This is a genomic window from Paenibacillus diazotrophicus (assembly GCF_042610465.1).
Genome location: NZ_JBGJZN010000002.1, coordinates 461,372 through 519,042, shown reverse-complemented (window position 1 = coordinate 519,042; position 57,671 = coordinate 461,372). Strand labels below are relative to the sequence as shown.

Annotated in this window: 53 protein-coding genes, 1 tRNA gene and 1 pseudogene (2 of these 55 running past the window's edge); 14 read left to right on the top strand and 41 right to left on the bottom strand. The window is 50.0% G+C overall.

Going from position 1 to position 57,671, the window contains the following annotated elements:
• A protein-coding gene (locus tag ACAN54_RS13735) for a sensor histidine kinase (protein ID WP_379155558.1) crosses the window boundary here: on the top strand, positions 1-264 show its 3' portion. It extends 813 nt beyond the left edge of the window; only the last 264 of its 1,077 coding nucleotides appear in the window; the start codon falls outside the window, past its left edge; its stop codon occupies positions 262-264.
• 40 nt (positions 265-304) lie between these two features.
• A complete protein-coding gene (locus tag ACAN54_RS13730; protein ID WP_379155555.1) occupies positions 305-862 on the top strand; it encodes a class I SAM-dependent methyltransferase in 558 nt (185 codons plus the stop codon).
• Here ACAN54_RS13730 and ACAN54_RS13725 read toward each other — a convergent pair.
• The 5 genes and pseudogenes from ACAN54_RS13725 to sigK (ACAN54_RS13705) all read right to left on the bottom strand — a co-directional run bounded on the left by ACAN54_RS13725 (position 831) and on the right by sigK (ACAN54_RS13705) (position 5,021).
• A complete protein-coding gene (locus tag ACAN54_RS13725) occupies positions 831-1,466 on the bottom strand; it encodes a phosphatase PAP2 family protein (protein ID WP_379155552.1) in 636 nt (211 codons plus the stop codon). The genes ACAN54_RS13730 and ACAN54_RS13725 overlap by 32 nt on opposite strands.
• 233 nt (positions 1,467-1,699) lie before the next feature.
• Positions 1,700-2,214, bottom strand: a pseudogene (sigK, locus tag ACAN54_RS13720) (RNA polymerase sporulation sigma factor SigK); the annotation flags it as partial.
• Between the two features lie 386 nt (positions 2,215-2,600).
• On the bottom strand, positions 2,601-2,987 hold the full coding sequence (locus tag ACAN54_RS13715; RefSeq protein ID WP_379155549.1) for a hypothetical protein: 387 nt from the start codon (positions 2,985-2,987) through the stop codon (positions 2,601-2,603).
• A 189-nt stretch (positions 2,988-3,176) separates the two neighbouring features.
• Entirely contained in the window at positions 3,177-4,043 is an 867-nt protein-coding gene (locus tag ACAN54_RS13710; RefSeq protein WP_379155546.1) for an RHS repeat-associated core domain-containing protein, read from the bottom strand.
• Positions 4,044-4,319: 276 nt separating this feature from the next.
• The gene (sigK, locus tag ACAN54_RS13705) at positions 4,320-5,021 is read right to left on the bottom strand and encodes an RNA polymerase sporulation sigma factor SigK (RefSeq protein ID WP_054939435.1); all 702 of its coding nucleotides are present in this window, start codon (positions 5,019-5,021) and stop codon (positions 4,320-4,322) included.
• A 441-nt stretch (positions 5,022-5,462) separates the two neighbouring features.
• Between sigK (ACAN54_RS13705) and ACAN54_RS13700 the strand changes: the two genes are divergently transcribed.
• On the top strand, positions 5,463-9,287 hold the full coding sequence (locus ACAN54_RS13700; protein WP_379155541.1) for an S-layer homology domain-containing protein: 3,825 nt from the start codon (positions 5,463-5,465) through the stop codon (positions 9,285-9,287).
• Between the two features lie 108 nt (positions 9,288-9,395).
• Here the strand turns inward: ACAN54_RS13700 and ACAN54_RS13695 are convergent, their stop codons facing one another.
• Both ACAN54_RS13695 and ACAN54_RS13690 read right to left on the bottom strand, forming a co-directional pair.
• Positions 9,396-10,220 (bottom strand): carbonic anhydrase, encoded by an 825-nt coding sequence (locus ACAN54_RS13695; protein ID WP_379155538.1) that lies wholly within the window; start codon positions 10,218-10,220, stop codon positions 9,396-9,398.
• A gap of 300 nt (positions 10,221-10,520) precedes the next feature.
• Positions 10,521-11,150, bottom strand: a complete 630-nt coding sequence (locus tag ACAN54_RS13690) for a YfbR-like 5'-deoxynucleotidase (protein ID WP_379155535.1) — start codon at positions 11,148-11,150, stop codon at positions 10,521-10,523.
• Between the two features lie 305 nt (positions 11,151-11,455).
• Here ACAN54_RS13690 and ACAN54_RS13685 point away from each other — a divergent pair, with 305 nt between their 5' ends.
• Both ACAN54_RS13685 and ACAN54_RS13680 read left to right on the top strand, forming a co-directional pair.
• Positions 11,456-11,674, top strand: coding sequence for a PspC domain-containing protein (locus ACAN54_RS13685; protein ID WP_379155532.1), 219 nt, complete (start codon positions 11,456-11,458; stop codon positions 11,672-11,674).
• Positions 11,675-11,729: 55 nt separating this feature from the next.
• A complete protein-coding gene (locus ACAN54_RS13680; protein ID WP_379155529.1) occupies positions 11,730-12,398 on the top strand; it encodes a PspA/IM30 family protein in 669 nt (222 codons plus the stop codon).
• Between the two features lie 88 nt (positions 12,399-12,486).
• Here ACAN54_RS13680 and ACAN54_RS13675 read toward each other — a convergent pair whose 3' ends face one another.
• From ACAN54_RS13675 to ACAN54_RS13630, 10 genes are all read right to left on the bottom strand, one after another.
• A complete protein-coding gene (locus ACAN54_RS13675; RefSeq protein WP_379155526.1) occupies positions 12,487-13,827 on the bottom strand; it encodes an LLM class flavin-dependent oxidoreductase in 1,341 nt (446 codons plus the stop codon).
• 106 nt (positions 13,828-13,933) lie between these two features.
• Positions 13,934-14,404: a DinB family protein gene (locus tag ACAN54_RS13670; RefSeq protein WP_379155523.1), complete on the bottom strand. Its 471-nt coding sequence runs from the start codon at positions 14,402-14,404 to the stop codon at positions 13,934-13,936.
• 70 nt (positions 14,405-14,474) lie between these two features.
• On the bottom strand, positions 14,475-15,656 hold the full coding sequence (locus tag ACAN54_RS13665; RefSeq protein WP_379155520.1) for an amidohydrolase: 1,182 nt from the start codon (positions 15,654-15,656) through the stop codon (positions 14,475-14,477).
• A gap of 14 nt (positions 15,657-15,670) precedes the next feature.
• Positions 15,671-16,687: an LLM class flavin-dependent oxidoreductase gene (locus tag ACAN54_RS13660; RefSeq protein WP_379155517.1), complete on the bottom strand. Its 1,017-nt coding sequence runs from the start codon at positions 16,685-16,687 to the stop codon at positions 15,671-15,673.
• Positions 16,688-16,698: 11 nt separating this feature from the next.
• Complete coding sequence (locus ACAN54_RS13655; RefSeq protein WP_379155514.1) at positions 16,699-17,451, bottom strand: amino acid ABC transporter ATP-binding protein; 753 nt, start codon at positions 17,449-17,451, stop codon at positions 16,699-16,701.
• Positions 17,448-18,158 (bottom strand): amino acid ABC transporter permease, encoded by a 711-nt coding sequence (locus ACAN54_RS13650; RefSeq protein ID WP_379155511.1) that lies wholly within the window; start codon positions 18,156-18,158, stop codon positions 17,448-17,450. Before ACAN54_RS13650 ends, ACAN54_RS13655 begins: the two co-directional genes overlap by 4 nt.
• On the bottom strand, positions 18,155-18,940 hold the full coding sequence (locus tag ACAN54_RS13645) for an amino acid ABC transporter permease (RefSeq protein WP_379155508.1): 786 nt from the start codon (positions 18,938-18,940) through the stop codon (positions 18,155-18,157). Before ACAN54_RS13645 ends, ACAN54_RS13650 begins: the two co-directional genes overlap by 4 nt.
• Before the next feature lie 33 nt (positions 18,941-18,973).
• Positions 18,974-19,861 carry a transporter substrate-binding domain-containing protein gene (locus ACAN54_RS13640; RefSeq protein ID WP_379155504.1) on the bottom strand — a complete coding sequence of 296 codons (888 nt, stop codon included), beginning with the start codon at positions 19,859-19,861 and terminating at the stop codon, positions 18,974-18,976.
• Positions 19,862-19,867: 6 nt separating this feature from the next.
• Positions 19,868-20,383 carry a GNAT family N-acetyltransferase gene (locus ACAN54_RS13635; RefSeq protein ID WP_379155501.1) on the bottom strand — a complete coding sequence of 172 codons (516 nt, stop codon included), beginning with the start codon at positions 20,381-20,383 and terminating at the stop codon, positions 19,868-19,870.
• 111 nt (positions 20,384-20,494) lie between these two features.
• Positions 20,495-21,394: a LysR family transcriptional regulator gene (locus ACAN54_RS13630; protein WP_379155498.1), complete on the bottom strand. Its 900-nt coding sequence runs from the start codon at positions 21,392-21,394 to the stop codon at positions 20,495-20,497.
• Positions 21,395-21,644: 250 nt separating this feature from the next.
• On the opposite strand from ACAN54_RS13630, the gene ACAN54_RS13625 reads away from it, so the two are divergent.
• Positions 21,645-22,364, top strand: a complete 720-nt coding sequence (locus tag ACAN54_RS13625) for a 3'-5' exonuclease (RefSeq protein ID WP_379155495.1) — start codon at positions 21,645-21,647, stop codon at positions 22,362-22,364.
• Positions 22,365-22,683: 319 nt separating this feature from the next.
• On the opposite strand, the gene ACAN54_RS13620 is transcribed toward ACAN54_RS13625, so the two are convergent.
• The 17 genes from ACAN54_RS13620 to ggt form a co-directional block, all read right to left on the bottom strand.
• Positions 22,684-23,640: a 3'-5' exoribonuclease YhaM family protein gene (locus ACAN54_RS13620; protein WP_379155492.1), complete on the bottom strand. Its 957-nt coding sequence runs from the start codon at positions 23,638-23,640 to the stop codon at positions 22,684-22,686.
• A 246-nt stretch (positions 23,641-23,886) separates the two neighbouring features.
• The gene (locus tag ACAN54_RS13615; RefSeq protein ID WP_379155489.1) at positions 23,887-26,178 is read right to left on the bottom strand and encodes an FMN-binding protein; all 2,292 of its coding nucleotides are present in this window, start codon (positions 26,176-26,178) and stop codon (positions 23,887-23,889) included.
• A gap of 558 nt (positions 26,179-26,736) precedes the next feature.
• A complete protein-coding gene (locus ACAN54_RS13610) occupies positions 26,737-27,186 on the bottom strand; it encodes an IDEAL domain-containing protein (protein ID WP_379155485.1) in 450 nt (149 codons plus the stop codon).
• Between the two features lie 355 nt (positions 27,187-27,541).
• Complete coding sequence (locus tag ACAN54_RS13605; protein ID WP_379155483.1) at positions 27,542-29,347, bottom strand: adenine deaminase; 1,806 nt, start codon at positions 29,345-29,347, stop codon at positions 27,542-27,544.
• Positions 29,348-29,365: 18 nt separating this feature from the next.
• Complete coding sequence (locus ACAN54_RS13600) at positions 29,366-30,598, bottom strand: pyridoxal-phosphate-dependent aminotransferase family protein (RefSeq protein ID WP_379155481.1); 1,233 nt, start codon at positions 30,596-30,598, stop codon at positions 29,366-29,368.
• 22 nt (positions 30,599-30,620) lie between these two features.
• Positions 30,621-31,910, bottom strand: coding sequence for a M20 family metallo-hydrolase (locus ACAN54_RS13595; RefSeq protein WP_379155479.1), 1,290 nt, complete (start codon positions 31,908-31,910; stop codon positions 30,621-30,623).
• The gene (locus ACAN54_RS13590; protein ID WP_379155476.1) at positions 31,907-33,301 is read right to left on the bottom strand and encodes an allantoinase; all 1,395 of its coding nucleotides are present in this window, start codon (positions 33,299-33,301) and stop codon (positions 31,907-31,909) included. Before ACAN54_RS13590 ends, ACAN54_RS13595 begins: the two co-directional genes overlap by 4 nt.
• Positions 33,302-33,337: 36 nt before the next feature.
• Positions 33,338-33,730, bottom strand: coding sequence for a hydroxyisourate hydrolase (gene uraH / locus ACAN54_RS13585; protein ID WP_379155900.1), 393 nt, complete (start codon positions 33,728-33,730; stop codon positions 33,338-33,340).
• Between the two features lie 99 nt (positions 33,731-33,829).
• Positions 33,830-34,360: a 2-oxo-4-hydroxy-4-carboxy-5-ureidoimidazoline decarboxylase gene (gene uraD, locus ACAN54_RS13580; protein WP_379155473.1), complete on the bottom strand. Its 531-nt coding sequence runs from the start codon at positions 34,358-34,360 to the stop codon at positions 33,830-33,832.
• Positions 34,361-34,456: 96 nt separating this feature from the next.
• Positions 34,457-35,386 carry an ABC transporter permease gene (locus ACAN54_RS13575; protein ID WP_379155469.1) on the bottom strand — a complete coding sequence of 310 codons (930 nt, stop codon included), beginning with the start codon at positions 35,384-35,386 and terminating at the stop codon, positions 34,457-34,459.
• A gap of 30 nt (positions 35,387-35,416) precedes the next feature.
• Positions 35,417-36,499, bottom strand: a complete 1,083-nt coding sequence (locus ACAN54_RS13570) for an ABC transporter permease (RefSeq protein WP_379155897.1) — start codon at positions 36,497-36,499, stop codon at positions 35,417-35,419.
• A gap of 29 nt (positions 36,500-36,528) precedes the next feature.
• A complete protein-coding gene (locus ACAN54_RS13565; protein ID WP_379155466.1) occupies positions 36,529-38,061 on the bottom strand; it encodes an ABC transporter ATP-binding protein in 1,533 nt (510 codons plus the stop codon).
• A 106-nt stretch (positions 38,062-38,167) separates the two neighbouring features.
• Positions 38,168-39,340: a BMP family ABC transporter substrate-binding protein gene (locus tag ACAN54_RS13560; RefSeq protein ID WP_379155463.1), complete on the bottom strand. Its 1,173-nt coding sequence runs from the start codon at positions 39,338-39,340 to the stop codon at positions 38,168-38,170.
• A gap of 209 nt (positions 39,341-39,549) precedes the next feature.
• Positions 39,550-41,124 carry a PucR family transcriptional regulator gene (locus tag ACAN54_RS13555; RefSeq protein ID WP_379155460.1) on the bottom strand — a complete coding sequence of 525 codons (1,575 nt, stop codon included), beginning with the start codon at positions 41,122-41,124 and terminating at the stop codon, positions 39,550-39,552.
• A gap of 223 nt (positions 41,125-41,347) precedes the next feature.
• A complete protein-coding gene (locus tag ACAN54_RS13550) occupies positions 41,348-41,491 on the bottom strand; it encodes a hypothetical protein (RefSeq protein ID WP_379155457.1) in 144 nt (47 codons plus the stop codon).
• Complete coding sequence (locus ACAN54_RS13545; RefSeq protein WP_379155454.1) at positions 41,488-42,669, bottom strand: amidase; 1,182 nt, start codon at positions 42,667-42,669, stop codon at positions 41,488-41,490. Before ACAN54_RS13545 ends, ACAN54_RS13550 begins: the two co-directional genes overlap by 4 nt.
• Before the next feature lie 138 nt (positions 42,670-42,807).
• Positions 42,808-44,385, bottom strand: a complete 1,578-nt coding sequence (gene ggt / locus ACAN54_RS13540; RefSeq protein WP_379155451.1) for a gamma-glutamyltransferase — start codon at positions 44,383-44,385, stop codon at positions 42,808-42,810.
• Positions 44,386-44,635: 250 nt separating this feature from the next.
• Here ggt and chrB point away from each other — a divergent pair, with 250 nt between their 5' ends.
• Complete coding sequence (chrB, locus tag ACAN54_RS13535; protein ID WP_379155448.1) at positions 44,636-45,214, top strand: chromate efflux transporter ChrB; 579 nt, start codon at positions 44,636-44,638, stop codon at positions 45,212-45,214.
• The gene (chrA, locus tag ACAN54_RS13530; protein WP_379155445.1) at positions 45,215-45,754 is read left to right on the top strand and encodes a chromate efflux transporter ChrA; all 540 of its coding nucleotides are present in this window, start codon (positions 45,215-45,217) and stop codon (positions 45,752-45,754) included.
• A gap of 19 nt (positions 45,755-45,773) precedes the next feature.
• Here chrA and ACAN54_RS13525 read toward each other — a convergent pair whose 3' ends face one another.
• Complete coding sequence (locus ACAN54_RS13525) at positions 45,774-46,151, bottom strand: PH domain-containing protein (protein WP_379155893.1); 378 nt, start codon at positions 46,149-46,151, stop codon at positions 45,774-45,776.
• A 168-nt stretch (positions 46,152-46,319) separates the two neighbouring features.
• On the opposite strand from ACAN54_RS13525, the gene ACAN54_RS13520 reads away from it, so the two are divergent.
• From ACAN54_RS13520 to ACAN54_RS13510, 3 genes are all read left to right on the top strand, one after another.
• Positions 46,320-46,487, top strand: a complete 168-nt coding sequence (locus ACAN54_RS13520; RefSeq protein ID WP_379155441.1) for a hypothetical protein — start codon at positions 46,320-46,322, stop codon at positions 46,485-46,487.
• A gap of 107 nt (positions 46,488-46,594) precedes the next feature.
• A complete protein-coding gene (gene abc-f, locus ACAN54_RS13515) occupies positions 46,595-48,601 on the top strand; it encodes a ribosomal protection-like ABC-F family protein (protein ID WP_379155438.1) in 2,007 nt (668 codons plus the stop codon).
• A gap of 24 nt (positions 48,602-48,625) precedes the next feature.
• Positions 48,626-49,090: an ASCH domain-containing protein gene (locus ACAN54_RS13510; protein WP_379155890.1), complete on the top strand. Its 465-nt coding sequence runs from the start codon at positions 48,626-48,628 to the stop codon at positions 49,088-49,090.
• Between the two features lie 102 nt (positions 49,091-49,192).
• Here the strand turns inward: ACAN54_RS13510 and ACAN54_RS13505 are convergent, their stop codons facing one another.
• The 3 genes from ACAN54_RS13505 to ACAN54_RS13495 all read right to left on the bottom strand — a co-directional run bounded on the left by ACAN54_RS13505 (position 49,193) and on the right by ACAN54_RS13495 (position 51,131).
• Positions 49,193-49,345 carry a hypothetical protein gene (locus tag ACAN54_RS13505; protein ID WP_379155435.1) on the bottom strand — a complete coding sequence of 51 codons (153 nt, stop codon included), beginning with the start codon at positions 49,343-49,345 and terminating at the stop codon, positions 49,193-49,195.
• A gap of 201 nt (positions 49,346-49,546) precedes the next feature.
• Positions 49,547-50,164 (bottom strand): NUDIX hydrolase, encoded by a 618-nt coding sequence (locus ACAN54_RS13500; RefSeq protein ID WP_379155432.1) that lies wholly within the window; start codon positions 50,162-50,164, stop codon positions 49,547-49,549.
• Positions 50,165-50,177: 13 nt separating this feature from the next.
• On the bottom strand, positions 50,178-51,131 hold the full coding sequence (locus ACAN54_RS13495) for a TRM11 family SAM-dependent methyltransferase (protein ID WP_379155429.1): 954 nt from the start codon (positions 51,129-51,131) through the stop codon (positions 50,178-50,180).
• A 416-nt stretch (positions 51,132-51,547) separates the two neighbouring features.
• Between ACAN54_RS13495 and ACAN54_RS13490 the strand changes: the two genes are divergently transcribed.
• Positions 51,548-52,903: a dipeptidase gene (locus ACAN54_RS13490; protein WP_379155427.1), complete on the top strand. Its 1,356-nt coding sequence runs from the start codon at positions 51,548-51,550 to the stop codon at positions 52,901-52,903.
• Between the two features lie 138 nt (positions 52,904-53,041).
• Here the strand turns inward: ACAN54_RS13490 and ACAN54_RS13485 are convergent.
• From ACAN54_RS13485 to ACAN54_RS13475, 3 genes are all read right to left on the bottom strand, one after another.
• A tRNA-Gly gene (locus ACAN54_RS13485) sits at positions 53,042-53,115 on the bottom strand.
• 74 nt (positions 53,116-53,189) lie between these two features.
• Positions 53,190-55,313 (bottom strand): putative bifunctional diguanylate cyclase/phosphodiesterase, encoded by a 2,124-nt coding sequence (locus ACAN54_RS13480; protein WP_379155424.1) that lies wholly within the window; start codon positions 55,311-55,313, stop codon positions 53,190-53,192.
• A 186-nt stretch (positions 55,314-55,499) separates the two neighbouring features.
• Positions 55,500-56,462 (bottom strand): aldolase catalytic domain-containing protein, encoded by a 963-nt coding sequence (locus tag ACAN54_RS13475; protein ID WP_379155421.1) that lies wholly within the window; start codon positions 56,460-56,462, stop codon positions 55,500-55,502.
• Positions 56,463-56,640: 178 nt separating this feature from the next.
• On the opposite strand from ACAN54_RS13475, the gene ACAN54_RS13470 reads away from it, so the two are divergent.
• Positions 56,641-56,943, top strand: coding sequence for a FeoA family protein (locus ACAN54_RS13470; RefSeq protein ID WP_379155887.1), 303 nt, complete (start codon positions 56,641-56,643; stop codon positions 56,941-56,943).
• A protein-coding gene (gene feoB, locus ACAN54_RS13465) for a ferrous iron transport protein B (RefSeq protein WP_379155418.1) crosses the window boundary here: on the top strand, positions 56,940-57,671 show its beginning. 1,281 nt of this gene lie beyond the right edge of the window; the window shows 732 of its 2,013 coding nt (coding positions 1-732); the start codon lies at positions 56,940-56,942; its stop codon lies beyond the right edge, outside the window. The genes ACAN54_RS13470 and feoB overlap by 4 nt, the downstream gene beginning before the upstream one ends.

Below are 57,671 nucleotides of genomic sequence, written 5' to 3'. Positions count from 1 at the left end.
ATTTGCATACGAATGATAGCGGATTCGGAACAATGTACCATTGAGGTTGAAAATAAAGGAACACCTCTCACAAAAGACCAAGAGAATCGTCTATTTGAACGATTTTATAAGGTCGACCATTCCAGAAAGAGCGAGGGAATTCAAACCGGAGCAGGTCTTGGTCTTTCTATTGCCAGGAATATCGTTGAGCTGCACCATGGAACTTTATCACTTGAACATAATCATGATATCTTCACATTTCGAATGAGTCTGCCTTTCCCATAGGACCTTTGAGATATTATTTAGAGCGGAGTTGTTATTAATGATGTCTGAATATTCGCTTTTCTTACGAGGCTTCTTCAAAGATCCGAAGCGGGTAGGAAATATCCTCCCCAGTTCTAATTCATTGGCTAACAAAATAGTCCAATCTGTACCCTGGCATAATGTAAATGCTGTTGCAGAGCTTGGAGCTGGTACAGGTGCTATCACACGCCTAATCACTTCTCAGCTTACAGATTCTACTCCATTAATATTGTTTGAACGGAATAAAAAAATGAGAGAATACTTAAAAGTACTTTATCCGGAATGCTTGTTTCATTCCAATGCCAGCTACCTGCTCAAGAAATTAAAACAAGAAAATATCCGTGAGTTAGATTGTATTATTTGTGGATTACCATTTTTCAACTTTTCAAATGAAATGCGAGAGCATATCCTCCATCAGATTGTTAAGTCACTTAGACAAGGCGGGATTTTAGTTGCATATCAGCACACCTTGCATATGAAAAGAAAATGGGCTAAACAGCTACTTATAGAGAATATTCAGTTTGTGCCCAGTACTTTCCCTCCAACCTTCATTTATATTTGTCGTAAAGGAAATAATTAATAGCAGTACCAGATAACCGAAAACACAATTCTGCAACTAGAATACCACCCATAATATCCGCTAAAACATGTTGTTTTACCAGTACAGTAGACACAATAATAAGAATGGACATGGCGGCAGTCATCAACCAAATCATTTGCCCAAAAACACGCGTTCCCCTTAGCATCAGATAGCTGGTAAGCACATGAATACTCGGAAAACAGTTGTATGGATGATCATAACTATATACAAAACTAACCAATTGATGGATAAGGTCGGGTTCAGAAAGAACATCGGGTCGTTGAATCCCGGTTTGAAACAGAGCGAAGAAAGCATAAGAGATGATGAGACCACTGCACTGCGCAATTAGTGTCTGAAAATAGATTTTCCTGTCCTTGAAAGCAAGAGCAATCAGCACAGTCGTAATAAACGGATACCATAGTAAGTAAGGAATAATAAAGGAAGGGATAAAAGGTATCTTTTGATCCAGGCTCGATTCAAGGCTATAAACATGAACTCCCGGGTGATTCAGTATATCATAAAAAACGTTTATTACAGGAACGACTAAAAGCCATAACAGAGACAGCCCTACTGATTTAGAGGATCCTTTGTTAGAATACGTCAAGTTCTCAACTCCTAAATGGGATTAACCATATACCATTTTAGAGTGGAACTCTGAAGAACTTCAGAGGAAATTTCTAAAGATTTTCTGAATTTTGAGATTCAAAATGATCATTCTTTTATAACGGGTTAAAAACAAAACCTTATTAAAACAACAAGCAACTCATCCGTAGACAAGTTGCTTTTGGACATTCTATGTTTTTATTACTAACTACTTTGTAATTATCATTTCCTTTCTCACCGCTTCACCTTATAAAACTCATGATACAGCTTCATCAGCGCCCTCTTCTCTATCCGCGACACATAACTCCGCGCGAGCTCCCCATCTCCTTCGCAATCTCCCGCTGCGTCCGCTCTTCCCCGCCGGTATCAAGCCCAAACCGCCTTACTACAACTTCCTTCTCCCGGTCATCCAGGATGTCCAGATTGCGGTAAATCTTGCTCTTCTCGATCTTGAGATCCACTTCCTTCACAATATCATCCGCATCGGAACCGAGGATATCGATCAACGTAATCTCATTGCCTTCCTTATCCGTCCCTATAGGATCATGCAGGGATACATCCTTTTTGGTCTTTTTAAGCGATCTCAAATGCATCAGGATTTCGTTTTCTATACAGCGGGCAGCAAATGTAGCAAGCTTCGTCCCTTTATTCGGGCGGTAACTCTCAATGGCCTTGATCAGCCCGATGGTGCCGATGGAGATGAGGTCCTCCATGTCTTCGCCGGTGTTGTCGAATTTTTTGAGGTTGTGGACACGATACGATGTAGATTTAATCTTATTTCATCTAAAAAAGCCCATTTACATGCCTATATTCTTGCAAAGCTTAATTGTAAGAACAATTAATATCCATTTAAGCATTGATGATCAACTCCTAGAAATGTGCTGATCATTTAATAAGTTTGAACATTATAAATACTTCTACTTTACTGTTCATATCCTTTCTCTATTTAACTTACGAGCGTAATTTCTATAGCTTAATATACAAGCAACAATTAAGAAACATACTATCAATACCTTAACCCATACAGGATAATTAAGCTGTAAGTTTGCCCATATTCCTACGACTAGTATAATTGCCAGTAATATAGCTTGCAGTATCTTTTTGGTTCCGATCTTCATTACAAACCTTACCTCCTTTATTCTTGATGCTTCATCTCAGAAATCCGTTCATTAACGATGTAAAGGAGTTCATTTACATCTTTTAATCCTCCGGCAAATCTTATTTCTTTACCAGAGTATTTTTCCAAAAAAATGTAGCTTCCTTTTTTGGTTATCCCTCTTAACTCATTCATTTCAATTTCTTGTTTATGAATAAAATCTTTCAAAGTGATTTTTTTATCAGTAATAATTACCTTAGTTGTATTAATGCCAATTAGAAAAACAATAACTACTATCATAAAAAAAACAGCAATTATAACAAGTGGAATATTATTTTTTTTCCACATCAATATGAATACATTTACACACAAAAAGGTGGCTGCGATAGCTGGTAAATTAGCTGTGAGAGGTAATTTATAGACCATGGGGTATCTAATATGAATTTTACTAGGATCTACGTTTTTTCCTTTGTTATTTTTATATTGGATATAAAAAAAGACAATTAGATATATAACAATACTTCCTATAATTATAGTTCTAGTATCTATACTAATCTCTCCTTAAAAAACTTACTGAGTTCTCTTTTACTATCACTAAGAGAACTCAGCTATAATTTAATTAACTAAATCTAATAAACTATTAATTAAAGTATCCAAATATAGACCTAAATTATCATCTCTTATATTCGCAGTGGCTGCTCCGATAGCTATGTTAGCTATAGTATCAATATCAAACATACTCCCCCCTTCATACAGAGTCATTATAGCTTCATTAACACCGGAACCAACAAGCCCTCCAGCTATTAAATTTCCAGTTAAAGCACTTATAGTACCGGTTACACTTGTTCCAGCAAAGGAAGCAAAGGCAGAAACACCAGCATGCTCTAAGCTTTCTCCATCAAGTAAATCATCAAAAAATGTTATGAGCCCATTTGCAGCTGCTATACCAAAAATAACACTCCATTCAATGGCAATGTGACCACTTGGATCTACATATTTTAATGGATTATTCACCACATAAATATACGGATTCTGACTATCCGGATGGTTCAGTCTGCCTTTCCAGGTATCTTCTGTGATAAATCTCCCGACACTTGGATCATACCAGCGTGCACGAAGATATTGCAGCTGCTGCCCTTCATCCCAGTATTCCCCAGAGTAGTGGAACGGGTTCGTGTACTGATCTGCTTCTTCTTTTACAGTTGGATTACCCCAAATATCATAATCGTAGGTGTTCAGGAGGCTCTGATCCTGTCTGTACAGGTTAACGACATCGCTATGTCCGTTTTGGAGATAGTATCCCACTGTCCCCCACTGGTTCTTCATGCTGATTAACTGCAATCCGCGGACATAACGGGCTTTGAAGTTGATAGTACTACCGGATACGTTTCCTTCGGCGATGATATTCTCTCCGTCATAGTAATAGCGGGTTGTACCGCCATCATTCTTTTCGCGCATGTTTGAGCTGGTTAGCGCCATCATAGCTATTCTTCCATTGTATCTGTTTGCGGGCTCGAAGCGGTTGACAGCTGTACCGTCCTGTTGCCTTTTACATCATATCCATACTGTTCATTACCCTCTGAACTGGAAATGATATACACTCACGATAAGGCAGCACTTTTCACCTACAGTCATACAGCAGAGAATATTGTTCCTAGCAGCGTCAATGCGTTCCGAGAACTAGAAAAAAGCAACTCATCCGCAGATAAGTTGCTTTTAATACATCTATTGTAGTGACTCTTTTTTATAGCTTATCCCTCACCGCTTCGCCTTATAAAACTCATGATACAGCTTCATGAGTGCCCTCTTCTCAATCCTTGATACATAACTCCGACTAATCCCCAGCTCCTTCGCGATCTCCCGCTGCGTCCGCTCTTCCCCGCCGGTATCGAGCCCGAAGCGCCCCACTACAACTTCCTTCTCCCTGTCATCCAGGATGTCCAGATTACGATATATCTTGCTCTTCTCGATCTTCAGATCCACTTCTTTCACAATATCATCTGCATCGGAGCCGAGGATATCGATCAGTGTAATCTCGTTACCTTCCTTATCAGTACCTATCGGATCATGCAGGGATACGTCCTTTTTGGTCTTTTTAAGCGATCTTAAATGCATGAGGATTTCATTCTCGATGCAGCGTGCTGCAAACGTAGCCAGCTTCGTGCCTTTGTTCGGGCGGTAGCTCTCTATGGCTTTGATCAGCCCGATGGTGCCGATGGAGATCAGGTCCTCCATGTCTTCCCCTGTGTTGTCGAATTTTTTTACTATGTGAGCTACGAGACGAAGATTATGCTCAATCAGCAAATTCCGTGCCTTGGCATCTCCCTCGGCCATCATGCCTAAGTATTTGCTCTCATCCTGCTCCGAAAGAGGCTGGGGAAAAGCGTTATTCCTTACGTAGGATACCAGCAGCGTCAGTTCTTTGATTAACAGCGCGATCGTGCTTATTATGCCTGGCAAATTGCGACACCTCCCGCACATGTACAATGAAACCGGTAAGTAGTCCGAACTACGGGTTCATGGTCCTTTTATTGTATGTGGGTAGATGCCTAGAAGTGCATGTACGGAAGAAATAGGTACGGGCTGTGAAGTGCGCTAGAATTCAAGCTACATGATTTGTTGTACTCTTTTGTAGACCAAACCGAGTTCTGACTGTAACTTCTCTCCTGTTCGACCTTGAACAGCGGTATCACAGCATCTCCGTAGATCCCAGCTCGTTATTGCTTCGGGTCCTAAATCTAGGTTGATAGGATTATCCCATAATAGTTTACATAGTTAATTCTTTGAATTAATCCTATCAACAAAGATCATCTTTATAATTAACTTCACATAAGCAAGCCTTACATACGATACTGCATTGGAGTTTAGGATAAATCTTTTAGACTAAGAGGAGCGAATAACATGTTCAAGAAGAGTATTCACCGAAGGTTGTCATTCATATCGAAAAGAGCAACGATGTTCCTGCTACTCATCACGGTTATCATCAGTACTCTTCAACCCGCAGGCATTATCGCCGCTGACGTGCCCCTCCCCCATTCCATCGTCATCGAGGATTTCGAGAATAACCTAAGTGATAATGTGCTGGTTCAAAAAAGAAATTTCTCAGGTGCCATGAGTCTGGAAGCGGATCCCCGGCATGTCCGTTCAGGGAATAATTCCGTACGTTTGGATTATGACTACATAGGTGTTAAGGAAAACCCCTCCTATGTATATATTGGACCTAAGGTTCCCTATCTCATTTCCGGACTTCCCCAAAAAGTAGGGATGTGGGTGTACGGAAACAACGATGGACATCTTATTTTCAGCAAGTTCAGAGATGGCAACGGAAAGTCCTTCGAGGTGGAATATTTGGACGAGAACGTTGGCGTGAACTGGAAAGGCTGGAAATACATTGAGGGGGATATCCCGCAGGACAAAGTGGGACCGATCCAGCTGGAAATATACATGCGGATTGAGCAATCCATCTTCGACAAGAAGAATAAAGGAACCGTATGGGTAGACGATCTACGCTTGGTCTATGAGCAGGACCCTGCTGAAGATATGAGCGTCCCGGTACTCGGCATGGTGTCCCCGGCGAACGAAGCCGTTATCGATACGCGTTCACCGCATATTCAGCTTACGGCCACCGATCTTCAATCGGGCATTGACCCCGGCTCTGTTACCTTAAATCTGGATGGACATCCTGTGAAGAGCGGGTATGAAGCGGCTACAGGCATGATCTCCTATCAGCCTTCTTCTCCTCTGGCAGGGGGATATCACACTGTTCAGTCAGCTGTATATGACAGATCCGGCAATCCCGCCGAGCTTGTCAGCTCCTTTTTCATTCAAGACGGCATTCAATATCATCTGGACGCCCCCCCGGAAGTCATCAGCAACAAGACGTTCCAATTGAAACTCCAGATCAACAATGCGGCTGACTTAACGGATGCTTATGCCCAGCTCCAATACGATCCGCAGACTCTGGAAATCACCACTGCTGAACCTAAGGTACCAGCATCACTCGTTAAGCAGAACGAGATTGACCCTGTAAAGGGAACGTACCAGCTGCAGCTTGCCGGACTAAGCAATCCATCGTTACCGGCTGACGGAACCATTGCGCTATTGAATATGACGGTAAAGCCCAGTGCCAAAATGGAACGCGGCGAGGCATTCAAATCTATCGAGATGATCGACGGGAGTTTTCGAATGACCGCAGGGGAGGCTGTCTATGCACTAGCTGAACCCCACAAGTATACGATTGGGTTCCCTTATATCCTCACTGTGAAAGGGAGCTCACTCCATACGAAAAGTACGCTTCGTGTCACGGATGATGCAGGTGTACCTGTCGAAGGGGTCTCCATTATCCCATCTGATCCTCTTCTTCCCCAGTATTTTGCTGAAGTGACTTCTGTATCGTCTGATGTCTATGCGGATGCTGATCCGGGATCGGCCAAGCTCGCTTCCGCCGCTCCAGGTGAACAATTCTTCTCGACTGGAGTGATTCGTGGGGATTATACTGCCATCCGGCTACCGGACGGGAAAGTCACGGGCTGGATTTCAAATGCAGCGGTTCAAGTGAAGCTCCTGAAGGATGGATGGGGTCTTACCGATGCGAAGGGTGAAGTCCAGACGTCTCTGGCTACCTTGGCCTTAATGAACCTTAATCTCCAGGCAGTAAACGGGGATAAAGTCAGCAGGGTGTTCTCACTTTCTGTAGTCCCGCAGCTTGGGTCAGAGGAGCCTGAATATGTGCGGACCTATGTAACAGAGGATTTGAAAACCAGCCAAAGCATCGTCTGGAGAACTGCCCCACGTATAGAGAACGGTATCATTCAATATGTAAAAGCCAGTGACTTCACAGGTTTTGATCAGCCTAATGTCAAGGAGCAGACTGCTACGCCCCAGCTGCTGTCAGCACCTGACCGTGTGGGGGAAACCTTGTTCCACAAAGGGATACTGCAGAGCCTGTCACCGGGTACGAAATACATTTACCGTGTGGGAACTCCGGGGTTGTGGAGTGCTCAGCATACGTTTACGACAGAGGCAGCAAACCCGGAAGGATTTTCTTTCTTGTTTGTAACTGACTCTCATACCAATACCGAAGATGCCTACCATATTCATCAGGACCTGATGAGCAGTGCTTTTACCCATTATCCCAATACACGGTTTGTCATGCATGGAGGGGATATTGTCGATAATGGCGGGATTATGAATGAATGGGAACAGGATATGAAGGCTTCACAGCTATACAGCGGCAGTATTCCCTCTGCCTATACTATAGGAAATCATGATGTAAAGAATGGCGGAAAAGATGTATTTATTAACGCTTTGGGTCAGCCAGGTAACGGAATGGACGGGCAACAGCATTTGAATTATTCATACGATTATGAAGATACACATTTTGTTGTGCTGAATTCGGAAGCGGATGAAATAGATATGCAAAAGCAAGCAGAATGGCTGCGGAAGAACTTAAATGCCAGCTCGGCAAAATGGAAGGTCGCCATGTTCCACCGCCCTGCCTATCATACAGAAGACGGGCGCGGACCTGAACTGGTCACCAAATATCTGGCTCCTGTCCTTGAGGAGCTCGGGGTAGACCTGGTACTGGTGGGCCACGATCATGCACTCGCTTGGACTTATCCTATGAAGAATGCCCAGCCCCTGAAGGATGGCAGCCCAGGCACCGTGTATCTGTCTGGCGGTTCCTCCGGCTGGAAGTTCTACGATGCCGTCAAATTTGATTACCTGGAGTATCTGTATGATGATAATTTCCCGGTCTATTCCGCCATCTCGATCAACAAAGACCAGATTTTAATTGAAGCAAGAACGACAGATGGCCAAAAACTGCAAACCTTGACTATTCAGAAAGCAAAAACTGTTGAACCTGATCCGGAACCGGAGCCAAGCACAAAACCAAGCCCGAACCCAACTCCAGCTCCAAGTCCTGAACCCAGCCAGATGCCAACTCCGAACCCGAACCCAACCTCTGGTACGGGGACAGGCTCGAACCCTGGCATGATGCCAAGTGCAGTGCCTACTGCAACACCTGCAGTTGTTCCTTCAGATAAGCCTGCACCAGTTAAGACGCCGCCAACTGCTGTTTTTGCTGAGGGAGTAAGCGCTCAAGCCTTAAAAGAGACACTGAAGAGCATGATTGCCGCGAAAGACGGGGACATTCCCGTACCAGCCCTTAAGGATATAGCTGGCCTGTGGAGCACCCGGACGATCATGACTTTTCATAAGTTGAACATTATCAAAGGTTATTCCGATGGCTCATTCAAACCAAACCAAAGTATTACCAGAGGGGAATTTGCCGCAATCCTTACCAAAGCCTTTGGTTTGTTGAAGTCGGATACTTCCATTTCATTAAGTGACATTAATGCCCATTGGGCCCAAGAGGCCATTGCCGTGTTAGCCTCCAATGGTGTCATTGCCGGTTACCCCGATGGAACCTTTAGGCCGGACCGGGACATCAGCCGCTCCGAGATCGTTACCATCCTGTCCAGGATTGTGAACTTCAATAGCGTCACACCGGTAAAAGGGAGCATCACCTTCAGTGATACAGCAAGTGCATGGAACAAGGACCAGATTGCCAAAGCTGCCGAAATCGGTCTGATTAGTGGTAGAGGCAACGGCAAATTTGCCCCGGCTCAATCATCAACCAGAGCAGAGGCCTTGACCATTATCATGAATGCCCTGTGCCTGGATCCCGAAATCAAAGCATTGATGGATCAGATCTCGAAATAAATCTGTGTAGAACCTGCATACATGATCAAAAGACCTTTATCCCCCGAAAGTGTGGAGATAAAGGTCTTTATTTATCCAGCATTTGGTTATGGCCAATCTACAAATCCATTATTCATCCGATTCTATTTCCCTGGACCCAAGCGTCTGTACGGGACGGTTATCATGGGGAAAAATAGCTGCAAATTGGCTAATTTGCGCTTCGGACCATTGAACCGGATGTTCCAGGACGATCCACTGTACGCCTTCGGTGCAGGGGGGCGTGGTAAGCGATCCCTGATATCGGAAGGAATGAAGGTCTGACGGAAGCAGCTTGTTCATGTCGAAGTCACCCTGGATCGCAAATTCTTCTTCACTTTCTTCCTTCGGAAGTACGGACCACAGCTTGCTCAGTTCGGCATTTTCAGTGCCTTTCGTGATCAGGACACTTAGCACCGCAAGCTTGCCGTCTTCATTTTTGTGCACGAAATGAAGCTCCATATCCGCATGCTTGCCATCCACCTCATGTTCACTTGGCAAGTGCAAGTGGAACTGCTGCAAGGTATACGTTTTCCCTTCAATAGTAATACGATTGTCCTGGTTCTTCAGATTAACCTGAATGGTGTGGCCGTTATTAATCATAGATACCGGGGATGGTGAATACTCCACTTCGACGGGCGACAGACTCTCGTCATCTTTAACTTTCTCCTGGAGAATATTGACGGGTGACTGGGTCTTGCCGGTACTGCATGTTGTGAATAGTTCGTCGAGCTCTGCCCAATGCTCAGGTGACGTCTCCCCTTCGTAGGACCAGTGGGCATGGTGAGCGCTGACTGGAACCGACGGCTCCTGTTTGTTCGCTGCTTCGTTATTCTGTGTGTTACCGCCGCATCCCGCCATCACAGACATGACCATAACCGGAAACAAGATTTGGGATAACCTTTTGCTCAGACTCATGCAGATCCTTCTTTCTTATATTTTGTGGAAAACTACTATAATATAGTAAATAATCACGCACGGGCTCTCAAGTGAAAAAAGGCTCAAGGTTTGCAAAATGAGTCTAACTATCCATACCACAAGGGTGACTCCCCACTTCCTGGCACAGGGTCTGAGCTGATCAACCGGAGGCTTTCAAGGTTTTCTGTATATTACTGGGGAATAACTATGTATTTCAGCGGCCCTCTATGCGTTGCTTACAGCGCGGAGGCAAATCGTGTAGTCTCTTCCTCACAAAAAAAAAAGAGTACCCGCTCCTCCCTACAGAGCCAGTGCCTCTTCCGTAATCTGTCTGATATCAATTGAAGAAATCGTTTCTTCGTTAACCATGTCCGGCAGAATCTCCGCCAGGAAATACTCGACACATTTTAAATCGATGTTCTTGATCTTGATCAGGGCGTTGCGGTACATCACCACAAATTCCTTCTCCGTGTTCCCCCTCTGCAGTTCGGCAAAAGCCTCATATACCTGGTCCATCTTGTCGGCCACTTCCAGAATCAGCCCTTCCACCGACTCATCCTTGCCTTCGCGCAATTGATGGTAGAAGATGCTTTTGAACTCCTCCGGAATATGCTCCTTAATGAAGTTATCGATCATCCCCTCTTCAACCTGCTGGATTAAGGAACGAAGCTGCAGAGATGAATGTTTCACCGGGGTTTTGATATCACCAATAAAAATCTCACCATAATCGTGGCTGCTCGTAATTTCGTATAGCTTCTTCCAGTCAATAACTGCGCCGTTCTTCTCCTCGATGTCTGCCAGCGTTTTGGCGTACTGCACGACCTTCCAAGAATGGGCCGCTACGCTATGCTCCTCAAATTTGAATTTGCCGGGACAGCGGATAATACGTTCCAGTTCATTCAGCGAGCGGAAATATTTATGAATTCCCATGCCATTCCTCCTGTGACTTGATGTTGTTATGATCCGGTATTGTCTAGCTAGTATAAGCATTCAATGTTAATTCCGAATAAACAAGCTTACAGGTTATGTAAAAAACGGGAGCCATGAAGCCCTATTCTTGTATATGCCAAGCCTTCCCCGCCTTACTGCCGATACCATCCCCGACTAAGGTCGAGACTAAAGAACAGTCTTCAGGCCGTTTTGCAGCATCATCAATAGCTATACAATAAACACATAGACAACGGCTAAGACGAACCGTTCACTCGGTTCAACCCATAGGAGAGGAAGAGAATATTATGAAAAAATTGTATCGTTCCCAAAGTGACAAAATGATCAGCGGCATCTGCGGAGGTTTGGCCCGTTCCCTGAACATCGACAGCACCATCGTCCGGCTGTTAGTTGTAGCCACTGCCCTATTCAGCTTCGGCACTGTAGCATTCCTGTACATTCTGGCTAGCATCTTGGTTCCAAAAGAGAACTATAACAGCTACCCCGAAGGTTATGAGTATTACTAATTCAAAGCTACTATACCCAGTACCACCATATATGAAAATAAAAGGAGAAATGAACATGAGTATCTTTCAAAGAATTACGACCCTAACCAAAGCAGCCATCCACGAAGGACTGAATAAATTGGAGGATCCGGTATTACTGACCGGACAATATTTACGGGATCTGGAGGAAAAAATAGCTGTTGCCGAGACCAGACAGCGTGAGTTCCAGGCTGCAGCAAGTGTTCTGGAGCGGCGCATCCATGAGAACCAGGTGTTGGCTGAGCGAAGCGAAGCGGAAGCCGTGCAGGCAATGAACGAAGGGAATGAGCCTGCCGCCAGAGCAGCGGTAATGGCAAAACTGCGTTACACCGAGAGTATTCAGGAATGCACCGCAGGCCTGGAAGAAACACGCGAAACCCTCGTTGTCCTGGAGAGCAGCCTGCTGAATGCCAAGGAAGAACATAAACGGCTAAAAGCCAAAAGAGCCGAGCTGGCTGCCCGCGCCCGCAAAGCGGCAGAGATGAAGCGTTCTGCCGAAAGCACCAGTTATGCTGGCTACACAGGTAAACCTGGACAGATCCTGAATCCCGGGGCTGCTGCGCGTGGCTTCGACCGCATGGAAGACAAAATCAGCGAATGGGAAGCATCCGCCGAAAGCACAGCACATTATTCCGCCGGCATCCCCGAATCTCCGCTGAACAGCGCCGTTGAAGCTGAGCTGGAACGTCTCCGCAGCCGGAACTGAATTCAACCGCCTTTATGTACAAGTAAAAACGGATACCGCCTTCCCCGGCGGTATCCGTTTCTGCTTATATACAGGTTGGAATATTAGTTCATATCACCTGTCCTTCAGGCTCTGAAGACTTCGTATATCGGTTCGCTGGCACTCTAAGACCCAGATTTCCCCGCAGGGTGTCACTTTCGTATTCGGTGCGGAACAATCCCCGTTCCTGTAGAATCGGAACCACGTGGTCCACGAATTCCTCCAACCCGGTTGGCACTGCGGCTGCAATCATAAATCCATCTGCCGCCCCGCCTTCGAACCAGGCTTGAATCTGATCCGCCACCTGCGCCGGTGTACCAATGAAGCTGCTACGCGGAGTAGCTGCTTGCAGAGCAACCTGCCGCAGAGTTAGGCCCTTTTCCTTGGCATCTTTCTTGATTTTATCCGTGCCGCTCTGAAAGCTGTTCCGTCCCAAATCCCCCAGCTCCGGAAAAGGCTCATCCAGCGGATATTGCGAGAAATCATGATGTTCAAAGAATCTCCCCAGATAATTCAGGGCATTCTCAATCGTTACCAGTCCGGCAACCTCCTGATATTTGCGCTCCGCTTCCTCAACTGTCTCGCCAAGGATGGGACCTATGCCTGGAAAGATCAGTACCTCATCCGGGTTTCGGCCAAAAGAAGAAGCACGCGCCTTCACATCCCTGTAGAATTCCTGTGCTTCCTCCAGCGTGTCATGTCCCGTAAAGACAGCGTCTGCCTCTTTCGAGGCATAGTTTTTCCCTACCTCAGAGGAACCGGCCTGGAAAATAACCGGCTGCCCCTGTTTCGAGCGGGCGATATTCAGCGGTCCTTTGACGGAGAAGAACTCCCCTTCATGGTCCAGCGTGTGCATTTTTGCCGGGTCAAAAAAGGCTCCTGTTTCCTTATTACGGATAAATGCATCGTCCTCCCACGAATCCCATAAGCCTCGCGCTACCTCCAAATATTCGGCAGCAATGCGGTACCTTTTGCCATGATCCGGATGCTCCTTTTTACCATAATTCAAGGCGGAGCCTTCCAGTGGAGAAGTCACCACATTCCAGCCTGCGCGTCCGCCGCTGATCACATCCAGCGATCCGAACTGCCGGGCCACGGTAAAAGGCTCGCTATAGGAGGTGGACAATGTACCAACCAGCCCGATTTTGCTGCTGACCCCCGCAAGTGCGCTAAGAATCGTCAACGGCTCAAAGCGGTTCAGGAAATGCGGAATAGATTTCTCATTAATATACAAACCGTCTGCTATAAAGATCAGATCCAGCTTACCTTCCTCAGCCTTCTGCACCCACTGCTTATAAAGTTCAAAGTTTACACTGGCATCCGGTTTGGCGTCCGGATGACGCCACATGGAGGTGCTTCCTCCAACACCGTGCAGCAACGCACCCAGTTTCAATTGTCTTGGCTTGGTCATGTTCATTCCTCCTAAAAGTTTTATGGAGCATTACTACATGAGATACTTCGCAATAAAACTGGCTTCGAAAGCATAAGCTTAAGTTTTATGGAGCTAAGTCCCAGGCTTAATGGACCACGACAGCTCCCTGCTTGATCCGTTCAATCTGGACCAGATGAGTCTGCACATGCGCTGTAAAGCTGCGGACAATATCCGTAATTCTGACAACTTCACCTTTAAAATTAATCCCGCTTTTCTCCCATTCGCTGGTTTTGAGCCGATTGAACAGCAGGCCGTTGTAGTGCAGCAGACTGTGGAACAGCTCCAGACTATCAGCGGCATGACCGGCATTTGAGTGTTGTCCGCTAACCCAGGCATCCTGATTAAATGCTGGCAGCTGGACCTTAGTACCCGCCAGAATGTCACGAATGCGGAAGGAAATGACAATGCTGTGATCAGCCAAATGCGCCAGCACCTCGGTGACACTCCAGCTGTCCGGTGTTGCCTTCCATCGTAGCTGTTCTTCTGTTAGACCTTCTATGGATTGTGCCAATTGATCATACGTATATAGATAATCCCGGATTTGCGCGTTACTCATTAGTACTCCTCCTTAGGAAGTCCAGACTGCTGCCGGACCTGTGATGAATCGAAGCTTGACAGGAAAATGGCTATGAAGATTCCCCCTCTTCCGCAGACAAATGTTCCAATACCCGTACAGCCAGATCAGCAAAGAACGCGGCTCCCACAGGCAGTGCCGATTCATCCAGATTGAAGGAGGGATGATGCCACTCCCGGCTCCCGTCAGTCCCTACAAAGACGAACAGCCCGGGAACCACACGCTGATAAAAGGCAAAATCCTCCCCTGCCGGCGAAGGCCGAGGCTTCACCCGTTGAAAGCCGAGGGCATCGGCTGTTTCTTCTCCGAGCCTTGCCAGCTCCGCATCGTTGTTCACCGGCGGCGGACCGCCGAGCCAGCGCACGGATGCTTCCGCTCCCAAAGCACCGGCCACCCCGGATGCCACCTGCTCAAAGCGTTCAAGAACTCTGCTTCGCACAGCTTCATCAAAAGTACGAATCGTTCCCTCCAGCACCGCTGTCTCAGGAATAACGTTCCACGAGTTGCCGCTGTGCACTTTGGTAACACTGATCACTGCACTTTCCAGCGCGCTGACGTTGCGGCTGACGATGCTCTGCAGCGCCGTGATGATATACGAAGCTGCCACAATGGGGTCTATCCCCGCCTCCGGTACCGCCGCGTGTGAACCAGATCCCCGTACCTCAACCACAAAACCATCGGCGGCAGCCATTAACGGACCACTGGTGATTCCGATCGTACCTACCGGCAGATCCGGTTTATTATGCATGCCGATAACTGCACGGACACCTTCCAACGCTCCGCTGTCTATAATCTGCAGTGCGCCCTTCGCCTTTTCCTCAGCTGGCTGAAACAGAAACCGCACCGTCCCTTTCAACTGACTTTCCTGCTGCTTCAAGTGTTGGACGGCTCCAATGAGTGCAGCCGTATGAAAGTCATGGCCACAGGCATGCATTTTACCGTGGTATAGCGATGCATAAGGCAGACCGGTTTCTTCCTGAATCGGCAGCGCATCAATGTCGGCCCGCAGAGCAATCATTGGCCCGCCCTGCTGTCCGCCCACCTCTGCGATGACTCCTGTTGTCAGCCCGTAGTCGGTGATGCGCGCTCCGGCCTGTTCCAGCAGTGCTGAGATATAAGCAGTCGTAGCATACTCTTCATTAGAAAGCTCCGGGTGCCGGTGCAGATGCCGACGGATTTCAATCAATGTCTCCGTAAAAGCCTCCGAGCGGAACTCCACCGTTTTATTCGTCATTGCAGGCTCCCTCCTCAAAGTGTTGTAAGGACTTCAGCAAAGGCTTCCCTTAGCAATTCAAATGAACGGACCCTTTTGTCAAAAGGCTGAACATTGGTTGTGACGATAAACTCTTCAACACCGGATGCCTCCGCCAAAGCCAGCAGCTGTTCACGAACGGTTTCCTTTGTTCCTTTGGTAATCTCCGGCTCCTTTTCTTCTAGCGTATAGGCTTCTGTGCTTTGCCGTGTGAATTCCTCAGCCTGCTCGCGGGTCGCTACCGTAAGTGTCTTCCCGCTGGCCAAATGAATCCGGATCAACTTGTGCGCTCCGGCCAGCGCCTTCGCCTCCTCTTCCGATTCAGCGACAAGCACGGCAAGCGCAAGTATCGCTTGTGGTTCCTTCCCTTGCGAAGTGTCGAATCTGCTCTTGTAGAGACGAATGGCTTCCAGAGCCACCGTCTGATCACCACCAATGAACAACGAGAACACATACGGCAACCCTAACTCAGCAGCAATTTCTGCGCTGGCTACACTGGCACCAAGCACATACAGCTCCGGTGGAGTACCGGGGATCGGGCCTGCCTTCAACCCGAACAGTGGATGATCTGCCTCCAGCCGGTTATGTACATATTTTTCAAGTTCAATTATTTTATCCGTCAAAGACGCAGCTACGTCTCCTCCCTGCCGTAACGCCTGTGTACTGCGGGGCAACCCCCCAGGCGCACGGCCGACCCCCAGATCCAGCCGTCCCGGAGCCAGTGATGCAAGCACATTGAAATTTTCCGCTACCTTATAGGGGCTGTAGTGCTGCAGCATAATCCCGCCGGAGCCGATCCGGATACGTTCTGTCTTCGCCAGCAGATGCGAGATCAGCACCTCCGGGGAGGAGCCTGCCACCTGCTCGGAATCGTGATGCTCCGAAACCCAGAACCGGCGGAAGCCAAGCCGTTCGGATAACTGCGCCAGCGTGATCGTATGCTGAAAGGCTTCCTCCGGCGTTTCACCGGGATAGATTGGACTTTGATCCAGTACACTTATTGTTATAGCCATAGCGTTGCCTCCTAAATGGAATAATTCAGCTCCGGCGTAATCCGCTTCAGAAACTGCTTGGTTCGTTCTTCCCGCGGATGATTGAACACTTCCACAGGTGTTCCTTCTTCGACAATAACTCCGCCATCCATGAAGACCACGTGATTCGCCACGTCGCGGGCAAAGCCCATTTCATGCGTCACCACAATCATCGTGATGCCTTCCTTGGCAATTTTACGGATGACAGCCAGCACCTCGCCCACCAGCTCCGGGTCCAGCGCAGATGTAGGCTCGTCGAACAGAATCACTTCCGGCTCCAGTGCTAGCGCTCGGGCGATGCCGACCCGCTGCTGCTGGCCTCCGGAGAGCTGGCTCGGATACGCATCCAGTTTGGCGCCTAGTCCGACCTTTTCCAGCAGCGCTACACTTCGCTTACGCGCTTCCTCCTTCGGAAGCTTTTTGACAATTAGCAGCCCTTCCATCACATTCTCCAGCGCCGTTTTATGGCGGAACAGATTGTACTGCTGGAAGACCATCGCCGTTTTTTGCCGCAGCTGATGAATATCCTTTTTGCGGGCATGCTTGCAGTTCAGCCGGAAATCACCAATCGAGATCTCTCCGTCGCCGGGCTTTTCCAGATAATTCACACACCGCAGCAGCGTGGTCTTGCCTGAGCCGCTGGGTCCGAGAATAACCACTACTTCGCCTTTGGTAACGGTTAGATCAATATTGTTTAGCACCTGATGGCGGCCGAAGGACTTGGATAGATGCTCAATCTTAATCATACGACTCCCCCCCGATTGTATAGGTTGATCCGTTTCTCGATCAGGGCGGTGGCCCGTTCAATCAGGAACGTAAGTCCCCAGAAGATAAGTGCTGCCGCCAGATAGGCCTCAAAAAACTTCCAGTTCGTCGAAGCCACAATCTGGGCCTTGGCATTGATGTCCACAACCGATACGGTAAAAGCAAGAGTTGATCCATGCAGCATCCCGATGACAGAATTGGACAGGTTGGGCAGACCAGCCGCCAGTGCCTGTGGAAACACAATCCGCCACAGGGCCTGGGGTGTGGTCATGCCTACGGAATAGGCAGCTTCGATCTGGCCGCGGTCAACTGCGAGCAGACCAGAGCGTACAACCTCAGACATATAAGCTCCTGCTGTTATTGAGAAGGAAATATAGGCAAAACCGATCATAGGAATGGATACAGACCGGAAAGCCCAGCCAAAATGGACAGCCAGCCCGTCAATCAACATCGGCAGCCCGAAATAGATCAGCAGCAAATGGGTCAGCATCGGGGTCCCGCGGATAAAAGTGACATACCCTACAGCCAGAGGATACAGAAACGGGACTTTGTAAATCCGGATTAAAGCCACAGCTACCCCGATCACGAACCCGGCCACAACAGAGACCAAAGTAATATACAACGTGGTAGGGATTGCACTCAGCATCTGTACGAATGCCGTCCATATAAATGAAGGATCCAGCTTCATAATCCGCCACCTCCTTTACCCGGTCCCAACTCTGCAATGATCTGCCGGTAAGAACCGCCTTTTTGCAGTCTAAACATTTTTTTCACGGGACTGCTCCGTTCCTCATGACGCAAGAGACGCCGTTCCGCCACCAACAACAGTTTCTCAATCGTATAGCTGATCACCAGATAGATAAGGGCCAGTGCAATATAAGTTTCAATAAAATGCTGGCTGATACTGCCTAATGTTTGCGCCTTCCCCGTCATCTCCATCACCCCAAGGGTAAAAGCCAGAGAGGTATCCTTCAGCAGCGCAATGACCAGATTGGAGAATACAGGAACCGCAATCCCTAACGCCTGAGGAAGTACAATCCGTGAGAAAGCCTGAAAAGAGGTCATTCCTGTCGCGTACGCTGCTTCTACCTGCCCCCTGTCCACTGCCGTTACAGAAGCCCGTATCATCTCGGACATGAAGGCTCCCGTATGCAGACCGTAGGTCAGAATCACAAAGAAGAGTACAGGCGTCCGCGTCACATCCACTGAAATAAGCTTTAGAATCTCCGGCAAGCCGTAATAGAACAAGAACAGCTGGATTAGAATCGGTGTCCCCCGGAAAAATGAGATATAGATCTCCGCTAAGGTCTTCAGGACCGGCACCTTATACAGGCGGGGGAGGGCAATGAGGAATCCGACAAGGACCCCTGCCAAAAGCGAGCAGGCAACAATCCAAAGTGTGGTACCCAGCGTAGTCAACAGCTTGGGCAAAAACGAGAATACATAACTGATATCAAATGGCGCGCCCATATAGCAGCTCCTTCCCCCGATCTATAGTTCTGGTCATTTCACCGATGCGTCGGTAACATCTGCTCCCAACCATTCCGTGCTCAGCTTGCCAAGCGTACCGTCTGCCTTTAATTCCTTGATCACTCCGTCAATGGCATCCGAGAGCTTCTGCGATTCAGGCTCATCTTTACGGAAAACATAAAGAATGTCAGCAGAGGACAATTCATCACCAACGGCCTTCAGCTTGCTTTGCGGATCAATGATTGGCAGTACAAAATCTGCAGCGAGCGTTGCATTCACCCGTCCTGAGCTGATTTGGCTTACCGTATCATTGGCAGCACCGTTCTGATAGACGATCGTAATCGCATTGTCATGCTCCTTGTTGTAATTCTCCAGAATGGTGGACTGCGCACTGGTCGCACTGGTCAACACCTTTTTACCTTTCAGATCATCAAGCGACTGAATCGGATCGTTATTGTCCTTAGCAACAATGATGCGGTTTCTCCAATGGGCGTAGGCTTCTTTATTAAAAGAGTACTTTTGCTCTCGCTCCGGATTTTTCTCCATAACGTGAGCCACCAGATCGATTTTCTTGGTATCCAGACTCAGCAGCAGATTGCTGAAATCCATGGTCTGCAGTTCAAATTCGTATTCCGGCAGACGTTTGTCGACTTCCTTGATCAACTCCACATCAAAGCCTGTCAGCTTGCCGTTCTCATCAATGTAGCATACCTTTGGAAAAGCAGTTCCTGTACCGACTACGATCTTGGTTACTTGGGCTGGTTCTTTAGTAGCGTCAGATGCGTCTGTCGTTGCAGTCTGTGGTGCTGCTTCAGCGACATTGCCGCCCTGGTTGCTGCTTGCATTATTATTATTTGTACCGCAGCCAGCAATCGCCAGCATTGCAATCAATACATAGGCTAGTGAGATCGTCTTCTTCATCTTTAATTATCCCCTTTGAATGGAAGTGGTTGGGTCCGCAAGTTTCTTTCTCATCAGATACATGATTCCGTCGCCATTTTTGGGATCCAGCTCTACTATTTTTTCGTATCCCCGCCGTTCGTACATAGATACCAGCCAGGGATGTTTTTGCGCTGTAGCTAGAGTTACAGCTGAGGCTCCCAGCTTTCCGAGGATAATATTCTCCTCCACCCAATCCAGCAGCTTGCCGCCATATCCTTTTCCTCGGAAGTCTGGATTCACTGCAAACCACTTGACAAAAGGAAGCTCAGTAAGTGCCTTGATCTCCTCACCCTTCGACAGTGTAATCGTCGCCTGAACGGTATTATCGACTTCAAGTACATAACACTCGTTGGTGGTTATGTTATCTTCGATCAGAGCCAAGTCGGCTGATGCGGCCGGCCAATGCAGTCCGAGTTCACGAATCAGGGCATAGGCACGATATGTAATATCCAGCAATTGCTGCGCGTCTCTAAGCTCTGCCAGCCGGTAGATCTCCCCCATCTCATATCCCTCCAGAAATTAATTTTATAATCCCTATAGAATTAGTTGGATTATATGCAATTAACTTTATCACTGCATGCCCTCATGCGCTAATAGAGTTTTTCAATCTATTTATACAAGAAGTCGATTAAGCGTTTTGCCCGGCATGATCTCCAACAGGCTTTCTACAAATCCGGCATGCTCTCCATTCAGGGAAATCAGGCTGGTCCGTAAAGAGATCCCCTCCGTCTCAGCGATATCCACCCGAATCAATGATCCGGCTTCCACTTCATCCTGAACACTTAGCGCCGGAAGAAAGCAAATACCCGCTTTTCGAATCACCAGCTTCTTGGCTGTCTCCAGATTATCTACCTGATACACAATATTCGGCGGCTGCTCCATGCTCTCGAATACGCGGTGGAGCCGCATCCAATCCAAAGAACCGCATTCAAAGAAAACCAGTGTCTCCTCGCGAATACTCTGAATGGAAATGCGGCCCGCCCCGGACAAGGCCAGAGGATGCCCCTCATACACATACAGTGAGATCGGGTCTTCACAGAATGGATAGGCCTGAATCGCCGGATTCACTACTTTGCGGATAAAGGCAAGGTCAATATCCTTCGCTTTCAGCTTGTCAATTAAAGCCTCAGTGGATGCTGTGGTCAGCTTAAGCGTTAGATTGGGATAAGCCCTCTTCAAATGCAGCAGGAGATGCGGCATCAGATAATTGGAGACCGATACCGTGCTCCCGATTCTCAGCTCATCCGGAACCAGTCCTTTCGATTGGATCTGATGTTTGCCTGATTGGTACACCTGCAAAATCTGCTGAGCATAGGGGAGGAACTGCCTGCCTTTATCCGTGAGATGGATCTGCTTGCCCAGCCGGTCAAACACTTTGCAATCCAGCTCCCGTTCGAGCGATTGAATACGGGCAGTCACTGTAGGCTGTGAAATATACAGGACATCTGCAGCCTTATTGAAGCTTCCGTAATGGTTGATATACACAAAAGCCTCAATATTTTCGATGTTCACGTGCAATCCCCTCCGTATACTTTTATAAATAATTACTTTTCCAATAGATTAACAAGGAATTATAACAGCACTTCCCTATAGATTTAGTTAATATCTTATTCACAGCTCCATTTGTTGTCAACTGACTTTCCGTGTGAATCCCTTAAAAATGATTAAAAGAAATTAACTAACCTTTGTAAATTCAATAGATTGTAATTGATCAGCCGCTCCTTTAAAATTAACTTTATATGATGAATAAGGGGCTTTACCTATGAATTTTACAGCGATTGACTTTGAAACTGCCAACTCCAGCCGCTCCAGCGCCTGCGCTTTGGGGCTTGTTCAAGTGAGAGAAGGCGTAGTGAGCGCCGAACATGTGTGGCTGATTGATCCGCAACAGCGGTTCGACGGCATGAATATAGCGATTCACGGCATTACCCCCTCGATGGTAGAGGGTAAGCCTACATTCGACGAACTGTGGCCAACGCTTGAACCGTTGCTCCAGGGTGAGGTTGTGGTAGCACATAACGCCGCCTTTGATATGAGTGTCCTGCGTTATTGTCTGGACCGGTCAGCCTTCAGCTATCCTGATTTTCAATACATGTGCACCTATCTGCTCGGCAAAAAAATGCTGCAGGAGCTGCCCTCCCATAAACTGAATGTGATATCCCAGTATTTCGGGATCAGCCTGAAGCATCACGATGCGCTGGATGATGCCAGGGCTGCAGCAGGCATTCTGCTCAAGCTGATGGAACGCGGTCAGCACAGAGATCCCTTGCTTCTGGCCGGGAGCCAAGGCTATAAGGCCGGAACGATGTATGCCGGGGGCTATACTCCCTTCAAATCCCCACCCAAGAAAGCTGCCAAGAAATCTGATAGTAAGAAGCCTGCTACCCACAAGCCTTCCGGTGCTACGGGGCTTTCATCCTCTTCTGCTTCCCTGGGCCGAAAGGAGTTCGGCGGTTCAACTAACATAAGCAGTTTCTTTTAATTCTGCCTGATCGCCAGTGCTTCCCCTCAACCCAACAAACCCCCGATCCAGCAAAGGGATCGGGGGTTCTTCTTGCTTCTTCTTGCTACACAACCCTATCTATATCTTTTGAACTTGAAAACCTACTAAAAGGGTAAGTGACGGAGGAGAAGTTTGGAACTGGAGGAGCGGCAGCGTCCGCCTTTGTCTCCGGATTTCATCCGCTATAAGCGGTATAAATCAAACGAAATCTGGAGACAACAGCGGCCGGAAGTCCAAACATTCTCTGGAGTTACGTCCAACCCCTAAATAGGCAATTTTCATTTCAATTGATATAAAACTATATTTTCAACCGATATACCGCCTTATTCTCCAGCCCCCGGATGAAAGGCGTCCACTCCTCCGTCTCAGGTGTCGTATCCAGCGCGTCTTCCACCATTTGCAGCTTCGCATCCATTGCATCAATATGATGAAGAGCTACAGCCTCTGCCGTCTGCGGCTGAACCGGGCTTCCCCACTCACCCAAGTTATGATGGGATAATACCAGATGCTGCAGGCCGAGCACTTTTTCCGATTCCAGATCAATACCGGAGCGGATCGCCGCCTCGGTAATCCAATTGGACGCCATAGAGATATGCCCGATCAGCTTGCCCTGGACACTGTAATCTGACACAATCCCGAACTGTGAGATCATTTCCTCGGGCTTGGCGATATCATGCAGAATAATTCCTGCCTTCATCAGATCGGGATTCAGGAACGGGCGCTGCTTGCAGAGAAACTCACCGATTTCCAGCATACGTACCATATGATAAGCAAGTCCAGCGAAATAGGCGTGATGATGGGTTTTGGCCGCCGGATAATGCATTAATTTCTCTTCCACTTTACCCACACAAAACGATACAATCGTCGCGATCTCCGGGTCGGTAATGCTCGCCATCACTCCCTTAATGGTATGGATCAGATCCACCGGGCGGATAGGTGCGGACCTTATAAAATCAGTGAGTGAAACATTGTCGGAATCATTGGCAAGCCTGATCTTGGTTACTTTAACCTGAAGCTTCTCGCGGTAAGTATGTGCAACCCCGCGTACCTTCACCAGTGCCATCGGGAAAAAGGTTTCTTTATCTGTTGTGCTTACATCCCAGAATTTCGCCGAGATTTGACCACTGGAATCGCCCAGAACAATATCAAAATAATCCTTTGGAGGAGTACCGTTTGTTTGTTTGATTGCCAGCTCCCGTAATAGATAAAAGCCGACAAATTCATCCTGCGGAGATAGCTGTTTAATAAGTGTCATGTTGGAGCCTCCCATTACTAACAGGACCTAAGCCTGTTGTGTATATTAAACTTTAGACATTCATCTCCCAAATCCCTCTAATTACTATACGATTCCCAAATGAATTTATGCTCTCGTCCCACTACATGCCGTTCTTACCCATATCTTAAAGATTCGAAAAAGGGATGAAGGAATGAGCCAAAAAAAAGAGGTTGTCCCGGGCCATTTGCATGACCATGAACAACCTCTTTGAGGAAATAGCAGAAATTATTTGCCTGCGGTTTCCAGTGCAGCTTTGATAGCTTCTACCACTTTTGTGGAAACTGCCTTTTCAGCATCATTATTGCCGAATGCCGCTGCACGGTATCCGTACTTGTGGAGGCCGTAGCCGCTCGAAGTATTTTCGATCTCAGCCTTCACAGCTTTTTCAGCGTCAGTCAATTGCATGTAAGGCTTAACTTTACCCGCAGCATCCAGGTAGTACACCAGCATACTTACAGGAACGCCGTATTTCACATTCACCATTACATTTACGGTCTTGTCGGTACTTACTCCAATGAAAGTTCCGTTAAAGTAAGCCGCTTTGTCAGCTTCAGTAACTTCAGCTTTGCCATACGCTCTGTCAACCGCAGCCTTCATTGCATTGCTGCTGCTGGTTGCGCCGGATACCGCGTCCACTTGCTGAGCGCCTTCTCTGTTGCCTGCGGCAAGGAAGCCGGCTGTCAGCTGCGGAAGAGCTTTTTGCACTTCAGCATAAGCGTTTTTACCCAGGTCTACCATATTCATTCCTACACGGGTAAGTGTTACGTTTACGATTTTACCATTACGCAGAGTTACATCAGCTCTGTTTGTTCCTTTGTCATAAGCGTCACCATAGGCGGTGAAGGTACCGTCTTTATAGGTTCCTTGTTCTTTGGAAGCATTGGTCAGTGCATCGGTCAATGCTGCTCTTGCTGCTGCCGACAAGGCTTCTTGGCCTGTAACATCAGGTGCTTGTACACCTTGGGCAAGCAGTCCTGAAGTCAATTGTTCAACCAAAGTCTTTTGTTCTGGAGTCAGCTTGTCGTCAGCAATCAATTTGCCATCGGTTCCGAACAAGCTCAATTTAATGCCCGTTACCTGGTCTGCGGCTACATCAACAAGCAATAGAACTTTAGATGTATTGTCCACACCGGCAAATTTGCCGTCAAAATACTGGCCGACTGTTGGAACTTTCAGAGCCTTTTCAAACGCTCTTTCTACAGCCTGATTCCAGCCGTGGCTGCTTTCAGTAGCACCGGAAATACCGTCTACTTTCTCATCATAATTAGCGATATAAGAACCATTAGCAAGCAATTTTGCAGTCATTGGTGCATTGGCTTTTACCACTTCGGCATAGGCAGTTGCGCCTCTATCGATCAGGTTAGTGCCCAGTCTGTACAGTTTCACGTCTACCAGCTTGCCGTTGCGGATAATAATATCTGCTCTTTCTACGCCCACACTTCTTGCAGTACCGTAGGAAGAATAGAATCCGTCAATGTAAGCGGAAGTATTGTTAATAGTAGCGTTTTGTTCTGCATCCCAGAAAGCTTTGATAGCCGCTTTGGATTCTGCTTCGTATCCGGCAACCGGCTGAGCGGAAGAACCGTTAGCGAGCAGTACTGGTGTGATGACTGCAATCGCAGCAGTTTGTTCTGCAGTATACGTCTTCTCATCTACGAAACTTCCGTTTGCATTCAAAGGGTACAGCTTAACAGCAGTAAGCTTGTTCTCATCGTAGCTGGCGAATACAGCGTATTTGCCCTCTGGATCTACCCCCATATGATCACCGGCAAAATAAGTAGCATCAGCAGGTTTTACCTTAAGCGATCTTTCAAAAGCTCTGTCTACTGCCAGCTTCCAGCCATTGCTGGAACGGGTTGCGCCGGATACAGCATCGACTCCTGCTGCACTGTCTCTGGTTTGACCAAGCAGTCTGCTTTTCATCAATCCGTAAGCCACCCATACGCCGCTGTAATTGTCGCGTGCATTGACATCGATGATTTTTGGATTGGTTCTCATAAGCTCGATAGCCGTAATCTTGCCATCTTTGATTGTTATTTTTGCGCCTTCAGTGCCTTTGGAGTATGCATTACCATAAGCCACGTACACCCCATCCTGATATACAGCTTGTTTTACTGTTACAGGTGTAGCGGTTGCTACTGGTTTAGCCGTAGCTACTGGTTTAGCTGTAGCAACTGGTTTGGCTGTAGCTACCGGTTTAGCAGTGGCTACCGGTTTAACTGTAGCTTTGGCCGTTGCAACAGGCTTTGCCGTTGCCTTTGGCGTTGGTTTGGCGGTTGGTTTAGCGGTTGGTTTAGGTGTAGGCTTAGGTGTTGGTTTGGCTGTTGGCTTTGGCTTGGCCGTTGGCTTGGTTGTTGGCTTTGGCGTTGCAGCCGGTTTGGCGGTAGCTGCCGGTGCTTCTTCCGAGGCCGCTGAAACCGCATCCACCTTCAGATTCAGAGCTGGTGCATTAATCGTGTACGCCAGTGGCGCGAGCAGCAGAGCTGCGGTAACTGTCAAAGAAATTAGCTTTTTCAATGAGTATTCTCCTTTACCATATCCCCAGTAATATGTAACATTTCACAATACAAGCTATACCCTGCTTATCTCTCTTCCGCTCTTATAAAGATCTTCCTTTATCTTCATAAGAGGAGATCCCCCCTCCCGTATGTGCACGACCTATCCTGTGTGTGAAAGGATGCATCCATTTATATGATTTTTGCAAAAGGTGAATTAATTCACATAAAAGGATTGAAGTCTGCAAGCGGTAATTTCTGGCTTGATAATATCAAATTTTTGCTTTAATTCTCTGTATACAAAATCACATACCCTATAAGAAACATCACTATTTCATAAATATCACAAATTGATGCTATTTTTTACTCTCATTTTCTTCCATATGCTCCTTCTTATTATATTCATGTGATTCCTTGTATTGTGTTTCTCATAATGAATGTGATATTTTGGAATGATGCCAACTGGAACGAAGCAGGCTTAACGGATATAAATAAATCAAGCCGCCCATCTGCATAAAAACATGCAAACAGAGCGGCTTTTGAACAAATCCTTTAAGAATAATATGAATGAAAGTTAGACTTATGCAGTCAACTGTTTGTATTTGGAGGTTAATTCCTCGAACCATTGCTTATCCTGTAACGACAGTGCAAAATCGATTAATTCGGCGATTTCCCCCGGCTGTAGTTCCGGTGAATCATTAAAACTAACCTCAGCTCCCGCCATTGCTTCTCCATAAGCACCTTCTGCAAAATCATAAGAAAAGCGGAGCTTGATATCACTCTCCAGAAATTCGTTCCTCAGGAAGTACAACACCTCGCACATCAGAACCGGCCGGGTGTGGTTGTCAAAGACACACTCCATAACCTTGGCCCAGTAGTGCTGGTTGCTTAGATGCAGCTTGTCATTGGTTAACAGATATTGCTCACCTTGAAAATCATTGACGAACCTCACTTCAAGCGGCTCCATTTTAAAAATCGCAGCAATTTGCTTTCTGGTGATATTCACGATGTCCTGCGTATCCAATCTCATCATTTCATACACCTCGTTCTTCATATTTGGGCTTTCCGTACCTTGTCAGCATGAGAATATAGCAATAATTTTAATTAATTTAAAAGTATTATCGTCTATTTTCTGCAGTTTGTTAATGTTTTTTTATAAAATTCCATAAAAATATGTTTCTTAATGTGATGAAATGGTTAAATTATAGGTTTTGATTACAATATCGTTACTTTTACAGTCCATAGAGACTAAAAATGCTGGTAAAAATCCCTTTGCCGTCCTAAAAAATACAGAGTTCCTTTCGGCGATAAAAACATGAAAATGGGGTATCCCAGTCAAATGAATGACTGTAGATACCCCAATGGATTGAACTGGCTTTTTAGAGCTATACAAATAAGGAGACGAGTTCTATCCCCTCTTCCGGTGAGATGCGCACCAAGCCTTTATCAGAGATACGCAAAGTCGGGATCACTGCTAACGCAAGCAAGGACAATGTCATGAAGGCATAATTCAGCGTACACCCCGAATCAAAGAGCGCTTTGCTGATCGCTGCAGACTTCGCTGCTGCTACCTCGAAGGGCTCTGTGGACATCAGACCCGCAATCGCCAGCGGAAAAAGCGTGGTTCCGGCAGTTGTGATGACAGCCACGCCGCCCTGAGCTTCAGCAACCGCCCCCGCTGCTGCGGCCATCAGCCCATCATCATTACCAATCACCAGCACATTGTGGCTGTCATGGGCCACAGTCATGGCAATGGCCGCAGGCTCATGGAAGCCGATTCCCGCTACAACACCAACCGATTTGTTGCCGGTTCCTTTATGGCGTTCAAAAACTGCTATTTTACAAAGGCCGTTCTCCACTTGCAGTATTCCTTCTTCTACGGGCAGCTTCAGGATAAGCTCCTCCGTCTCCACATGATTCTCAATCACCCGGATTACCCGTGTTGACAGACTGCCTGATTCCATGGGCGCACGGATCACAAAATCTTCCGCCACCGGGAGCCGCGGCAAATGAACCGAAGTGAGTACCTCATCAGGATATGTATACGTCTCAAGGGGAGCAGTCATCATCCCATTCTCAGCCACCACAACACCTGCCGCTATAGTCATCACTACGTGAACATCCGCCAGATTCCCGTCCAACATGATCATATCGGCACAGGATCCGGGCGTAATCGAGCCGATATCACGGGCAACGCCAAAGCGCTCAGCGGTGTTGATGGTCGCCATTTGAAAGGCAGTCACCGGCTTTACCCCTTGCGAGATGGCATGACGCACCACAAAATCCATATGACCTTCGTCACGCAAGGATTCCGAGCTGCGGTCATCGGTCACGAGCAGCATCCGCCGTGGATCCAGTCCATGCTCCGTGTGCGCGGTGATTGTCTTCGCCACATCATGCCAGGCGGAGCCGCGGCGCATTTTGGCATACATGCCCAGGCGGACGCGCTCGATCACATCCTCGGCTGTGACACACTCATGATCGCCGGTTACGCCAGCAGCCGCATACACGGGCAGCCTCCAATCACTGGACGGCCAGGTGAAATGCCCATCCACCACCCGTCCGGCGCGTAAGGTTGCCTGAATTTCTCCAAGCATTCTTGCATCTCCGTAGACCACACCGGGAAAATTCATCACTTCGCCCAGTGCAATCACATCGTCGCCCCAGGTATAGGCTTCCGCTACCTCATCCGGCCCTATGGAAGCGCCGGTCGTCTCAAATTCCGCACCTGCCGAAGGCACGCAGGAGGCCACCTGCATGTAGGCAGCCAGCGGTGTTCCACGCATCTCCTCCAGCATCAGCTGTATGCCCTTAAGTCCGAATACGTTGGCAATCTCATGCGCGTCGAAGAATCCTCCGGTAGTGCCAAGCGGCAGCACAGCACGGGCGAATTCCGTCACAGTCAGCTGTGTACTCTCAATATGGCAGTGTCCATCCAGCAGACCCGGAGCCAGGTATCTCCCGTCCGCTTCAATGACCCGCGTCCCTTCACCGATCATATGTGAGACATCTTTGCCAACATAAGCGATGCGTCCACCCTGAACGGCGACAGACATTCCCTCCAGAATCTCCCCGGAACATACATTGACCAGCTTGCTGCCCGTAATTACCAGGGTAGCCGGCAGGTCACCTCGCGCGGTAGCCACAAGCTCCGGGACACAATCCGCAAGCGGTTTTCTTTTAAAGGACATTCATTATTCTCCTCCCGTTCATTCCATCTTTGCCTCATATACATCGAGTGCCGCCTGAACGCCAAGCCCGCAAGGCACCGCATATCCATGCCGGATAAGAGCCGCCTCCAGCGCCCCCAACACACGCAGCACATTATTCTCGCGGCAGCTGAAGCCCATAGTGCCAATGCGCCAGATCAGCCCTTTTAACGGACCGAAAGAGCTGGCAATCTCAATGCCAAAGCGGCTAAGCAGCATATCCCGCACCGACTCGCCATTCACCCCTTCCGGAATGCATACACAGGTCACTACCGTCAGCTTACTCTCCGGGTCTCCATACAGCTTGAGGCCCATCGCCATAAGTCCAGCGACCAGAGCCTTTTCGTGTAAGGCATGCCGGACATGCCTATTCTGAAGGCCTTCTTCCAGCACGAGCCGCAGGCCTTCCCGCAAGGCATAGAGCATGGAGGTCATCTCCGTATGATGATTCAGCCTCTGTTCACTCCAGTAATCCTGCAGCATGCTCAGATCGAAATAATTACTGCGGATCACAGGCAGTTCACTGCTCTGAATCCCACCTGTGCGCAGACCGCGCTCAACCTGTTTGCGCTTCATAAGCTTGGCTTCGGCGCGCGCATTATACGTCACCGGCGCCATGCCTGAAGGAATGGACAGACATTTTTGGGTACCGCCGATAACGGCATCCAGCATCCAGGCATCCGTCTCCACCGGCACCCCGCCGATAGTCGCCACAGCATCCACAATCAGCAGCGCGTCATGCTCACGGCAGGCCCGCCCAATCTCCGCCAGCGGCTGTACCTGCCCTGTCGAGGTCTCGCCATGAACCATGGCAACCACATCAGGTTTGAAGTCCCTAATCGCAGCGATGACCTCATCTGGTGTGAACACACTTCCCCAGGTTTTCTCTATAGTGAATACCTCGGCACCGCAGCGTTCAGCAATCTCATGCAGCAGATGGCCAAACCGCCCGTAGATAGGAATCAGCACCCGGTCGCCCGGGGCAATCAGACTAACCATTACCGCTTCAATCCCCGAGCGGGAGGTACCGTCTACAGGATAAGCCCACTTATTCTCCGTTGCAAACAGCTCACGCAGCATTCCCATTGTCTCATTCATAATATCAGTAAATTCGGGATCGAACTGTCCGAGTACCGGAAAAGACATCGCCCGCAGCACACGCGGATCGACCTCTACCGGCCCAGGGGTCATAATACACCGCAGGGACGGCGACAAATCTTCGTACCGCTTCATGATCATCTCTCCCTCTATAGGTTCAGCTCTCCTCGTAGGCAAGCTTATATAATAAAGCGGTCAGAACATCCAGCCCAGCCGCCAGCTCCTCCGGGGAAGAATACTCCTCCGGAGAATGGCTGATCCCCGCCCGGCTGGGAACAAAAATCATTGCCGTCGGACACCTTGGCGCGAACAGCTGGGCATCATGCCCCGCTCCGCTCACCATACTGCGGAAGCTCCTCCCCTGCTCCTGGCAGATGTGTTCAAGGGCTTCGCAGAGTGTCTGGTTCATGAGCGCGGGGGAGGTTGCCAATGTCTGCACCAGCTCAAGCTCAAGGCCGCGCCGGGCTGCAATCTCTCTGAACTCCGTCATGAGCCGGGAGCAGAAGCGCTCCAGCCGCTCTGCCTCGCTGTGACGGATATCCAGCGTGAACTCTACTTCGCCTGGAATTACATTCGATGTCCCCGGAAGGACTTCAAGCCTTCCGGTGGTGGCAACCAGCGGTTCTCCCGCTTCTGCAGCGAATCGTTCCATTACAGTCAGCATCTCCGCTGTACCGGCCAGCGCATCGCGGCGCAGACCCATCGGCGTTGTTCCGGCATGATTGGCGGTTCCAGATACCTTGGCCGTGAAACGTCTTTGGCCCACAATCGCCTGCACTACCCCAATGTGCTGCGCGGATTGCTCCAGAATGATTCCCTGCTCGATATGCAGCTCGACATACATCCCGATATCATCTCTAGGGGAAGAATTCACACAGTGGTCAACGTGATCATCAAGTTCTGGCCGCTCCCCCTGGTTTGGCAAGCCGTAGCCGCAGGCCTCCATCGCCGCCATGAGTGTAATCCCCTCCGGATCAGAGATGGATTCTGACACGCTTCCGTTATATAGGCCAGTCACATTTCCGGAACCCCAGAACGTCAGCGGAAAACGGCTTCCCTCCTCCTCACAGAACGCAGCAACCTCCAGCGTCCGCAGCGGCGGCCCGAAAGTCTCCGCCAGATAATGGAGCGCGGTGACCGCAGCCGCCACTCCATAGGCTCCGTCATATTGGCCGCCGTTCACTACAGTGTCGATATGTGAGCCGGTCAGGATTACTTTATCGGTAAGCCTGGATCCGCTCAGCCGTCCAAAGACATTGCCTACGGGATCGGTGTGAACCTCCAGCCCGAGCGCAGCCATTTTTTCCTGCAAAAAATGCTGGGCCCCGCTCCACTCCGGTGTATATAGCAGGCGGGTAACTCCCGGTCCCGGAGCGCTGAATGCCGCCAGTTCCTTCAGCAGCACCATCATATTCCCGACTGGTGCGCGCAGGGACGGCCCCTTCATACAGCCGGCTGCCCCTTATGGATCTGCAGCCACTCTCCTCCGTCCGCCGACATCACACCTTGTTCAGCGGTATACACCACGTTCCCCCGGATGATTGTAGCCGTGACCTTGCAGGATAAGGTCATTCCGGTATACGGGCTGTGCTTGTGCCGATAGAGCAGATCCCCCGCAGCCAGTGTGTAATCAGCGTTGGGGTTCAGCAGCACCAGATCTGCATCCAGCCCCATGGCGATGGAGCCTTTGCGGTGATCCAGTCCGAACCGCCGAGCAGGTCTCTCCGACAATAAAGCTGAGACTTGAGTGACTGGCAAGCCGCGTACATGCACGCCTGCATGGAACATCAGCTCCAGGCTGCTCTGGGCACCCGAAATCCCGCCCCAGGCTTCAAAAAACGTCAGCTCAGGATTCAGCTTAAGCTCAGGCGGACAAGGCGAATGATCTGAAGCGATCAGGTCGATTTTATCCTCAGCCAGCACCTTCCACAGCTTCTCCTGCTCTTCCGGGCTGCGGAGGGGCGGAGCGCATTTGGCTACAGGCCCCAGCTGTTCCATGCTATCTTCATTAAGCAACAGATAATGCGGACAGGTTTCCGCTGTCACATCCAATCCGCGCAGCTTCGCAGCATGGATCATATCAATCGCAGCTGCCGTGCTAATATGCACGAAATGCAGCCGGCAGCCGGTACGTTCACTGTACAGCAGTGCCCGGGATACCGCCTCAAGCTCCGCTATCGCCGGACGGGAAGCAGCGAAATCCCGCGCCCCTGTCTTACCGCTGCGGACGGCATCTGCCGACAGCACAGCCGTAATATCTTCGCTCTCCGCATGCAGGGCAAGAATACCTCCGAGGGCGGCGATTTTTTGCATTCCCAAATATAGTGTCTCGTCATCCACCTCACGGAACCGGCCTTCTCCTTCGCCGCCAGGATTAGAGATAAAAGCCTTGAAGCCAGTCACACCAGCCTCCATCAGACCCTCTAAATCCCCCAGATTTCCAGGAACGAGACCGCCCCACAACACATAATCTACTGCAGAATTTGCAGAAGCAGCCTCCGCCTTAAGCTGAAGCGCAGCCTTATTCACCGTAGGCGGATTGCCGTTCAGCGGCATATCTGCATAGCAGGTACATCCCCCTGCTGCCAATGCTGCAGAACCGGAGCGGAATCCTTCCCAGTGGCCAAACGCCGGTTCATTAAAGTGCACATGCATATCGATCATCCCCGGCAGCACATATTGCCCCTCTGCATCGATGACCGTAGTTGCTGCCGTGGCCCTAAGCCCCTGGCCCAGTGCGGCGATCTTTCCGTCCCTTACCCCGACATCCAGCTTCCGCACTTCTCCAGGCAGCACGACATCACCATTTCTAATAATAAGCTCGTATGATTTCTCCATGAGTCGGTCACCTCCGGTCGTTTACTCTTGCTCTATTCAGCTCCCCCGGTATGTACTGTATCCCCCGGGTGCAACCAGCAGCGGAACGTGGTAATGGTCTGTCGTATTAGTGATGTTGAACCGGATCGGGATGTTTTCCAGAAAAAAAGGTTTTTGCTGTTCCTGGTCTACCGAATTCCCCTCATCATCCGATCCCTTCAGTTCCCTGCCCCGATAATAATCTCCGGACATGAACAGCAACTCATAGCAGCCTGGGATTAGCTCCGCGCCTTCCAGCAGCGGGGCATCCAGTCTGCCGTCATGGTTCGTGGTTGCTTCACGCAACAGCTTCCATGAGCTCTCTTCAAGGCTCCATAGCTGAAGCTTCATACCAGCTGCCGGCAAGCCATGCGACAGGTCCAGCACATGCGTTGTTAGACGGCCGCTCATGTCATCCATAGCAATACTTGTAATTCCCGCTCCAGTCATGGCAGAACACCTCCGCTGGTTCTATTGGCTTTGTATCTTCTATTCCCGTTGACTCTCGCTTTATTGCTCTGCAGTCTTCTCCTGGATCAGGTCATTCAGCCTGAAAGCTGTAATTCGGCCGATCTCAGCTAGCGCCTGCTCCCGCTCTTCCTCCAGTGTCCGGACCACGCGAGCTTCAATAGAGTGAATAATATCATCCTTATTCTTGCCTCGCACAGCCAGGATAAAAGGAAAGCGGAATTTATCCGTATATGCTGCATTCAATTCTGTAAGCCTGGTGAATTCCTCCGGAGTCAGACGGTCGAGTCCAGCCCCCTGCTGCTCTGCCGCGGATAACGGGCTGACCTCCAGCCGGGTCGCCAGATCCGGATGTGCCCGCAACAGCGCCTCTGTCTGTCCTAGCTCTGCATTCCTCGCCGTACGTAACATCGCACTATGCAGCTCTGCGGTGGACTGGAACGGAATATGCGCATAAGCCCCCTCTGCTACCCAGGGCGAATGTTCGAAGATACCGCCAAGGTTCGCCACAAATTCCTGCTTGCTCATACGATTTATCTCTTCCAGCGTCAAAAATACAGGTGGTGTCGTCACAACCTTCCCCTCTTTCTATAGTTAACTCATTTCCGATTATTTTTAATTTTAACTTCTTTCAGGGAGGTTTCATAGCTGATTCGCTGTGGTGAATATTCAGAACCGCTGTTCCCGAATGTATGGTGTTCCCAGTGATTCCGGTGTACCGGAAGGCTTGTTGCGGTTACGGTATCCGAGGTACATGAGCACCAGGATCGTCACCACGTACGGAATCATTTTGAGGAAATAGGGTGGAATGACACTGCCGAGCAGCTGGATACGGAATCCGAGTGAGTCGAGCGCTCCGAAGAAATAGGCACAGAACAATGCACGAAGCGGATTCCATCTTGCAAAAATCACCAGACCCACAGCGATCCAGCCCCGGCCCGCCGTAAGCCCTTCATTCCAGGTCGGTGCATAGGCCAGCACCATGTCGGCACCTGCAAGACCAATCAGCGCGGTCCCGGCAGTGATATAGCTGTAACGGATCAGCTGTACACGGATTCCCATAACGTCAGCCGTGGCTGGACTGTCTCCTACAGCACGCAGATGCAGTCCCCAAGAGGTATGGTGAATCAGCAGATGCAGCAGCAGTACCAGCAGCAGGCTGAACCATGTCAGAACATCCATCCGGCCGAAGATATCACCGACCACCGGAATCGACTTGACCCAGCCCAGATCCAGCTTGGGCGAAGGACCCGGCAGCGGAATCCCGCTGATCGACTTGCCCAGATAAGCGCTCAGACCGCTGCCAAACAGTGTCATTGCAAGACCGGACATGGTCTGATTGGCACGTAGAGTAACACACAGAAAGGCGTGTACAAGACCAAGCACAGCTGTGACCGCAATGGCCGCGAGCAAGGCAAGCAGCAGATTCTCACTGCGGATGTAGACGATACAGGTCGTGACTGCCCCCATCAGCATCAACCCCTCCGCCCCAAGCTGGATAATGCCCGCCCGCTCATTCAGGATACCTCCAAGTGTAGCCAGCAGCAGCGGTGTTCCGGCGGATATGGCGGCTATTAATAACTGTGTAGTAAAATCCATGGTTATACTCCCTTCTCTAAGAGGATGCTGCTATGCGCTCCGGCGGATGCGGAAACGGTGGATCATATCCCCAGCAATGAGGAAAAACAGAATTGCACCCTGCAGCATTTCCGATATGGACGAAGGCAGCCCGATGGTCTGCACACTATAGCCGCCGACAATAAGACCGCCGAACAGGATTGAGGTGACGATCAGACCTAGCGGATTCAACTTGGCAAGCCAGGCGACAATAATAGCGGTATAGCCGTAACCCGGCGAGATTCCCTGCATGAGCTTGTGCGTGACCCCGGACACTTCGGCCATGCCTGCAATACCGGCCAGACCGCCGCTGATCAGCATGACAATAATAATATGCTTTTTGATGTGAATTCCTGCATAACGCGCAGCGGTCGGATTGGCGCCGATCAGCCGCAGCTCATAACCCCAGCGGGTGAATTTGATCATCAGATAATAGACCGCTACCGCCACCAGACCAAAGATCAGCCCGATATGCAGTCTCGTGGTTCCCAGCACAGGCAGCGACTGGGCAGCAGTGAACATCGGTGAACCCGGGAAGTTGAAGCCCTTCGGGTCTTTCCAGGGGCCAAACACCACATAATCCAGCGCCAGCAGTGCTACATAATTCAGCATCAGAGAAGTAATCAGCTCGTTGACGCCAAAATGGGTCCGCGGAATCGCAGTCATCAGTCCCCAGAGGGCTCCGGCGGCCGTTCCAAATACCAGCATGAGCGTAATAGACCAGAAGGACGGCAGATCTGGAAAATAAATGGTCACCGCCGTAGCGGCCATCGCCCCGACGGTAAGCTGTCCCTCTGCGCCGATATTCCATACAGAAATGCGGTATGCCACAGCGATCCCGAGTCCACACAGCAGTAACGGTATCGCTTTAACCATGGTTTCCGTGAAGCCGTAGGAGGTACCGAAGGCTCCGCGGAACATTTTTTCATATACGGTAATCGGGCTCATACCGTTGGCAGCGATGAACACCGCACAGAGCAGAAGCGCCAGAATAATAGATAGAACCGGTGACCACCATGGGGAGCGCGTACGGCTTGCATCATACTCCAGACGCATGGACAGCCATTTGCCGGGTTTGGCCGGAGCAGAGTTCATCGTTACTGTGTCACTTGCATTTTGGGGACTCATATGGCGCTTGCCTCCTTGTTCCGGATTCCGGCCATGAGCAGGCCGAGGTTCTCGCGGTCCGCATGCTCATGGTCACTCTCACCGATGATCGAACCGTTATAAATTACCAGAATCCGGTCTGACAACTGAAGCAGTTCATCCAGATCTTCGGATATCAGCAGTACTCCGCTGCCCGAACTGCGCAGCTCCATCAATAAATCATGCACACCGGCAGTAGCGCCTACATCCAGCCCCTGGGTAGGATGGACCGCAACCATCAGCTTCGGCTGGTGGCTAACTTCACGGGCGAACAGTAGCTTCTGCTGGTTGCCGCCTGACAGCTGCTGTACCGGGGTATCCAACTCAGGCGTCTTGACATTGAAGCGTTCGACCAGTGCCTGCGACCAGGATCGATTTTTGGCTGCCTTCAGAAAACCGAATTTGGAGTGTTCATCACTGCGGTAAGATTTGAACAGCAGGTTATCTACAGAGCCCAGACGTCCGGCCAGTCCGCTCTTCATCCGGTTCTCCGGTACATGAGAGATTCCCGAATCGATAGCGCCCCGCACCGAAGCGGATTTTACCGGCTTGCCATCAAATTCGATGTCGCCGTTCTTCCAGGTCCGAAGCCCTGTCAGTACTTCTGCCAGTTCCTTCTGTCCATTGCCGGCCACCCCGGCAACCCCTACAATCTCACCTTCGCATACCTTGAAGGACAAGCCGTCCAGCGCTTTGCGCCCATGGTCGGCAGTAACCTCTAGATTATTGACAACCAGCAGCGGTTCTCCAGCGGAGACCTCGCGCTCCTGGCGGGTAATTTCAACCTCGCGTCCAACCATCAGGCGGGCCAGCTCCAGCTCATCCGTCTCTGCTGTGGCCAGCGTTGCAATCATCTTTCCTTTGCGCATGACGGAGATACGATCTGAAGAAGCCATCACCTCTTTCATTTTATGCGTAGTCATGATGACCGTCTTGCCAGCCTGCTTCATGACCTGCAGGGTCGCAAACAGCTGCTCCACCTCACCGGGAGTCAGCACAGAGGTGGGTTCATCCAGAATGATGATATCCGCACCGCGGTAGAGGGTCTTGACGATCTCTACCCGCTGCTGCTCGCCGACGGACAGCTGCCAGATTGGACGATCCACCGGAAACTTGAGCCCGAACCGCTCCGCTAGACCTTCGATTTCCCTGTGTTTATTTTTTATCCAATGGCTTCCCCGCCAGAAAGACGACTTTTCGCCAAGCACGATATTCTCCGCTGCCGTGAGACTTTGCACCAGTCTGAAGTTTTGAAATACCATGCCTACGCCAAGGAGTGCAGCATCTTTGGGGGAACGGATCTTGGCCGGCTGGCCGTGAACGAGAATTTCGCCTTCATCCGCTCTGTACACCCCTGAGAGCATACTCATGACCGTGCTTTTACCTGCTCCGTTCTCACCCAGCAACGCGTGAATCTCACCCGCATTTGCCGAAAAATCGACTTCATCGCTTGCCGTTACAGAACCGAATTTCTTCACGATCCCGCGCATTTCAACCGAAGGGTTCTGCATTATGGAACGCTCCTTTCCTTATACTTGTAGTACGGGTGGGGAAGGCTCCGCTGTACGGAACCCGCCCCACCCATAAGGCCTTGCAATATCCACTTGGCTTCAGTGCTTATTTCGGAATCGTGCCTTCAATGCCTTTGACCAGCCAGTTCATGGACAGCACTTCTTCAAGAGTCAGCTTTTGGCCTTCCTGAACCTGAACCTTGCCCTGGTTATCAGTGATGGGGCCGGTAAATACATCCAGCTCACCGCTGATGATTTTGGCCTTGGCATCTTCTACAAGCTTCTTCACATCATCGGGAACCTTGCTGCCGAACGGCGCAATGTCAATCATACCGTCGGCCATATCCCCGGAATACTGTTCGTTCTTCCAGGTTCCGTCCATCACGGATTGAACAGCCTTCACGTAATAAGGTCCCCAGTTCCATACAGGGTTGGTCAGATAATTATCCGGAGCGTATTTGCCCATATCCGAGTCGTTCCCCCCGGCAAAAGCACCGCGTTCTGCTGCAGCCTGCAGGGTTGCAGGGGAATCCTGATAAGCGAGCAATACATCTGCGCCTTTATCCAAAAGACTGATTGCCGCCTGACGTTCCGTAGCAGGGTCGTACCAGGTATTCGTCCACACCACGTCCACTTTAACATTCGGGTTGACGCTTTGCGCGCCTAGTGTAAAGGCGTTAAGGTTGTAGATAACCTCACTGATCGGGAAAGCACCTACATAACCAAGGTGGTTTTTCTTGGTCATTTTGCCGGCTGCAATACCCGCCAGGTAGCTGCCCTGATAGTTTTTGCCGAAATAGGTTCCCATGTTGGCGGCTGTTTTGTAGCCGGAAGCATGCATGAATTTTACATTTGGAAATTTATTAGCTACGTTAAGGGTATAGTCCATATATCCGAAGCTTGTGGTAAATACGATATCATGACTCTGAGCCAGCTCGGTAATGATGCGTTCGGCATCGGCACTTTCCGGAACATTTTCTACAGTGTCCGCTTTAATGCCGAGCTCCTTCTCCATATAGAGACGGCCCTGATCATGCTGGAAGGTATATCCGCCGTCACCCGGAGGTCCAATGTAGACAAATGCAACCGTTGGCTTCTTTGCTGCCGGCTCTGTTGTTGCTGCCGCCTCTGTTGTCGTACCTGCATTCGATGCCGCTGGAGCTGCCGTACTGCTGGTGTTGCTGCCTGAATTATTGTTACTTCCACACCCCGCCAAGACCACCGCTAACAGGAACATTAATGCGAAGCTAAAAGTAACTGCCTGACCCCTTTTTTTCATAATTCTCCTCCTCCAGTAAATCTCTCATAATAGCTCAAGCCATTAATGTATCTCTACTATACTGAGACATCGTACTCGCGTAAATTTATATAACATACGTTTGTGCCCCTTCATAAGAATGGCTGGCTTTTTTGTGCCAAACGCACTATGATACGTCGAAATGTCCTTAAATTATGTGATAATCCATAACATAAAGCTCGGAATCCCCCTCAATCTTGCTCTAACATGCTGCGGAAAAGAAAGACGAGCTTCAGGCGCATGAGATCATTGATTTTTTTGAAATCAACGTCCAGCAGTTCACTGAGCTTCTCAATCCGGTAAGTGGCGGTATTGCGGTGAATAAACAGCTTCTTCGCGGTCTCGTTCACATGCCCGTCATGATCCAGATAGACCTCCAGGGTATGCAGCATCTCTCTGACATACTCCGGCTCCCGGCTCTGTAGGCCGCGAAGACTGCTGCTGCAGTATTTTTCCATAATTTCTGCCGGTATCTGACGCAGCAGCAGGTTCAGTTCAAGCTGCCGGTAATGCACAACATTTCCGTGCCCTCCCCAGTGCTGGAATATGCTCATACATTCCTTGATCTCGGTAAAAGCTTCCTTCAGACCTTCCGGCTTCGCCTTGGAGCTACTGAGCGCGGCGCGGGGATAATAACCTTTATCAAATTTCAGATGATCAAAACACTCATTCACCCATTCCCTTAATTGTTCAGGGCTATGCGGACCCGCCGGGTACAGGGATAACAGCCCTTCGCCCATCATCATGTGAATGCCATTCAGCTCACGCAGCTCCGGATGCTCCAGATATTCCTCCTTCAAACGGAGCAACTCACCTAATCGTGCTTCCCCAGAAGTTGCAGTATCGGTAAGCATCAGTTGAAAAGGAGCCTGCAGCAGCTCCACTTCTAGCTTGACTGCAGCCTGGGCCAATTCGCCGCAAGACATCCCGCCGCTTAGGAAGCGCCTCATAATTCCGCTGAATTCCCTATGTTCGGCATGCTCGAAATAATCTTCATAACCGGAATGAATATGATAAGATATCAACTCTGCGCCTTGGACAAACAAGCTTTCTTCCACAGGCAGCAGCAAAGGGTCAATGGAGCAGTATACAAGATAACCGGAGCACTTGTCGCTCTGCAGCAAAGGGATCCGGTACCCGGTTCTGTCACCTATGCGGAAGCGCTGATTCCGGCTCTGCCAAGGCCAGCCCTCCAGCAGCTGCTGTGCGGTGTTGTCCGAATTATTGAATACCACTTCCCCACGGGCGCTGATAACAGCCAGCGGAGTCTCAATCACTTCCGATACGGATTCGAACAGCGGGCGGCTGCGCCCGGACCGCAGGGCGAACCGCATCAGCTTACGCTGCTTCTCCATGATGCTCTGGAGCACACTGGTGCTGCGTGTAAGCTCGGCACGGAACAGCCCATTCATCTGGTCGGAGAAGGTAAACTGGAACGGGAGCTCAATCAGCGGGAAATTCAGCATCTCCGCTTCAGCAACCAGCTTCTCCGGGACAGCGTCCCAGAACCGGCCAAGCTTGATCCCCAGACCCGCAGAGCCGCGCCGGTTCAAGGTCTGCAGCAACGCCGATGCATCCTCCAGATTGTCCTTGATTAGATATGCCGTCGTAAGCAGCATTTCCCCTTCTTTGATCCAGTCAGAAATATCCGGGGCATCCATCACATTGATAGATTTAATCACCCGGTGCTTGCCCTTCGAGCCAGCGATCAGCTTCGCTTCGGACAAAGGATAAATGGACAACGCTTCTTCGACCGTAAGATGCATAGCCACCCCTCCTTATTTTTGAGTTCATGTATTGAAGTTCATTCATGTTTGATGTTATGTTATGTAACATTATAGATAAAGATACCGGTGATGGGAAGAGCGAAATCAGAATTTCAACCAATTATGTTATAAAACATAACATATATTCTTCAGCTTATTGAGATGCTTCTGCTTATTTTGACGCGAAAAAAGGATACCCCCTTTATCAAGGAAGGTATCCTATTCAGGAATAAATTACAGTAAAGCGGGAATAGCCCCCATCATGTTGACCGAACAATATTACAGCACGGGATAAGTGCATCATCTCATTGCTGCAGATAACCCAAGTGCGCCAAGCAAGACGCTGCAACCCTAACGAACTGTTCATTGCCATATGCGGCTGATCCAGGAGAGCAGCCGCATATCCTGTCCATGACCACCTATTACGGACAAGCCCAGCGGCAGGCCGCCAGGTCCCGTCACCGGCAGCGTCAGCTGCGGCAACCCGGCTAAGCCGGCGATACAGCTGAGCATCATTGCGCCGCTGCGGTTCTGCTCCAGCTGGGCCAGATCCCCGCCGCGGCGCGGCGCGGGGCCGGGCACGGTCGGGAGGACGATGCAACCGTCCTCTCCAAGCATTTGCCGCAGCCGGGCGGCAATCTCTGCGCGCACCGCCTGTGCGCGGCTGTGATCCTGCCCGGCCAGGCCCGCCGCCCACGCGAAGCGGGCGGCAATATCCGGGCCGAAGAGCGGCTGCGTACGCTCAATCCAGGCCCCGTGGGTCGCCCATATCTCGGCGCCCTGCAGTTCCCTGAAGACATTCATCCATGTCTTCAGCCCCTCCGGCGCGAGCTCCGTCTCGCCGGATCGTCCCGCACCGGCCTGCAGCTGGCGCAGGCCTCGCTTCAGGCTGGCCGCGCTGTCTGCACCAGCCAGCGCCCAAGCCTCCGGTGCGATGTGCAGCATGCTCACCGCGCCACCCCCGCTGCCCGGAGCTACCGCACCGAGCAGGACCTCTCCCGCCCGCAGAAGCACCTCCGAGCTGTCTGCAATCCAGCCTACGGTGTCGAAGCCCGGTGCAAGCGGGATTACCCCTTCCATCTCCACCGCGCCATGCGTCGGGCGGAAGCCGTACACACCACAGTAAGCCGAAGGGACACGGATGGAGCCGCCAGTATCCGTTCCCAGGGCAAAATCCACACTACCTGAAGCCACTGCCACCGCCGAACCACTGGAGGAGCCTCCGGGGATACGGCCCTCGGCACGCGGATTAACCGGCGTGCCATAATGGTAATTCTCCCCGCCAAGGCTGTACATCAGCTCATCGGTATGCGCGGCCCCCCGTAGGTTAGCCCCCGACTGTAGCAGCCTGCGGACCACTGATGCGTGGGTAGCTGAAGGAGGATGGCTGCGCAGCCAATCCGGGTTGCCCGCAGAAGAGCGGTGCCCGGCCACAGCAAATACATCTTTCACAGTAAAACTGGCACCCTCCAGTATTCCGCTCCCTAGAGCCGATACCTCAAGCTCCGGTTCAATAAATGCGCCGTACCGATTATGAAGACCCATCATGTCCCCTCCTCTCCTCCCGGGCAGTTCCGGCAATCTCTTCCTGTACACGCCGCTCTCTTCCAGCCCATTGTCCTTTAGCCTCTAACCATAGACTCTTACCTCTTGTCTCTTGCCTGACCATCAGTATGATTGCATTTACCAGCCAATAGCAGCCCCATCACAGCGCGGATCTGTTCCTCCGCTGCGGAAGCCGTTGCTATCGATAGAAATCGCATGGGCATGGCCCATAATCCCATCATAGTCTCCAACAGTGCGCACCAAATGTCCGGCTTCGGATAGTCGGCTCCTTACTCCGGGTGCCACTCTACCCTCCACCTTCAGTTCCTGGGTTGGCTCCCCCCAGGTTCTACCCCAGACAAAACGCGGCGCGTTCACCGCCGCCTGCGGGTCCATTCCGTAATGCAGCATGCGGGTCAGAAGCAGACTCTGCGTCTGTGGCTGGCCTTCGCCGCCCTGTGTGCCGTAGAGATAAGCCGGCTTGCCGTCAAGGCAGGCCATCGCCGGCATCAGCGTATGGAACGTGCGCTTGTGCGGCTCCAGCGTATTGATGTGCCTTGGGTCCAGCGAGAAGAACGAGCCCCTGTTCTGCAGCAGAATCCCCGTATTGCCTGCCACGATGCCAGAGCCAAATTCAAAGTACAGGCTTTGAATGAAGGAAACAGCGTTCCCTTCAGCATCCACTACCGCCGCATAAGCGGTATCCCGGCCCACCGGCTCACTGCCAAGCGGGGTTGCCTTCGCCAGTGAAATCGAGGCAGCCAATTGCTCCGCGTACTGCTTATCCAGCAGCTGTTCCAGTGGAATCCGGCTGAACACCGGATCAGTGAGCACCCGGTCCCGGTCGCGGAAGCTCAGCTTCAAGGCCTCCACCAGCAGGTGGTAATATTCATAGGAGCCATGCGCGATGTCCCCGAAATTGTAATGTTCCAGGATGTTCAGCGTCATCAGCGCAGTGAACCCTTGGGAGTTCGGCGGAACCTGGTAGACAGTGTGTCCGTGATAATCCGTAGATACCGGCTCGTCCCAGTTCCCCTCATGGTCGGCAAAATCCTCCCGGGTGAGATACCCGCCGGAATCACGCATATATTGACTTATATCTTCGGCGATTTTCCCTTTATAAAAAGCATCCCTGCCTCCCTCTGCCAGGACCCGCAGTGACGCAGCCAGCTGCTTCTGCACAAACCTACTCCCGGCTGCCGGAACTGCACCGCCGGGAAGATAGATCGAGGCTGCCTCCGGCGACAGCGCCGCTCCTGCCAGCATGCTGTTGCCGTACTGGTCCGGCGACAGCGGAAACCCGCCCGCGGCGTAGCCGATCGCCGGCTCCAGAACCTCCCCCAGGGTCAGGCGTCCATACTCGCGCTGGACGGCAGACCAGCTGTCCGCCATTCCGGGTACCGTAATGGCACTGCGCACTCCCCGTCTCGGAATCGCTTCCTCGCCGGCGTAACAGTCCCTGCGGACGCCGTAACCGGAACGTCCGCTGCCGTTGTAAGCCCGGACGCGCCCTTCACCGGCGCTGTAAGTGAGCCAAAAGGCATCGCCGCCCAGTCCCGTCATATGCGGATAGACCACGGCGAGCACAGCGCTGACTGCTACCGCCGCGTCAAAGGCGTTGCCGCCATTTTGCAGAACTCGCGCTCCGGCGGCGGATGCCAGGTAATGAGGGCTGACCACCATCGTTTTTGTGCCGATTACAGGACCTGTCGTCATGCTGCCCATCTCCCATTCCTGTCGTTCAAGTTAGTGTCATTTAACAGCACCGCAAAAACCTTTGTCAATCCAGGCAAAAGAAAACGCATGCGCCTTCCCTGTTTTTTGTGAGCTGTGCACAAAGTTTCACGGAACCCCCTTCCATGAGGTAGCTGCACACCGATGAATTGTATAGAATAGGCCTCAAAACCAGCACCCTTCTATATTGAGTTTGACAGTTCCACTCACCACATTTACTAGGAGGAGTCACGTGAACATCAAAGACAATCCCTATTTGCAGCTTGCCGTCGCCATGTGCAGAACAGGCATACTCGGTTACGGAGGCGGGCCCTCCGTGATTCCCTTAATCCGCCATGATGCCGTGGCCCGTTACGGGTGGCTGACAGATGATGAATTCGGAGAAACACTGGCTATCGCAAATGCCCTGCCGGGCCCTATTGCCACCAAAATGGCTGCCTATCTCGGCTATAAGCTGAAGGGGGTCAAAGGCGCAATCCTCTCTGTGCTGGCACATATTCTCCCGAGCGGGATCGCGATGATCGCCCTTCTCTCTGCAGTTAATGATCTGAGCGGCTCCAAGGCAGTCGCCGGAATGATCGCCGCCGTATCGCCAGTCATCGCGGTGATGCTGGGACTCATGGCTTACGAATTTGCCCAAAAAGCCTTTAAAGGCCTCGGCAAGTGGATGGGCGCTGCTTTTCTGCTGCTCGCCCTGGTCCTGCTTGAAGTGCTGCATATCCATCCGGCAATCGTGATCATGCTGTTCCTCGGGTATGGAACCGTTCACTACCGGATCCTCGCAAAACAACAAAAAGGAGGGACCGCCTAAATGGAATGGCTGAAACTGATTTACGGATTTTTTATGGCTAATCTGCTGGGGTACGGCGGCGGCCCCTCCTCCATCCCGCTGATGTATGAGGAAATCGTGCCGCATTACGGCTGGCTTACCGATCAGGAATTCTCTAATATGCTGGCACTCGGCAATGCGCTGCCCGGCCCGATCGCTACCAAAATCGCTGTTTTCGTCGGGTATGATATCTACGGGTGGCTGGGAATGACCGCAGCTCTGATCGCCACTGTAGTTCCTTCGGCGGCAGCACTGATCATTCTGCTGGGCGTTATGCAAAAATACAAGCAGTCGCCCGTAGTGAAAGGCATGACCCTGCTTGTACAGCCTGTAATCGCTATTATGATGATTGTCCTCACTTTAAAAATGGCTAAAGGCCCCGCCGAATCGATTGGCATTTGGCAGACACTGATCATTGCCGCAATCGCCTTTGGGGCGATACAAAAGCTTAAACTGCACCCCGCGCTGGTGATCCTGGCTGCATTTGCCTATGGCGGGCTGGTGCTCCGCTATACCGTTTAGCAGCCATGCCGCACTAAGGTTATTTTAAAATATACTGGGACAGCACAGCCTGAACCTCGTAAATATTAACCGATTTGTTGAAGGTCTTCTTCAGCGGCAGCGCGCTTCCCGAGACATACAGACATAGCTCTGCATCCAGATCAAAGTGCCCGGCTGTCTCCACGGAATAATGCGATATGCTTTTGTAAGGGATGGAGTGATATTCTGTCTTTTTGCCGGTAACCCCCTGCTTATCCACGAGAATCAGCCGTTTATCCGTAAATATGAACATATCCCTGACCAGTTTATAGGCCCGCTCGATTTTTTCGTGCGGCGCAAGAATCTGTGCGTATTCCCGCTGAACATCCGTCAGCGCCACCTGGGTGGCATTGCCCAGCAATCCGTTAAAAATCGCCATCGCCAAGTCCCCGTTTCCTTGTTTGATTTGGCCAATCATCCCCCGCCATATACTCATACTACTTAAGGCTTTGATCAGATATGCACAGGTGCTGTACTTTTGTTCTTGCATATCCAGCCGTTATTGGTTACACTATTCATAAATTTGTATGAAGGAGGTGTAGGAGGAATGGATCACAATCGGACCAATAGTGTTAGCAGCCGGCTGATTAATATTATGGCTGGCATCGTTCATGTAAATGCCGACAACGGGAGAAGTCTGTCCATTTACAAGAATTCAATAACACTACAACATTGTGAAATGCCTTTCCTGCCTATGCTTCAACGGACGCTTTAAGACCGGAGAACGATGAAGGCCGCGGGGAGATTTCCCTGCGGCCTTTTTTGTTTTGGAAGATTGGACCAGAGCAGCGATTAGGGCATTCCTATAAAAGGAGAATACCTATGATCATCTCATGCCAAAATGTTCAAAAATACCACGGTGCTCAGCTCGTGCTGAGCGATATTACCTTCGATATACGGCAAGGCGAAAAAATCGGCCTGATTGGCCGCAATGGCTGCGGTAAAACCACCCTTTTCCATCTGCTAAGCGGCGAAGAACGTCCCGAGCAAGGGCAAATCTCTATCCGCAAAGGCAGCGTCATCGGTATGCTGGCTCAAATCCAAGAGGTGAATGACGAGGAAACCGTGTATGCAGTCCTGCAGCGGAGCTTCGCTGAACCACTGAAGTGGCAAGCACGGCTAAGGGAGCTGGAACTGGAAATGTCCGTACCGGATGCCGCTGCAAGCGGACAGAGCTGGAATCGGCTGCTTAAGGAATACGGTACGCTTCAAGAGAAGTTCGAAGCCGCTGGAGGCTATGAAATGGAATCTTCCATCCAGCGTGTAGCCACAGGCCTCGGTATCGGTGCCGGGCAATATGAGCGGCGCTTCTCTTCCCTCTCAGGCGGCGAGAAAACCAAAGTCGGCCTGGCTGAGCTGCTGCTGCGCCGCCCGGATATTCTGCTGCTGGATGAGCCGACGAACCATTTGGATATGGAGGCCATCGAATGGCTGGAGCAGTTCCTGCAGGATTATGACGGCACGGTGCTGGCCATTTCCCATGACCGCTACTTCCTCGATGCCGTAGTGAAGAAAGTGATTGAGATCGAAGACGGGGAAGCCTTCACATTCCATACCAATTACAGCGGGTATCAGATCGAGAAAGAAGCCCGGCTGCTGCGGCAATTCGCAGACTACCAGGAGCAGCAGAAGAAAATCAAGCAGATGCAGGAAAGCATCAAACGGCTGATTGAATGGGGCAACCGCTCCAATCCGCCGAATCCTTCCTTCCACCGACGGGCCGCCTCGATGCAGAAGGCGCTGGACCGGATGGTGAAGGTCAAACGTCCGATCCTGGAGCGTAAATCTATGGATCTGCAGCTCCAGCAGGAGGACCGTACCGGCAATCAGGTTGTTATTCTGGACCGGATCAGCAAAAGCTACGGTGACCGTACCCTCTTCTCGCAAGCGAGTGAAATTCTGCGGTATGGTGAGACCACAGCGCTAATCGGCGGTAACGGGGCAGGCAAAAGTACGCTGCTCCGGATTATTCTGGGCCAGGAAATGCCGGACGAGGGAAGCTGCACCTTAGCCTCCAGAGCGGTTGTCGGCTACCTGGCACAGGAAGCTGTTCCCGAAGACGGAACCCTGTCCGTGCTGCGGTACTTCCGGGAGGAAGCAGGCCTCGAGGAAGGTGAGGCCAGGGGACAGTTGGCCAGGTTCCTCTTTTACGGAAGTGACGTGTTCAAGAGCATTTCAAGCCTCTCAGGAGGCGAATGGACACGGCTGCGGTTCGCAGTGCTGATGCATCGCCGTCCGAACCTGCTGGTTCTGGATGAGCCCACGAACCATTTGGATATCGATTCCCGCGAGGCGCTGGAAGAAGCACTGGAAGAATACCCGGGCACCGTGCTGGCGGTATCCCATGACCGTTATTTCATCAACCGCTGCTTCGGGAAGCTCTGGTCCATCGCGGAAGGAAGATTCAGCGCGTTCTCCGGGAACTATGAGTATTACAAAGAAAAGCAGGCTGAACAGGCTGCCGCATTCTCGCAGCCTTTGAACAGCAACTATAAGGAGGACCCGAAACCACACCTTTCCGCCAAATCCAGCAACAACCCATCTGATGCCAAGACTGCTGCTTCAGATGGAAGGCGAACGGATAAGGGCGAATTCAGACGCAGCAGTTCCACATCGGCCGCCTTCTCCGGGAAGTCACGCCCTCCGGAATACTGGGAGCAGATGATTGCCGAAACGGAGGCCCAGCTTGGCTCCATCGATGCTGAAATGCTTGCTCCGCTGAATTCCAGCGATGCGCATAAGCTCGGAGAACTTCAGCTCATCCGGGATACCTTGCAAGAGAAACTGGATGAATTATTTGCCTGCTGGATGAGCGTAACCGAGCAATAAAAAAGAGAGGAACTGGTGAAGATCATGCAGGAAAACCCTGCCATCATTGAATATTGGAAGGCTTATCTGGAGGAACATCCTGAGGCGGAAGCGTTATACGACAGTGCCTGGTCATTTGGGGACAATGCACGGTTGGCCGATGAGCTGCTTGCACTAGTGCTGCAGGGAGTCAAGACCGGAACAGCCATGAATTATGAGCTAAATGAGGTACGCGGACTGCCTTTGCCTTTTATCGGCGGCCATTCCATCTTGTTGGACAGTCAGGGTGTCCCGCGCGGAATAATCAAAACCACAAAATGTGAAATCACCCCTTTTCACGACGTGACTCCGGAGTTCGCCTATTCCGAAGGGGAAGATGACCGTACCCTGGAATCATGGCGGTTTCATCATGAGGCGTATTTCTCTAGAGAGATGAAGGCTTTCGGTATGACCTTTGATCCAGGCATGCGGGTCGTCTGCGAGAATTTCGAACTGGTATTCCGCAAATAAACACAATCACGCACAAATCAAAAAGGCTGCTTCTCCTTCACGGAGAGGCAGCCTTCATTGTATAGTTTCAATTTGGTAGAAGTTGTTGCTCTGCTGTAAGCCCTAGTGCAAAAAAACCATAACCCAGCCTATCACTGATATCCATAAAGGAATGCTGATGAGGATGCCCCATACCAGGCCATTGGCAATGTTGCCTTCTGCAGGACGTGTCATGCCTTCCTGCGTAAGCGGAAGTCTCAATTCTTCTTGTTCCATGCGATCCCCTCCTAAAATATCTATCGTCACAGTAGAGGAAAAAATGTAGACCGCTCGGCCCAAAAAGTTAAATTATCGAAGGTTTTTTAGATATAAAGGCTCAGCGGATTTTTTTTGCAAAGGCTTTCATAATTATCATTAACCAGTTTTTTACTCAATTAAAACTTATATTTCACTTATTCATACATTATATGCATGGTTCTAGTCCAAAATGACCGGTTTTTCGGGATTTCGCAGAAATTGGAACATTGTTCGCAGTTGCTGCTTTGTATTGCGTTCTTCCGATAGCTCCGGCAGCTCGTCCTCGCCAAAAAAGCCCACCCCGCTCGTCTCAACGCCCTCAGCCGCTTCACCGCCAGTAATCTGGCAGAGAATAAACATTTTGTAGATATGATACGGTTCAGGGGGATGATGATGGAACTTCTTGTCAAGCACCGCCAGCAGCCGTACAGCCTCAGCCTTATAACCAGACTCCTCAGCAATTTCCTTGACGACTACCTCACTAGGCGAAAGTCCGATATCGGCCCATCCCCCGGGAAGCGCCCAATTGCCGTCCAGCTTTTCACGGACCATCAGAATTTTATCCTCACGGAAAATCACGCCGCGGACATCAACTTTAGGTGTAGCATAGCCCTCTTCACTGGCAAAAGCGAGTCTAATCTTCTCCTTGCCCTCAAAGGTATAGTTGGCGAGAATATCCACACTCAGTTCCCGTAAGGCCTGATAACGTTCAATATCATAGACATCCTTGGCATATGTAAGTCCTGTCTGGGCAATCGCCTGTATTTCTTTGGCCCAGGTTAACCATTTCTGCTCCATTACAGCTCCTCCTTTACTCACAAAGCATCAAATGCCGGGAGAACGCACCTTTCTTCGCTATACAGCGGTCGATAATGGTGAAGCCTGCCTCTGCTATCATCTCGTCCACCGCTTCAATGGCGACAATGACGACCCGGTCAGCAATACGGCGGGTATGGACCAGGATCGCAAGCTGCTCTTCGGGTGTAATCCGCGAATACAAGTTGTAGGGCATATCTACAATCGCTACATCATAATGATCTTCAATGTCTGCGATGTCTCCCAGTGTAACGGTGCTGCTGAACCCGAAATGAGCAATATTCGTACGGGCACCGGCAACAATTTGAGGATTAATGTCGCGACCAACGATATCAATACCCATCGACAGCGCTTCTACCATTACCGTGCCAATCCCGCAGCAAGGGTCAATAGCCCGCACACCAGCAGGATGCGGAATAGCCATATTAACAGCCGCCCGTGCTACACGCGTGCTAAGGGCAATCGAGTAGCTGCGCGGCTTTTTCATCTGCCGGAACCAGGTGGCTTTATTCTTGTGATAGGTACCGAAATACCAGCGTCCGCCCAGTGTTACTATTCCGTATACCAGCTGCGGATGATTCACATCTGCTTCACCTTCGATACGCATGCCAATTTCCCGCTCAATCACTCTGCGTTCATCATACTCAATTTTTTCGGCCGGGGACAAATCGTTTGTCTTCACAAAAATCACTTTGAATGACTGGCCTTCCACTTCTACCTGCTCCGTCTGTTTATAGATCTCTTCCAGGCTGTCCCCGGCATACATGACGTCAATCCGTTCCTTAATAAATGGGCTACGGCTAACATCTACTTCAATATCGCTCTCAAAAATCGCTGCCGGAATATCACGGTCAAATAAGCATCGCAGTTCCATGCCGCACAAGGATTCTTCATCCCCGGTGCAGGCGTAAGTATATATGTAAGTTCTTGTATTTGAATTCAATGACACTCTCTATTCCGCTCCTATCGTTTACAATAATCAGTATACTCCATTTATCTCCAAACCGGTCTAAAATTTGCCGTGTAATCCTGTACTCTTCCAGCGTAAACAGCTACCCGATATCCTCCAGCCGATGACTCTTTGTATGGTCCAAGATGATTACATCCATGTAACTATAGCAAGTAATGGCGCCTTCTTGCTGCTTAAGCTCACTAAGTCTAGCATGGTTACTGAAGGTAATCAACAACCTGAAAAGAACTATAACAGTAGACCTATAAGATAACGGATCCTTTGATCCCTCATGACTTCTCCAGTATAATGGAGGCATTACACTGCCAAAAAAAGACTGCGGCACTTGCCGTTATGCCAAGCCGGGTGATACAGCCGGTTTTTTGCAGCGAAATCCAAGGAGGTACATACCCACTATGTCTTACGAAACTTATTTTCAGTCGGAGCGTGAAGCTCACCTGGCCGAACTGAAGCAATGGCTGACAATTCCCAGCATTTCTGCTCTCTCTGCCCACAAAGATGATGTACTGTCTGCAGCACACTGGCTTCTGGATACTCTGAAACGCGCCGGGCTGGAGAATATTGAGCTTCACCCCACAGCAGGCCATCCTGTTATCTATGCCGATTATCTGCATGCTCCCGGCAAACCAACCATTCTGGTCTACGGCCACTATGATGTACAGCCGGTCGATCCACTTAACTTATGGACAACCCCGCCATTTGAACCGGAGATCCGTGACGGCAAGCTGTACGCGCGCGGAGCAACCGATGATAAAGGCCAGGTATTCATGCACATCAAAGCCATTGAAGCTATCCTGAAGCAGGAAGGCACTTTACCGGTCAATATCAAGCTTTGCATTGAAGGTGAAGAGGAAATCGGCAGCGTCAATCTCCCGCCTTTCCTGGAAGCCAGTAAGGACAAGCTGGCAACGGATGCCGTGCTGGTCTCCGACACCTCCCTGCTGGAGCGCGGACGCCCTGCGATCTGCACCGGTCTTCGCGGCCTCTGCTCGCTGGAAGTTACCGTAAACACCGCACTGACCGATCTTCACTCCGGTTCCTACGGCGGGGGTGTGCCCAATGCGCTTCATGCACTGGTCTCTGTGTTAAGCTCACTCCATGATGACAAGGGCCGGGTCGCAGTTGAGGGCTTCTATGATGGCGTTCCTGAGTTATCTCCGCTATTGCGTGAAGAATTCGCCAAGCAAGGCGTGGATGAAGACAAAATTAGAGCAGGGCTTGGCCTGGAGCAGCTGTATGGCGAAGAGGGCTTCAGCTTTGTGGAGCGTGTTGGCGCACGGCCCACGCTTGAACTGAACGGTGTCTATGGCGGATTCCAGGGTGAAGGCAGCAAGACCGTTATTCCTAAAGAAGCCCATGCCAAAATCACCTGCCGCCTTGTCGGTGACCAGGACCCACAACATATCCTGGATGTCATCGAAGCCCATCTGAAGGCCAATATCCAGACTGGAGCGAAGATCCAGGTGAAGCAGATGGAGAAAGCCCGCGCCTTCAACATCGACCCTTCCCATCCAATCCTGCAAACAGCAGCGGATGCCTATGGCAAAGTATACGGTACGCGCGCCCTCTTCACCAAAGATGGCGGATCCATACCGATCATGGAGAGCTTTTCCCGTATTCTGAAAGCACCGGTAGTACTGATGGGTTTTGGTCTGGATGACGAGAACCTTCATGCACCGGATGAACACTTCAATCTGGAGAACTTCGATAAAGGACTGCTGACCATTGTCGAGTTCCTGACAACTGTCTAAGCAAGTCCAGCCCAGTACAATAAAAGCCAGGGAATCCCCAGCATTTCGCGGAGACCCTGGCTTTTTATTCGGACTTTAAACCCGAAATATACGCAAATAAAAAATCCTTGCATAACAAGGATTTCGGAGTTTGTAAGTTGGAGCGGGTGATGGGAATCGAACCCACGCTATCAGCTTGGAAGGCTGAAGTTCTACCATTGAACTACACCCGCATTGGGTAGTGAAGACAAAAAATATTGTATCATTCCCAAGAATAAAATGCAACCCTTTGGAATCTGCTTACTTGTTAAGAGGGCATTCCCAGCGAAGATTTTAGAAAAAACATTTCGAATTCAGCAGCCCGGACCGGCTTGCTGAACAAATATCCTTGCGCCTCATGACAATGCTGCTGGCGCAGGAATTGCAGCTGCTCCTTGTTCTCCACACCTTCTGCTGTTACTTTCAGCTTCAGATGATGGGCCATAGACGTTATAGTCGATACAATAGCTGCGTTATTGGAGTCCTCCATTACTTCTGACACGAAGGAGCGGTCGATCTTCAGCCGGTCAATCGGCATATCCTTCAGATAATGCAAGGAGCTGTAGCCGGTTCCGAAGTCATCAATACTAATAAAAACCCCGAGTCTCTTCAACCGGTTCAGTTGATCAAATGCAGTTTCTTTATCCAGTGTCATACTCTCTGTAATCTCAAGATCCACATAAGACGGATCGAGCCCTATATCTTGTAGAATAGCATCGATTTTACCCGCGAGATTCGGCTGCAGGAATTGGCGCATAGATAGGTTAATGGAGACGCAAATGGGGCGGTAGCCTGCATTCTGCCAGATTTTATTCTGCAGGCATGCTGTTTTGAGCACCCATGCCCCGATCGGAACAATCAGCCCGCACTCCTCGGCAATAGGAATGAAGTCCACTGGGGATACCAGTCCACGCTTTGGATGATTCCACCGCAGCAGTGCTTCCATGCCCACAATTTCTTCGGAATCCAGCTGAACTTGTGGTTGATAGACCAAATAGAACTCGTCCCGTTCAAGCGCCCGGCGCAGATCATTCTCCAGCTTCAGGCGCTCCTTCGCTTTCATCTGCATAGCAGGTATGTAGCGGCGGATTTCTACGCCCTGGTCCTTGGCATTGTGCACAGCAGTATCGGCATTCTGAATGAGCTCTTCTGCTGTATCTCCGTCACCGGGGTAAATACTCATCCCCAGACTGAGTGAGATATGGTATTCTCCTGATTCGAGCTCCACCGGTGTTTCGAATAGCTTCAAAAGTTCATCCGCCCGAATCAGGCAACTCTCTTCGCCAGTCCGGCCCGACATAAGAAAAGCAAATTCGTCCGCTCCCATGCTGAATAGTTCCTCATCCACATTCACTTCATTTCCAATACGTTTGGACACCAGTTGAAGTAAAAGATCCCCGGCGTAATGGCCAAGAGAGTCGTTGATATTCTTAAAATGATTAATATTCATAATCACAAGTGCAGCAAATCCTCGGCTATTGTCACGTTCACCCTGGATCACGATTTCTTCCATCCGCTGCTTAAGCCGGCGTCTGTTCGGTAGTCCAGTAAGGTCATCATGGTAAGCCAAATAGTTAATCCGGGCTTCAGCCTGCTCATTTTCTTGAAAAGGTTCTTCGATCGTAAGCCGGTAGACTCCCTTTAACAGGAGGTAATAGGCCACCCCACTGCAAAACATGCCAAACAAGTAATCCATTTCCCCTACACTTAGCGGATTCATAAAGAATACTTGTCCGAGAGCAAAAAAGATCAATGAGCGGATAATAATCAGGAGGGAGGCTGACTTGTCTGCTTTGCCAGGGTATACGATAAGCGCTACTGCAAGCAGGTATACAAAAAGAACAGCCAGATCCATCAGATGCTGCAGACCAGAGACCCATGAATACCCCGATATCCACGGAGCGAGCATGTAGCCCACAATGAACACAGTCGAAGCTACCAGGATCATTCCAAAGGAAATCCGGAATACCTTATGTTTGTCTGCGGCCGCAACCGGTTTATCTGCCCTGCTGAAAATCAATAAGATCCCCAGTGCGCTGGCCAGACGGGAGAAGGTGAGCAACCAAAGAGATTGTTCAGCATTTATATAGGAAGATATCGCAGGAATGCCTGCAAAGCTGAGCGTGTGCAAAAAGTCTAAGATACAGACACCCAGGAAAAGAGCAGACGTGTACAGTCTTGCCTGGGATAGGCGGTTAGCGAAGAATAGCCAGCCCTGTGCAAAAATCGCAAATGCGAAGGCCACATTGCAGCAGCCAATGATAAGATAGAGTGCAGACAGTATATCTTTATCTTCTATATTCCCAAGCGGCGTCCGAAAAATTTGAATCAGAAGGAACAGCACGGCCCCTAGAATCGCCGCATGAATGGTCTTTTTCTCTTCTTGTCTCATAGGTCCCTCGCGTCTGAAATTGATATCTATAGTAAGTGAATGGATATATTTATGTCCTATGTATAAATATCGGTTTGGTAGTCCCCTAAAGTTACATTCAGCTACATATAAAACAAAGAAAAACAAAGATAAAAAAATAAAAAGCACGTCACCCTGTTGAAGAGTTCAGTGCTTCTTATGAAGCCTTTATTTATCTCCAAAATTCACTTCAGGCGTGGTCAGTTTGTCATAGAATTCGACTGCTTTGTCTTTCTCCTCTGATGCACGCAGCGCCATTGCAGAACGCGGATGCTCATCCAGTGTTCCAGTAATCATGTACGGGATAATGTAACCCCATTCTTCCTTCTCGCGCAGGGGAATCATCAGCCGTTCCACAATATCGAGTACAGGACGAAGTGTGTATTTGGTATTCTTCAAATGAGTAACCAGCAGTTCAGTTGGACAGTTGCCGGCAGCACGCCCCATCCCGTAACAGGAAGCATCCAGCAGCTCTACACCCTTCTCGGCAGCTACTAGTGTATTGGAGAAAGCCAGCTGCAGATTATTATGGGTATGTACGCCCAAACGCTTATTCGGCAGGTGGGTCTGGAACTTTTCCACCAGGTAATGAATGTCTTGATGATCCAGACTTCCGTAAGAATCCACAATATATACAACATCTACAACGCTCTCGCGGATCTGCTCGAAAGCCTCCAGCAATTCGTTCTCCATGACATTCGATAATGCCATAATATTAATGGTAGTCTCATAACCTAGATCATGGAAGGTCTGCACCAGCTGAAGTGCCTTGTCTACATCCTTGCTGTAGCAGGCTACACGGATCAGATCCAGCATACTTTCACTACGCGGCAAAATGTCATTCTCATCTACCCGTCCGATATCCACAAGCGCAGAGAGCTTGGTATGACCCTTCTGCGGAATTACTTTTCTAAGAAAATCATCATTCAAAAAACGCCAAGGGCCCGCCCCCTCAGCTCCTTTTAGCAATTTGGGTGAATTCTTATACCCGATTTCCATATAATCAACACCGGCTTCATTCAGACCGGCATACAGATTTTGAACAAATTCAACGCTGAAATCCCAGTTATTCACAAGTCCCCCATCACGGATGGTGCAGTCGACAATTTTGCTCTGATTACTCTTGACCATTGTGTTCTCCCTTCAACTATAACCATCATTATTCCGCCAGGACAGTCTTCCTGTGCAGTCATTATCGTTCAATCATACTGAGCAAAGAAACAATTGTAAAGGAAATTTGAGATTATTTTCATAACCCTTTTCACCACAGGTGCGCTATGACAAATATCACTGCAAAAATATACAAGAAATGCTACAGTACAAGAAAACAATTGAGATTGATTATCAATCTCTCTCAGGGGGTTTAAAAATGGCTTCAACATCCTGCTCCTTACTGCGCTTAGAACCGGGCTCAACGTGTTCAATCCAACGAATTGAAGGAATGAACCCCATCTTGCGGCGCCGCTTGGCTGATCTTGGGGTGTATGAAGGTGTTCTGATTCGTCTGAAAGGGAAAGGACCTTTTCTGGGTCCCATTACCCTCGAATGCAACGGTCAACTGTTCGCCATCCGCCGGAAGGAAGCTTCCAGGATTGAGGTGAACGTCTCATGAGTTCAATAGCCCTCGTAGGCAATCCAAATACTGGTAAAACCTCTCTTTTCAATACATTGACCTCTTCCTATGAATACGTGGGTAACTGGGCAGGTGTAACGGTAGAGAAAAAAGTCGGCAGCCTGAAGAATGGTGCAGGCAAGCTCATAGATCTTCCAGGTATATATTCTCTGCATCCCCTCTCCCGTGACGAGGGTGTGGCCACACAATATTTACTTGAGGAATCCCCGGAAGCCCTCATTAACATCGTTGACGCCTCCCAGCTCGAACGGAACCTGCTGCTCACGCTTCAACTGCTTGAATACGGCAAACCTACTGTCCTGGGACTGAATATGATTGACGTGGCTAAAGCACGCGGTATTTCGGTCAATCCTGAAGTGCTGCAATCACACCTTGGGATTACCGTGCTTCCGCTGATTGCCAGAACCGGCAAAGGCAGCGGACAAGTACTCAGTATTTTGGAGAAAGCCTCTGCCATTCCCCGGGTAACCTTCAAACTGGATTACGGCGAATTGGCCGAGAAAGCCATTACTTCTATAGAAGAAGAATTGAAGACTATTCAGGGACTGCCTAATCTTCGCTGGATTTCCCTACAACTGATGGAACAAAACCCGGTGGTTCTCGAGCTTCTCAAAAAGCGCATAGATACTTCCCGTCTAATGGCTATTTGCGACAGCTGTCAAAGTGAACTGCAGAACCGCAAGCTGGCCTTGACGCTGCCCCAATGG

Excerpts from the sequence above, each read along its gene's own strand:
- ACAN54_RS13605 (WP_379155483.1), bottom strand. The coding sequence starts at position 29,347 with ATGTCCTTTAAAAGAAAACCGCTTGCGGATTGTGTCCCGGAGCTTGTG.
- ACAN54_RS13610 (WP_379155485.1), bottom strand. The coding sequence starts at position 27,186 with ATGAGATTGGATACGCAGGACATCGTGAATATCACCAGAAAGCAAATT.
- ACAN54_RS13570 (WP_379155897.1), bottom strand. The coding sequence starts at position 36,499 with ATGAACTCTGCTCCGGCCAAACCCGGCAAATGGCTGTCCATGCGTCTG.
- ggt (WP_379155451.1), bottom strand. The coding sequence starts at position 44,385 with ATGACGACAGGTCCTGTAATCGGCACAAAAACGATGGTGGTCAGCCCT.
- ACAN54_RS13475 (WP_379155421.1), bottom strand. The coding sequence starts at position 56,462 with ATGGTCAAGAGTAATCAGAGCAAAATTGTCGACTGCACCATCCGTGAT.
- ACAN54_RS13550 (WP_379155457.1), bottom strand. The coding sequence starts at position 41,491 with ATGAACAGTTCGTTAGGGTTGCAGCGTCTTGCTTGGCGCACTTGGGTT.
- ACAN54_RS13565 (WP_379155466.1), bottom strand. The coding sequence starts at position 38,061 with ATGCAGAACCCTTCGGTTGAAATGCGCGGGATCGTGAAGAAATTCGGT.
- uraH (WP_379155900.1), bottom strand. The coding sequence starts at position 33,730 with ATGAGCGGCCGTCTAACAACGCATGTGCTGGACCTGTCGCATGGCTTG.
- abc-f (WP_379155438.1), top strand. The coding sequence starts at position 46,595 with ATGATCATCTCATGCCAAAATGTTCAAAAATACCACGGTGCTCAGCTC.
- ACAN54_RS13560 (WP_379155463.1), bottom strand. The coding sequence starts at position 39,340 with ATGAAAAAAAGGGGTCAGGCAGTTACTTTTAGCTTCGCATTAATGTTC.
- ACAN54_RS13575 (WP_379155469.1), bottom strand. The coding sequence starts at position 35,386 with ATGGATTTTACTACACAGTTATTAATAGCCGCCATATCCGCCGGAACA.
- ACAN54_RS13680 (WP_379155529.1), top strand. The coding sequence starts at position 11,730 with ATGAGTATCTTTCAAAGAATTACGACCCTAACCAAAGCAGCCATCCAC.
- ACAN54_RS13655 (WP_379155514.1), bottom strand. The coding sequence starts at position 17,451 with ATGATTAAGATTGAGCATCTATCCAAGTCCTTCGGCCGCCATCAGGTG.
- ACAN54_RS13710 (WP_379155546.1), bottom strand. The coding sequence starts at position 4,043 with ATGATGGCGCTAACCAGCTCAAACATGCGCGAAAAGAATGATGGCGGT.
- ACAN54_RS13695 (WP_379155538.1), bottom strand. The coding sequence starts at position 10,220 with ATGAGTCTGAGCAAAAGGTTATCCCAAATCTTGTTTCCGGTTATGGTC.
- ACAN54_RS13650 (WP_379155511.1), bottom strand. The coding sequence starts at position 18,158 with ATGAAGCTGGATCCTTCATTTATATGGACGGCATTCGTACAGATGCTG.
- ACAN54_RS13685 (WP_379155532.1), top strand. The coding sequence starts at position 11,456 with ATGAAAAAATTGTATCGTTCCCAAAGTGACAAAATGATCAGCGGCATC.
- ACAN54_RS13520 (WP_379155441.1), top strand. The coding sequence starts at position 46,320 with ATGGATCACAATCGGACCAATAGTGTTAGCAGCCGGCTGATTAATATT.
- ACAN54_RS13600 (WP_379155481.1), bottom strand. The coding sequence starts at position 30,598 with ATGAAGCGGTACGAAGATTTGTCGCCGTCCCTGCGGTGTATTATGACC.
- ACAN54_RS13525 (WP_379155893.1), bottom strand. The coding sequence starts at position 46,151 with ATGGCGATTTTTAACGGATTGCTGGGCAATGCCACCCAGGTGGCGCTG.
- ACAN54_RS13505 (WP_379155435.1), bottom strand. The coding sequence starts at position 49,345 with ATGGAACAAGAAGAATTGAGACTTCCGCTTACGCAGGAAGGCATGACA.
- ACAN54_RS13635 (WP_379155501.1), bottom strand. The coding sequence starts at position 20,383 with ATGGGGGAGATCTACCGGCTGGCAGAGCTTAGAGACGCGCAGCAATTG.
- ACAN54_RS13510 (WP_379155890.1), top strand. The coding sequence starts at position 48,626 with ATGCAGGAAAACCCTGCCATCATTGAATATTGGAAGGCTTATCTGGAG.
- ACAN54_RS13490 (WP_379155427.1), top strand. The coding sequence starts at position 51,548 with ATGTCTTACGAAACTTATTTTCAGTCGGAGCGTGAAGCTCACCTGGCC.
- ACAN54_RS13700 (WP_379155541.1), top strand. The coding sequence starts at position 5,463 with ATGTTCAAGAAGAGTATTCACCGAAGGTTGTCATTCATATCGAAAAGA.
- ACAN54_RS13500 (WP_379155432.1), bottom strand. The coding sequence starts at position 50,164 with ATGGAGCAGAAATGGTTAACCTGGGCCAAAGAAATACAGGCGATTGCC.
- ACAN54_RS13670 (WP_379155523.1), bottom strand. The coding sequence starts at position 14,404 with ATGAGTAACGCGCAAATCCGGGATTATCTATATACGTATGATCAATTG.
- ACAN54_RS13690 (WP_379155535.1), bottom strand. The coding sequence starts at position 11,150 with ATGGGAATTCATAAATATTTCCGCTCGCTGAATGAACTGGAACGTATT.
- ACAN54_RS13640 (WP_379155504.1), bottom strand. The coding sequence starts at position 19,861 with ATGAAGAAGACGATCTCACTAGCCTATGTATTGATTGCAATGCTGGCG.
- ACAN54_RS13675 (WP_379155526.1), bottom strand. The coding sequence starts at position 13,827 with ATGACCAAGCCAAGACAATTGAAACTGGGTGCGTTGCTGCACGGTGTT.
- ACAN54_RS13665 (WP_379155520.1), bottom strand. The coding sequence starts at position 15,656 with ATGACGAATAAAACGGTGGAGTTCCGCTCGGAGGCTTTTACGGAGACA.
- ACAN54_RS13715 (WP_379155549.1), bottom strand. The coding sequence starts at position 2,987 with ATGGTCTATAAATTACCTCTCACAGCTAATTTACCAGCTATCGCAGCC.
- ACAN54_RS13660 (WP_379155517.1), bottom strand. The coding sequence starts at position 16,687 with ATGGCTATAACAATAAGTGTACTGGATCAAAGTCCAATCTATCCCGGT.
- chrA (WP_379155445.1), top strand. The coding sequence starts at position 45,215 with ATGGAATGGCTGAAACTGATTTACGGATTTTTTATGGCTAATCTGCTG.
- ACAN54_RS13470 (WP_379155887.1), top strand. The coding sequence starts at position 56,641 with ATGCTACAGTACAAGAAAACAATTGAGATTGATTATCAATCTCTCTCA.
- ACAN54_RS13595 (WP_379155479.1), bottom strand. The coding sequence starts at position 31,910 with ATGAAGGGGCCGTCCCTGCGCGCACCAGTCGGGAATATGATGGTGCTG.
- ACAN54_RS13645 (WP_379155508.1), bottom strand. The coding sequence starts at position 18,940 with ATGGGCGCGCCATTTGATATCAGTTATGTATTCTCGTTTTTGCCCAAG.
- ACAN54_RS13555 (WP_379155460.1), bottom strand. The coding sequence starts at position 41,124 with ATGCATCTTACGGTCGAAGAAGCGTTGTCCATTTATCCTTTGTCCGAA.
- ACAN54_RS13625 (WP_379155495.1), top strand. The coding sequence starts at position 21,645 with ATGAATTTTACAGCGATTGACTTTGAAACTGCCAACTCCAGCCGCTCC.
- ACAN54_RS13730 (WP_379155555.1), top strand. The coding sequence starts at position 305 with ATGTCTGAATATTCGCTTTTCTTACGAGGCTTCTTCAAAGATCCGAAG.
- ACAN54_RS13620 (WP_379155492.1), bottom strand. The coding sequence starts at position 23,640 with ATGACACTTATTAAACAGCTATCTCCGCAGGATGAATTTGTCGGCTTT.
- ACAN54_RS13590 (WP_379155476.1), bottom strand. The coding sequence starts at position 33,301 with ATGGAGAAATCATACGAGCTTATTATTAGAAATGGTGATGTCGTGCTG.
- ACAN54_RS13545 (WP_379155454.1), bottom strand. The coding sequence starts at position 42,669 with ATGGGTCTTCATAATCGGTACGGCGCATTTATTGAACCGGAGCTTGAG.
- ACAN54_RS13480 (WP_379155424.1), bottom strand. The coding sequence starts at position 55,313 with ATGAGACAAGAAGAGAAAAAGACCATTCATGCGGCGATTCTAGGGGCC.